The 56,589-nt window shown below is 72.2% G+C and carries 52 protein-coding genes, 2 tRNA genes and 1 pseudogene (1 of these 55 only partly in view); 16 read left to right on the top strand and 39 right to left on the bottom strand.

The features are described 5' to 3' along the window. The 3 genes from ACIOSR_RS07255 to ACIOSR_RS07245 form a co-directional block, all read right to left on the bottom strand. Positions 1–403, bottom strand: partial view of a PhoH family protein gene (locus tag ACIOSR_RS07255; protein ID WP_402752483.1) — the 5' end (the start) only. Its footprint begins 941 nt before the window's first position; the window shows 403 of its 1,344 coding nt (coding positions 1–403); it begins with the start codon at positions 401–403; its stop codon lies off the left edge, out of view. 258 nt (positions 404–661) lie between these two features. Next, positions 662–1,789: an aminotransferase class V-fold PLP-dependent enzyme gene (locus ACIOSR_RS07250; RefSeq protein ID WP_402752238.1), complete on the bottom strand. Its 1,128-nt coding sequence runs from the start codon at positions 1,787–1,789 to the stop codon at positions 662–664. Positions 1,790–2,266: 477 nt separating this feature from the next. After that, positions 2,267–3,055 carry an isoprenyl transferase gene (locus ACIOSR_RS07245; protein ID WP_043597826.1) on the bottom strand — a complete coding sequence of 263 codons (789 nt, stop codon included), beginning with the start codon at positions 3,053–3,055 and terminating at the stop codon, positions 2,267–2,269. An 85-nt stretch (positions 3,056–3,140) separates the two neighbouring features. Here ACIOSR_RS07245 and ACIOSR_RS07240 point away from each other — a divergent pair, with 85 nt between their 5' ends. Continuing rightward, positions 3,141–3,917, top strand: a complete 777-nt coding sequence (locus tag ACIOSR_RS07240) for a hemolysin III family protein (RefSeq protein WP_159825635.1) — start codon at positions 3,141–3,143, stop codon at positions 3,915–3,917. A 58-nt stretch (positions 3,918–3,975) separates the two neighbouring features. Here the strand turns inward: ACIOSR_RS07240 and ACIOSR_RS07235 are convergent, their stop codons facing one another. Together ACIOSR_RS07235 and mca are read right to left on the bottom strand one after the other, a co-directional pair. Beyond that, a complete protein-coding gene (locus ACIOSR_RS07235; protein WP_402752237.1) occupies positions 3,976–4,350 on the bottom strand; it encodes a hypothetical protein in 375 nt (124 codons plus the stop codon). Beyond that, positions 4,347–5,237 carry a mycothiol conjugate amidase Mca gene (mca, locus tag ACIOSR_RS07230; RefSeq protein ID WP_192122780.1) on the bottom strand — a complete coding sequence of 297 codons (891 nt, stop codon included), beginning with the start codon at positions 5,235–5,237 and terminating at the stop codon, positions 4,347–4,349. The genes ACIOSR_RS07235 and mca overlap by 4 nt, the downstream gene beginning before the upstream one ends. Before the next feature lie 12 nt (positions 5,238–5,249). Between mca and ACIOSR_RS07225 the strand changes: the two genes are divergently transcribed. After that, positions 5,250–5,729: a DUF4307 domain-containing protein gene (locus ACIOSR_RS07225; RefSeq protein ID WP_082460587.1), complete on the top strand. Its 480-nt coding sequence runs from the start codon at positions 5,250–5,252 to the stop codon at positions 5,727–5,729. Between the two features lie 142 nt (positions 5,730–5,871). Further along, positions 5,872–6,363: a transcription elongation factor GreA gene (gene greA / locus ACIOSR_RS07220; RefSeq protein ID WP_056048805.1), complete on the top strand. Its 492-nt coding sequence runs from the start codon at positions 5,872–5,874 to the stop codon at positions 6,361–6,363. A gap of 338 nt (positions 6,364–6,701) precedes the next feature. Here the strand turns inward: greA and ilvA are convergent, their stop codons facing one another. Then, positions 6,702–7,940 (bottom strand): threonine ammonia-lyase, encoded by a 1,239-nt coding sequence (gene ilvA / locus ACIOSR_RS07215; RefSeq protein ID WP_056048808.1) that lies wholly within the window; start codon positions 7,938–7,940, stop codon positions 6,702–6,704. Then, on the bottom strand, positions 7,933–9,114 hold the full coding sequence (locus ACIOSR_RS07210; RefSeq protein ID WP_123571595.1) for an AI-2E family transporter: 1,182 nt from the start codon (positions 9,112–9,114) through the stop codon (positions 7,933–7,935). Before ACIOSR_RS07210 ends, ilvA begins: the two co-directional genes overlap by 8 nt. A gap of 130 nt (positions 9,115–9,244) precedes the next feature. On the opposite strand from ACIOSR_RS07210, the gene ACIOSR_RS07205 reads away from it, so the two are divergent. Next, positions 9,245–10,495 carry a winged helix-turn-helix domain-containing protein gene (locus ACIOSR_RS07205; protein WP_402752236.1) on the top strand — a complete coding sequence of 417 codons (1,251 nt, stop codon included), beginning with the start codon at positions 9,245–9,247 and terminating at the stop codon, positions 10,493–10,495. Here the strand turns inward: ACIOSR_RS07205 and ACIOSR_RS07200 are convergent. Together ACIOSR_RS07200 and ACIOSR_RS07195 are read right to left on the bottom strand one after the other, a co-directional pair. Beyond that, complete coding sequence (locus ACIOSR_RS07200) at positions 10,492–11,397, bottom strand: M48 family metalloprotease (RefSeq protein ID WP_056048814.1); 906 nt, start codon at positions 11,395–11,397, stop codon at positions 10,492–10,494. The genes ACIOSR_RS07205 and ACIOSR_RS07200 overlap by 4 nt on opposite strands. Positions 11,398–11,422: 25 nt before the next feature. Further along, positions 11,423–12,004, bottom strand: coding sequence for a LemA family protein (locus tag ACIOSR_RS07195; RefSeq protein ID WP_043597810.1), 582 nt, complete (start codon positions 12,002–12,004; stop codon positions 11,423–11,425). Between the two features lie 230 nt (positions 12,005–12,234). On the opposite strand from ACIOSR_RS07195, the gene ACIOSR_RS07190 reads away from it, so the two are divergent. After that, positions 12,235–14,457: a hypothetical protein gene (locus tag ACIOSR_RS07190; RefSeq protein ID WP_402752235.1), complete on the top strand. Its 2,223-nt coding sequence runs from the start codon at positions 12,235–12,237 to the stop codon at positions 14,455–14,457. Positions 14,458–15,353: 896 nt separating this feature from the next. Here the strand turns inward: ACIOSR_RS07190 and ACIOSR_RS07185 are convergent. The 13 genes from ACIOSR_RS07185 to ACIOSR_RS07125 all read right to left on the bottom strand — a co-directional run bounded on the left by ACIOSR_RS07185 (position 15,354) and on the right by ACIOSR_RS07125 (position 30,134). After that, positions 15,354–15,427 (bottom strand) — tRNA-Leu (locus ACIOSR_RS07185). A gap of 128 nt (positions 15,428–15,555) precedes the next feature. Continuing rightward, the gene (locus ACIOSR_RS07180) at positions 15,556–17,064 is read right to left on the bottom strand and encodes an FAD-dependent oxidoreductase (protein ID WP_402752234.1); all 1,509 of its coding nucleotides are present in this window, start codon (positions 17,062–17,064) and stop codon (positions 15,556–15,558) included. Between the two features lie 39 nt (positions 17,065–17,103). Beyond that, complete coding sequence (locus ACIOSR_RS07175) at positions 17,104–18,351, bottom strand: S8 family serine peptidase (protein WP_402752233.1); 1,248 nt, start codon at positions 18,349–18,351, stop codon at positions 17,104–17,106. A gap of 5 nt (positions 18,352–18,356) precedes the next feature. Beyond that, positions 18,357–18,914 carry a DUF501 domain-containing protein gene (locus ACIOSR_RS07170; protein ID WP_402752232.1) on the bottom strand — a complete coding sequence of 186 codons (558 nt, stop codon included), beginning with the start codon at positions 18,912–18,914 and terminating at the stop codon, positions 18,357–18,359. Further along, complete coding sequence (locus ACIOSR_RS07165) at positions 18,911–19,468, bottom strand: septum formation initiator family protein (protein WP_056048823.1); 558 nt, start codon at positions 19,466–19,468, stop codon at positions 18,911–18,913. The genes ACIOSR_RS07170 and ACIOSR_RS07165 overlap by 4 nt, the downstream gene beginning before the upstream one ends. Before the next feature lie 85 nt (positions 19,469–19,553). Continuing rightward, positions 19,554–20,834 carry a phosphopyruvate hydratase gene (gene eno, locus ACIOSR_RS07160; protein WP_056048826.1) on the bottom strand — a complete coding sequence of 427 codons (1,281 nt, stop codon included), beginning with the start codon at positions 20,832–20,834 and terminating at the stop codon, positions 19,554–19,556. A gap of 102 nt (positions 20,835–20,936) precedes the next feature. After that, positions 20,937–22,178 (bottom strand): histidine--tRNA ligase, encoded by a 1,242-nt coding sequence (hisS, locus tag ACIOSR_RS07155; protein ID WP_277959167.1) that lies wholly within the window; start codon positions 22,176–22,178, stop codon positions 20,937–20,939. A gap of 253 nt (positions 22,179–22,431) precedes the next feature. Continuing rightward, complete coding sequence (locus tag ACIOSR_RS07150) at positions 22,432–23,013, bottom strand: TetR/AcrR family transcriptional regulator (protein WP_056048830.1); 582 nt, start codon at positions 23,011–23,013, stop codon at positions 22,432–22,434. A 307-nt stretch (positions 23,014–23,320) separates the two neighbouring features. Beyond that, positions 23,321–24,241 (bottom strand): MazG nucleotide pyrophosphohydrolase domain-containing protein, encoded by a 921-nt coding sequence (locus ACIOSR_RS07145; RefSeq protein WP_402752231.1) that lies wholly within the window; start codon positions 24,239–24,241, stop codon positions 23,321–23,323. Between the two features lie 2 nt (positions 24,242–24,243). Continuing rightward, complete coding sequence (mfd, locus tag ACIOSR_RS07140; protein WP_402752230.1) at positions 24,244–27,855, bottom strand: transcription-repair coupling factor; 3,612 nt, start codon at positions 27,853–27,855, stop codon at positions 24,244–24,246. Between the two features lie 153 nt (positions 27,856–28,008). Further along, entirely contained in the window at positions 28,009–28,599 is a 591-nt protein-coding gene (gene pth, locus ACIOSR_RS07135; RefSeq protein ID WP_123571603.1) for an aminoacyl-tRNA hydrolase, read from the bottom strand. A 60-nt stretch (positions 28,600–28,659) separates the two neighbouring features. After that, the gene (locus tag ACIOSR_RS07130; protein ID WP_056048841.1) at positions 28,660–29,295 is read right to left on the bottom strand and encodes a 50S ribosomal protein L25/general stress protein Ctc; all 636 of its coding nucleotides are present in this window, start codon (positions 29,293–29,295) and stop codon (positions 28,660–28,662) included. 296 nt (positions 29,296–29,591) lie between these two features. Then, positions 29,592–30,134 (bottom strand): gluconokinase, encoded by a 543-nt coding sequence (locus ACIOSR_RS07125; protein ID WP_402752229.1) that lies wholly within the window; start codon positions 30,132–30,134, stop codon positions 29,592–29,594. A 201-nt stretch (positions 30,135–30,335) separates the two neighbouring features. Between ACIOSR_RS07125 and gndA the strand changes: the two genes are divergently transcribed. Further along, positions 30,336–31,739: an NADP-dependent phosphogluconate dehydrogenase gene (gndA, locus tag ACIOSR_RS07120; protein WP_200412602.1), complete on the top strand. Its 1,404-nt coding sequence runs from the start codon at positions 30,336–30,338 to the stop codon at positions 31,737–31,739. Between the two features lie 886 nt (positions 31,740–32,625). Here the strand turns inward: gndA and ACIOSR_RS07115 are convergent. The 4 genes from ACIOSR_RS07115 to ACIOSR_RS07100 form a co-directional block, all read right to left on the bottom strand. Then, on the bottom strand, positions 32,626–33,603 hold the full coding sequence (locus ACIOSR_RS07115) for a ribose-phosphate diphosphokinase (protein ID WP_056048844.1): 978 nt from the start codon (positions 33,601–33,603) through the stop codon (positions 32,626–32,628). A gap of 41 nt (positions 33,604–33,644) precedes the next feature. Further along, complete coding sequence (gene glmU / locus ACIOSR_RS07110) at positions 33,645–35,078, bottom strand: bifunctional UDP-N-acetylglucosamine diphosphorylase/glucosamine-1-phosphate N-acetyltransferase GlmU (protein ID WP_173152877.1); 1,434 nt, start codon at positions 35,076–35,078, stop codon at positions 33,645–33,647. A gap of 121 nt (positions 35,079–35,199) precedes the next feature. Further along, positions 35,200–35,688: a DUF4126 family protein gene (locus ACIOSR_RS07105; RefSeq protein ID WP_402752228.1), complete on the bottom strand. Its 489-nt coding sequence runs from the start codon at positions 35,686–35,688 to the stop codon at positions 35,200–35,202. Between the two features lie 93 nt (positions 35,689–35,781). Next, positions 35,782–35,853 (bottom strand) — tRNA-Gln (locus ACIOSR_RS07100). 126 nt (positions 35,854–35,979) lie between these two features. Between ACIOSR_RS07100 and ACIOSR_RS07095 the strand changes: the two genes are divergently transcribed. Beyond that, entirely contained in the window at positions 35,980–36,474 is a 495-nt protein-coding gene (locus tag ACIOSR_RS07095; protein ID WP_056048853.1) for a MarR family winged helix-turn-helix transcriptional regulator, read from the top strand. A 59-nt stretch (positions 36,475–36,533) separates the two neighbouring features. Here ACIOSR_RS07095 and ACIOSR_RS07090 read toward each other — a convergent pair whose 3' ends face one another. From ACIOSR_RS07090 to glp, 6 genes and pseudogenes are all read right to left on the bottom strand, one after another. Next, a complete protein-coding gene (locus tag ACIOSR_RS07090) occupies positions 36,534–37,868 on the bottom strand; it encodes an ABC-F family ATP-binding cassette domain-containing protein (RefSeq protein WP_402752482.1) in 1,335 nt (444 codons plus the stop codon). An 11-nt stretch (positions 37,869–37,879) separates the two neighbouring features. Beyond that, positions 37,880–38,282: pseudogene (locus tag ACIOSR_RS07085) on the bottom strand (ATP-binding cassette domain-containing protein); the annotation flags it as partial. 122 nt (positions 38,283–38,404) lie between these two features. After that, positions 38,405–38,899, bottom strand: coding sequence for a molybdenum cofactor biosynthesis protein MoaE (locus ACIOSR_RS07080; protein ID WP_402752227.1), 495 nt, complete (start codon positions 38,897–38,899; stop codon positions 38,405–38,407). Next, entirely contained in the window at positions 38,896–39,516 is a 621-nt protein-coding gene (locus ACIOSR_RS07075; RefSeq protein WP_402752226.1) for a molybdenum cofactor biosynthesis protein B, read from the bottom strand. The genes ACIOSR_RS07080 and ACIOSR_RS07075 overlap by 4 nt, the downstream gene beginning before the upstream one ends. Further along, positions 39,513–40,037: a cyclic pyranopterin monophosphate synthase MoaC gene (gene moaC, locus ACIOSR_RS07070; protein ID WP_402752225.1), complete on the bottom strand. Its 525-nt coding sequence runs from the start codon at positions 40,035–40,037 to the stop codon at positions 39,513–39,515. The genes ACIOSR_RS07075 and moaC overlap by 4 nt, the downstream gene beginning before the upstream one ends. Then, positions 40,034–41,311: a gephyrin-like molybdotransferase Glp gene (glp, locus tag ACIOSR_RS07065; protein WP_402752224.1), complete on the bottom strand. Its 1,278-nt coding sequence runs from the start codon at positions 41,309–41,311 to the stop codon at positions 40,034–40,036. The genes moaC and glp overlap by 4 nt, the downstream gene beginning before the upstream one ends. A 38-nt stretch (positions 41,312–41,349) precedes the next feature. Between glp and ACIOSR_RS07060 the strand changes: the two genes are divergently transcribed. The 5 genes from ACIOSR_RS07060 to ACIOSR_RS07040 all read left to right on the top strand — a co-directional run bounded on the left by ACIOSR_RS07060 (position 41,350) and on the right by ACIOSR_RS07040 (position 45,489). Further along, positions 41,350–42,264: an MTAP family purine nucleoside phosphorylase gene (locus ACIOSR_RS07060; protein ID WP_402752223.1), complete on the top strand. Its 915-nt coding sequence runs from the start codon at positions 41,350–41,352 to the stop codon at positions 42,262–42,264. Beyond that, positions 42,261–43,358: an NAD-dependent epimerase/dehydratase family protein gene (locus ACIOSR_RS07055; protein ID WP_402752222.1), complete on the top strand. Its 1,098-nt coding sequence runs from the start codon at positions 42,261–42,263 to the stop codon at positions 43,356–43,358. Before ACIOSR_RS07060 ends, ACIOSR_RS07055 begins: the two co-directional genes overlap by 4 nt. An 81-nt stretch (positions 43,359–43,439) precedes the next feature. Next, the gene (locus ACIOSR_RS07050; protein ID WP_402752221.1) at positions 43,440–44,108 is read left to right on the top strand and encodes a glycosyltransferase family 2 protein; all 669 of its coding nucleotides are present in this window, start codon (positions 43,440–43,442) and stop codon (positions 44,106–44,108) included. Further along, the gene (locus ACIOSR_RS07045; protein ID WP_402752220.1) at positions 44,105–44,791 is read left to right on the top strand and encodes a DUF2064 domain-containing protein; all 687 of its coding nucleotides are present in this window, start codon (positions 44,105–44,107) and stop codon (positions 44,789–44,791) included. The genes ACIOSR_RS07050 and ACIOSR_RS07045 overlap by 4 nt, the downstream gene beginning before the upstream one ends. After that, the gene (locus ACIOSR_RS07040; RefSeq protein ID WP_159827177.1) at positions 44,788–45,489 is read left to right on the top strand and encodes a bifunctional 2-polyprenyl-6-hydroxyphenol methylase/3-demethylubiquinol 3-O-methyltransferase UbiG; all 702 of its coding nucleotides are present in this window, start codon (positions 44,788–44,790) and stop codon (positions 45,487–45,489) included. Before ACIOSR_RS07045 ends, ACIOSR_RS07040 begins: the two co-directional genes overlap by 4 nt. On the opposite strand, the gene ACIOSR_RS07035 is transcribed toward ACIOSR_RS07040, so the two are convergent. After that, complete coding sequence (locus ACIOSR_RS07035) at positions 45,438–45,944, bottom strand: hypothetical protein (RefSeq protein ID WP_402752219.1); 507 nt, start codon at positions 45,942–45,944, stop codon at positions 45,438–45,440. The two genes, ACIOSR_RS07040 and ACIOSR_RS07035, sit on opposite strands and share 52 nt — an antisense overlap. Beyond that, on the bottom strand, positions 45,941–47,299 hold the full coding sequence (locus ACIOSR_RS07030) for a molybdopterin-dependent oxidoreductase (RefSeq protein WP_402752218.1): 1,359 nt from the start codon (positions 47,297–47,299) through the stop codon (positions 45,941–45,943). Before ACIOSR_RS07030 ends, ACIOSR_RS07035 begins: the two co-directional genes overlap by 4 nt. 75 nt (positions 47,300–47,374) lie before the next feature. Between ACIOSR_RS07030 and ACIOSR_RS07025 the strand changes: the two genes are divergently transcribed. Further along, positions 47,375–48,844: a glycosyltransferase 87 family protein gene (locus ACIOSR_RS07025; RefSeq protein WP_402752217.1), complete on the top strand. Its 1,470-nt coding sequence runs from the start codon at positions 47,375–47,377 to the stop codon at positions 48,842–48,844. On the opposite strand, the gene ACIOSR_RS07020 is transcribed toward ACIOSR_RS07025, so the two are convergent. From ACIOSR_RS07020 to ACIOSR_RS07005, 4 genes are read right to left on the bottom strand one after another with little or no spacing between them, the layout of a single operon-like run. Next, on the bottom strand, positions 48,832–49,890 hold the full coding sequence (locus ACIOSR_RS07020) for a sulfate/molybdate ABC transporter ATP-binding protein (protein ID WP_173152901.1): 1,059 nt from the start codon (positions 49,888–49,890) through the stop codon (positions 48,832–48,834). The two genes, ACIOSR_RS07025 and ACIOSR_RS07020, sit on opposite strands and share 13 nt — an antisense overlap. After that, positions 49,887–50,711 (bottom strand): ABC transporter permease, encoded by an 825-nt coding sequence (locus ACIOSR_RS07015; protein WP_056048879.1) that lies wholly within the window; start codon positions 50,709–50,711, stop codon positions 49,887–49,889. The genes ACIOSR_RS07020 and ACIOSR_RS07015 overlap by 4 nt, the downstream gene beginning before the upstream one ends. Further along, positions 50,708–51,523, bottom strand: coding sequence for a molybdate ABC transporter substrate-binding protein (modA, locus tag ACIOSR_RS07010; protein ID WP_402752216.1), 816 nt, complete (start codon positions 51,521–51,523; stop codon positions 50,708–50,710). The genes ACIOSR_RS07015 and modA overlap by 4 nt, the downstream gene beginning before the upstream one ends. Before the next feature lie 2 nt (positions 51,524–51,525). Continuing rightward, positions 51,526–51,930 carry a molybdopterin-binding protein gene (locus ACIOSR_RS07005; protein WP_402752215.1) on the bottom strand — a complete coding sequence of 135 codons (405 nt, stop codon included), beginning with the start codon at positions 51,928–51,930 and terminating at the stop codon, positions 51,526–51,528. A 158-nt stretch (positions 51,931–52,088) separates the two neighbouring features. Here ACIOSR_RS07005 and moaA point away from each other — a divergent pair, with 158 nt between their 5' ends. Together moaA and ACIOSR_RS06995 are read left to right on the top strand one after the other, a co-directional pair. Continuing rightward, positions 52,089–53,183, top strand: a complete 1,095-nt coding sequence (gene moaA / locus ACIOSR_RS07000; protein ID WP_402752214.1) for a GTP 3',8-cyclase MoaA — start codon at positions 52,089–52,091, stop codon at positions 53,181–53,183. Position 53,184: 1 nt separating this feature from the next. Further along, positions 53,185–53,514 (top strand): MoaD/ThiS family protein, encoded by a 330-nt coding sequence (locus tag ACIOSR_RS06995; RefSeq protein WP_056048890.1) that lies wholly within the window; start codon positions 53,185–53,187, stop codon positions 53,512–53,514. 8 nt (positions 53,515–53,522) lie between these two features. On the opposite strand, the gene ACIOSR_RS06990 is transcribed toward ACIOSR_RS06995, so the two are convergent. Further along, the gene (locus tag ACIOSR_RS06990; RefSeq protein WP_402752213.1) at positions 53,523–54,776 is read right to left on the bottom strand and encodes a ThiF family adenylyltransferase; all 1,254 of its coding nucleotides are present in this window, start codon (positions 54,774–54,776) and stop codon (positions 53,523–53,525) included. A gap of 31 nt (positions 54,777–54,807) precedes the next feature. On the opposite strand from ACIOSR_RS06990, the gene ACIOSR_RS06985 reads away from it, so the two are divergent. Then, the gene (locus tag ACIOSR_RS06985) at positions 54,808–56,475 is read left to right on the top strand and encodes a hypothetical protein (protein ID WP_123571619.1); all 1,668 of its coding nucleotides are present in this window, start codon (positions 54,808–54,810) and stop codon (positions 56,473–56,475) included. The last annotated feature ends 114 nt before the right edge of the window (positions 56,476–56,589 follow it).

Below are 56,589 nucleotides of genomic sequence, written 5' to 3'. Positions count from 1 at the left end.
CCAGCCCGTCGGCGGCGAGGTTCGACGCGACGGCGAGGATGCGCGAGTCGGCGTCGTTCAGTTGCAGGCCCGAGGGCAGGACCGACATGTTCGAGTGGTTCAGCTCGACCCGCAGGGAGCCCCCGTCACCCACGGCCACCGGGAAGTCGAGACGGTCGTGCTTCACGCGGAGGTCGTCGAGGAGGCGAAGGGCCTGGCGCGCGAAGTAGCCCAGCTCGGGGTCGTGACGTTTGCCCTCGAGTTCGCTGACGACGACGACGGGAAGCACCACGTCGTGCTCGGCGAAGCGGAAGAGCGCCTGCGGATCGGACAGCAACACCGAGGTGTCGAGCACGTACGTGCGTTGGGCGACCGCCTGGTCACCCCCCGTGGCTGATGCGGTGTTGCGTTCGGTTGAGGTGATGTTCGACGCGGTCACGACCACTCCGTCCTCGGGCGGCTGGGCACCCGGGTACCTTCGGCAGAGACGGCCGCGGAGCAGTTGCGAGGCGAACTTTCGTGGCCGTCTCGATCGGGCTCCTTGCCCGATGTGACGAACCTACGACGCGCCTCCGACATCCGCATCATCGACACCACCGTGTCGTGTGACGATCAGGTGAACGACCCTCATGTAACGGTCGAGGGTGCAGCGCGCGAGCCCCACCCCGCAGGGCGATCCCGCCTAGTAGAAGACGGTCGTGCCGAACGAGGTGAACGCACCCCGCAGCATCTCGAACGAATCGTCGCCCGTGGACACGTGCACGCTCAGCCGCACGGTCGTGTCGCGCACGGTGGCCGTGACCCCGTGGTTGATCAGTGCGGCCGTCAGCGTCGTCATCTGGTCGAGGGCGGGTTCGAGCACGACGATGCCGGCGCGCTCCGCCTCGTCGCGCGGCGAGACCACCGGCACCGCGAACTCGTCGGCGAGGTCGATCACCCGCGTGGCCCGCTCGGCCACGGCCCGCGAGACGGCGGCGACGCCCACGTCGGCGAGGTCCTCGAGGGCCGTGGCGAGGCGCGCCTGGGCGATGGGGTCGGGATTCGTCAGCTGGAACGCCGCAGCACCCGGGCGGGTCGGCTGCCGTCCGTGGTACGAGCCGCCGAGGGTCAGGTCACTCCCGGCGACACCGCTGAACACCGGTGTCAGGGCCGAGAGAGCGCGGTCGCTCAGGGCCAGGAAGCCCGTCCCCCACCCGGCGCGGACCCACTTCTGACCGCCCGACGCCACGACGTCGGCCACGGCGTAGGGCGCGTCGACCACACCGAACCCCTGGATCGCGTCGACGATCAGCAACCGGTCGCCGATCACCTGGCGGATGCCCTCGAGGTCCACCAGGTACCCGGTGCGGTAGTCCACCAGGCTGACGGCCACGGCGGTGACCGAGTCGGTGAGGTGACGCTGCACCACGGCCGGCGTGACCACGTCGTGGTCGAGGTCCATCCAGACCGGCTCGAGCACGCGCAGGGCCTCGGAGGAGCGGGTCGCCGCGACGGGCATGCTCGGGTAGTCGCGCGGCGACATGAGCACCTGCCCGGTGAGACCGAACAGTGTGTGCGTGAGCCCTTCGCTCGTGTTCGGCTGGAAGACGACGTGGTCGGGTGCGAAGCCGACGAGGGACGAGATCGCCCGTCCGACGCGACCCGCCTGCTCGGTCAGGGCGATCTCGGACCCGAAACGGGCCCTCGCCTGCACCTCGACCAACGAGCGCTGCTCGTCGGCGACGGAGCGCGAGATGGGACCCCACTTCGCGAAGTCGAAGTATCCGGGCTCGTCGGTGAACCCCGAGGCGAGGTCGTCGATGGTCTTCACGGTGTTCTCCTAGGCGGCGGTGACTGGTCCACCGTAGTGCCGTCCGCGGTCCGCCGACCCGCGCCTCCTCGTCCGGTCGTCCACGCAGGGGCGTGCGCGGCAGGCCTGCACACGGCCGGCAACTCAGGAGAACGACACACCAGCACCCCCCAGGAGGCGCGGCGCAGCCGGATTCCGGAGTCGCCGACACCAGCCCCGTCAGTGCGCCGGCGGCCGCTCGGGCGTCAGCTGCCGTAGCGCCCGTGCCGGAGGGCGAAGGCGAGCACAGCCGGCAAATCAGGAGAACGACGCATCAGAACCCCAGCAGGAGGCGCGGCGCAGCCGGATTCCGGAGTCGCCCACACCAGCCCGGTCACCGCTCGCACAGCCGGCAACTCAGGAGAACGACACACCAGCACCCCACCAGGAGGCGCGGCGCAGCCGGATTCCGGAGTTGCCGACACCAGCCCGATCACCGCGCCGGCGGCCGCTCGGGCGTCAGCTGCCGTAGCGCCGGTGCCGGAGAGCGAAGTCGCGCACGGCCCGGAGGAAGTCGACCTCGCGCAGGTCGGGGTAGAAGGCCTCGACGAAGTAGAACTCGCTGTGGGCGCTCTGCCACAGCATGAAGTCGCTCAACCGTTGCTCGCCCGACGTGCGGATCACGAGGTCGGGGTCGGGTTGGCCGCCGGTGTAGAGGTGGTCGGCGATGAGCTCGGGGGTGAGCACCTCGGCCAGGGCGTCGAGCGTGCCCCCTGCGGCGTCGTGCGCCCGCACGATGCTGCGCATGGCGTCGGCGATCTCACGGCGCCCGCCGTAGCCGACGGCGAGGTTCACGTGCAGCCCCGTCTTGTCGGCGGTCCGGGCCTGGGCCTCGCGGAGGGCCGAGCAGAGCGCCGGCGGCAGGTCGTCGGTCGCGCCGACGTGCTGCACGCGCCAGTCCCGCTGACGCGAGAGCTCGTCGGCGACGTCGCCGATGATGCCGAAGAGCTCGGTCAACTCGTCGGACTGTCGGTTGCCGAGGTTGTCGGCGGAGAGGAGGTACAGCGTGACCACCTTGATGCCGAGGTCGTCGCACCAGGTGAGGAACTCGCTGATCTTCGCGGCACCCGCGCGGTGCCCGTGGGCAGCGGTCTCGAGCATGCGCTGCTTGGCCCAGCGCCGGTTGCCGTCGACGATCATGGCGACGTGGTGCGGCAGCTCTTGACCGTCGAGGCTTCGGCGGATGCGGTTCTGGTAGAGGCCGTACAGGACTCCCCTGGCGAGGGGAGAGGGACGGCGCTTTTTCACAGGGCTACGGTAGCCCACGGCGGGCCGTCCACAGAGCCGAGGATTCTCAGCCCGCCTCCTCGGACGCTCCCCTAGGCTCGGCCCCATGACCAGCCACACCGACGGAGATCGCGCGAGCCTCCGGGCCGACGAGGTCGACGGGGCCGACCGGGCAGACGGGTCCGACGGGGCCGACATCCCGAACCTGCCGTTGCTCGACGACGCCCTCGCCTACCCCGACATCGAGCGCAAACCGAGTTGGCGCGGCTGGATCCATGCGGCCACCTTCCCGGTCGCGATCGCGACCGGCGTGGTGCTCGTCGTCCTCGCGCAGGGCGTGGCGGCGACCTGGGCCTGCGCGGTCTTCATGACCACGTCGCTCCTGCTCTTCGGCATCTCGGCGACCTACCACCGCTTCCCGTGGAGCCCGAACGCGAAACGCTTCCTGAAGCGCCTCGACCACGCCAACATCTTCCTGCTGATCGCCGGCACCTACACGCCGATCGCGGTCATCGCCCTGCCGCCGTCGAAGGGCGTCACGCTGCTCGTGCTCGTCTGGACGGGCGCCGTGTTGGGCATCCTCTTCCGGGTGTTCTTCCTGAACGCGCCGCGATGGTTGTACGTGCCGCTCTACGTCCTGCTGGGCGTCGGCGCCCTGGGGTTCATCGTCGACCTGCTCGACGCGAACGTCGCGATGATGGTGCTCGTGCTGGTCGGCGGCGCGCTCTACATCGCGGGTGCCGTGTTCTACGGCATCAAGAGGCCGAACCCCGTACCGGGGCACTTCGGATTCCACGAGCTGTTCCACACCATGACGGTGCTGGCGTACCTCTGCCACTGGACGGGCATCCTGCTCGTGGCCCTGGACCCGCCGACCTTCTAGCGCGAGGTCGTCCGAGCCGAGGAGGCGCGGGTCGCCACCCCGGCACCGGTCGCGTCGGTCACGAGTCGCGCTCGTGCCTCCTGCGGTCGCCGTCGTCGTCGAGGTCGCCCTCGACGGGGCGAGCCCGCCGATCGGCGTCTCCGGGGAGTTCTTCGTCGTCGAGAGCCGCGGCCGCCAGGGTCGCCTCGTCGCGCTCGGCCTGGATGCGCTCGCGCACCTCGCCTCGGTACCGGGTGCGTCGGACCCGACGGGTCATGTCGACGACGATAAGCACCGTCGCGACGGCGACGAACGCGATGGCGACGAAACCCCAGACGCCGGGCGTGACGGCCTCGTCGGGGATGGTCGACGGCGGCAGCGTCGGGTCGGGGGTCTGCGGCTGCGCCAGCAGACGGGTCGTGACCGCGACCACCGATTCGGAGAACACGCTCATCGCTGCACCCCCACGAGGCCGGTGTCGGGGTCGACGACCCCGGCGAAGAGGTCGACCTCGGGCAGGTCGGACCCGACGTTCGACTCGACGAGCTGGAAGTCCTCGGTGGGCCAGGCGGCGACCTGGAGGTCGTGGGGCCAGAAGAAGAACGCGCTGTCGAGCGGCACCTGGCTGGCGTGCGACCGAAGGGCGGCGTCGCGCACGGGGAAGAAGTCGGAGACCGGCACGCGGGTCGTGGCCAGGTCGGGCCGGTCGCTGAAGCGGGCCAGCATCTCGGTCAACGACTCGATGAGGGGCGACTCGGGGTCGCTCTCGCGCAGGTGCGTGATCATCGCGCCGATGCGTCCGGCGCTGAACATGCGGTCGTAGTAGACCTTGTCGATCTGCCACGCGTCGCCGGTCGCCGGGTAGCGCTCGGGGTCGGAGGCGTCGCGGTAGGCCGCCATCGAGATCTCGTGCGTGCGGATGTGGTCGGGGTGTGGGTACCCGCCGTTCTCGTCGTAGGTCACCAGCACCTGCGGCTTGAACCGGCGGATGATCGCGACGAGCGGCTCGGCGCTGATCTCGAGCGGGATGGTGGAGAACGAGTTGACCGCGACCGACTCGCCCTCGGCCGGCAGGCCCGAGTCGGCGTAGCCGAGCCACAGGTGGTCGATGCCCATCGCCGCCTGGGCGGCCGCCATCTCGTGCACGCGCAGGCCCGCGATGTCGCGCTCGGCGTGAGCTCGGGCCTCGAGCTGCTCGTTGAGGATCGACCCCTGCTCGCCGCCGGTGCAGCTGACGACGAGGACGTCGACGCCGAGGCTGCGGTAGTAGGCGTAGGTCGCCGAGCCCTTGCTGGACTCGTCGTCGGGGTGGGCGTGGACCGCCAGCAGGCGCAGGGTCAATTCTTCCTCGCAATGTGTGCCGGGCAGACGTTGCTACCCTGGGGACAGCTTAATCGGACGGAGATCCGCGTGACGTCCACGCCCCGTGTCACCTCGCCCTCGTCGCGCCTCGACGCACGGTACGGGCGTTCGCCGCGGGGTCGGCGCAGACGCCTCGTCGTGGGCCTGTCCGTCGCCGTCGCCTTCGTCGTCGTCTTCGCGGCGTGGGTCGTCTTCGCCGCCTTCGACGGGACCTCGTCCCAGCTCGAATCCGCCGACGTGGGCTACCAGGTGACCTCCGACCGGGCCGTCGAGGTCCAGTACACGGTCACCGCGGACACGGGCGAGGCGGTCGACTGTGCGGTCGAAGCCCAGAACAGCGGCTTCGCGGTCGTCGGCTGGAAGATCGTGCACCTGCCCGCCTCCGAGCGGCGTTCGGTGACCTACACGACCTCGCTCGCGACGTCGGAACGGGCGGTCACGGGCTTGATCTACCGGTGCTGGCTTCCCTAGACTGCTCGGAATCGCACGACGAGACCGGCCACTCGGCCGGTCTCCTTTTTTCGGTGGGCGACCTCGCCCCGGCTCCCGGCACCGCGCCTCCTCGGCTCGAGTCGCCCGACCGGGTTCGGCCGCCGCACGAAACGGAGACACCATGAGCACTGACAACGAGACCACCTGGCTCACGACGGACGCCCGCGACCGTCTGCAGGCCGAGCTCGACACCCTCAGCGGCGAGGGACGTCGCGAGATCGCGTCACGCATCGAAGCCGCCCGCGAAGAGGGCGACCTGAAGGAGAACGGCGGCTACCACGCCGCCAAGGACGAGCAGGGCAAGATGGAGGCGCGCATCCGTACGCTGATCAACCTGCTGAAGCACGCGACGGTCGGTGACTCGACGGCCGCCGACGGCATCGTCGGCCCCGGCACCGTCGTCACGGCGACCATCGCCGGCGACGAGAGCACCTTCCTGCTCGGCAACCGCGAGATCATCGCCGCCGGCAGCGACCTCTCGGTCTACAGCGAGACCAGCCCGCTCGGCCAGGCCATCAACGGGCTGAAGGTCGGCACGACGACCAGCTACACCGCCCCGAACGGCAAGGACATCTCGGTGTCGATCACGAACGTCGAGACCTACCAGCCGTAGGTCCGACGCCGAGGCCCCCGCTCGAACGGAGCGGGGGCCTTCGTCGTCCCGGCCACGGGGGCCCGGACCCTCGACGGGGGTGTCGGCAACTCCGGACTACGGCGTCGTCCGCGGCGGTCCTGCGCCCGCGGGCGGCCGTTCTCCTGAGTTGCCGACGGGGACACGGTGCCGTCGGGAGGCGCGGGCGCGGTCGGGACGCGCAGACCCGGTCAGGAGGCGCGGGCCGCCGTCAGGAGGCGCGGGCACGTTCAGCAGGCGAACACCCGGTCAGGACGCGCAGACCCGGTCAGGAGGCGCGGGCACCGTCAGGAGGCGCGGGGCGCGTCTCGCGGAGTCGGCTAGAAGTCGACGTTGGGCTCGTACCCGGCGTCGCGGAGCCGTTGCAGGACCTCTTCGACGTGGTCCGGCCCGCGCGTCTCGACGCTGAGCTCGAGTTCGACCTCGCTGATCTGGAGCCCGCGACCGTGGCGGGTGTGCAGCACCTCGACCACGTTCGCGTTGGCGTCGGACAGCACTTCGCTGACGCGGGTGAGCTGGCCGGGGCGGTCGGGCATACCGATGCGCAGCTTGACGTAGCGGGCGGCGGCCGCGAGGCCGCGACCGATCACGCGCTCCATCATCAGCGGGTCGATGTTGCCGCCGCTGAGGATCACCACGGTCGTGCCGAGGTCACGCACCTGCTCGGTGAGGATCGCGGCGATGCCCACGGCACCCGCGGCCTCGACGACGAGCTTCGCGCGCTCGAGCAGCACGAGCATCGCCCGGGCCGTGTCGTCGTCGCTGACCGTGACGATCTCGTCGACCGTGTCGCGGATGATCTCGAAGTTGAGCACGCCGGGTTTCGCCACGGCGATGCCGTCGGCGATCGTGGGCTGGGCGTCGATGTCGGTCCGCACGCCGAGTTTCATCGAGACGGCGTACGGGGCGGCGTTGGCCGCCTGCACGCCGATGATGCGGACGTCGCGCCCGGTGCGTGCCGCGCTCTGCTTCAGGGCGCTGGCGACGCCGGCCGCCAGCCCACCTCCGCCGACGGGCACGATCACGGTGTCGACGTCGGGCACCTGTTCGAGGATCTCGAGCCCCAGCGTGCCCTGGCCCGCGACGACGTCGGCGTGGTCGAACGGGGGGATGAAGACGGCGCCCGTCGTGTCGGCGAACTCTTGTGCGGCTCGCAGCGACTGCTCGACCGTGTGCCCCCGGAGGACGACGTCGGCGCCGTAGTGCCGGGTCGCCTGCAGCTTGGGCAGGGCCACGCCGACGGGCATGAAGATCGTGGCCACGATGCCGAGTTCACGGGCCGCCAGGGCGACACCCTGAGCGTGGTTGCCGGCCGAGGCGGCGACGACCCCGCGCGCCTTCTCGTCGTCGCTCAGCTGGGTCAGGCGGTTGTAGGCGCCTCGGATCTTGTACGACCCGGTGCGCTGCAGGTTCTCGCACTTGAGGTGCACCCGCGAGCCGAGCACCTCGGCGAGGTACTGCGAGGTCTCCATCGGGGTGACGCGGACGACCTGCGAGACGCGGTCGCGCGCCTCCTCGATCTCGACGAGGGTGGGACCGGCCAGGGTGCGTTCAGACATCGGTGAGGCCTCCGGGCCGCGTGACGTCGTGCTCGACGGGTCGCGGCTTCTCTCGCCACGTACCCCTCGCGACGTAGGTGATCATGACGTTCAGCACGGCCACGAACGGGACCGCGAAGAGGGCGCCGGGGATCCCGGCGACCAGGGTGCCGGCCGCGACGGCGAAGACGACGGCCAACGGGTGCACCTTGACGGCGCTGCCCATGACGAACGGCTGCAACAGGTGCCCCTCGATCTGCTGCACGAGGATCACCACGGCGAGCATGAGCAGGGCCACGACCCAGCCGTTGTAGACGAGGGCGATGACGACGGCGACGGCTCCGGTCGCGACGGCGCCCACGACGGGCACGAACGACCCGAGGAAGACCGCGATGGCGATCGGTGCCACCAGGGGCAGGCCCAGGAAGAGCGCCCCCAACCCGATGCCCACGGCGTCGACGAACGCGACGAAGATCTGCACCTTGACGAAGTTGGTCAGGGTGAGCCAGCCCGCGCGGCCCGCCCCGTCGATCGCCGGGTGCGAGGCCCGGGGGAAGAGCCGGACGACCCACCGCCAGATCTCGGCCCCGCCGACGAGCACGAAGATCGTCGCGAAGAGCCCCAGCACGAGCCCGGCAGCGACGTGACCCGCGGTCGACCCGACCGAGAGCGCACCGCGCACGAGCGGCTGACTGTCTTGCTGGACGGCCGCCACCGCGTCGGACACGTACCCGTTGATCTGCGCCTCGGTGAGGTGCAACGGCGAGGTGAGCAGGAAGTCCTTGAAGTCGCCGTAGGAGGCGATCGAGCGATCACGCAACGAGGGCCAGCCGTCGACGATCTGGAGGACGACCAGGACGACGAGGCCCGAGACCACCACGAGGAACCCCACCAGGACGGACACGACCGCCAACCACTTGGGCCAACGGTGCCGCTGCAGCCACCCCGAGAGCGGGACGAGCAGCGCGGAGATCAACAGGGCCACCAAGAAGGGGATGACGATGACCCGCAGCTGGGTGATCGACCAGATGACGACGCCGGCCACGGCCACGATCACCAGGATGCGCCAGGACCAGGCCCCGGCGATGACCATGCCCCGCGGCACCGACGGATCGGCGACGACACCGGCCGCGCGACCGCTCGTGACGTCGCCCTGCACCTCGTCGCCGCGCGTGGGGCGGTTCCGCCAGATCATCGCGTCAGTTTATGGCCCTGCGGGGCCGGTCACCTACCCCTCCACATGCCGGTGCACGCATGTGTCGACGGGGACCAGGCGACACCAGGAGGCGCGGCGCGCGTCGGTGGCCGTCGCTACAGTCGTCCGCGTGCCCCGTCAGCAGCTCTCCCCCGCCCAGGCCCGTCGCGTCGCCTTGGCGGCGCAGGGCTTCGGGAGGCCCGTCGACGGCCCTGCCCGCCCGGGGACGCGGCAGCTGAACGGCCTCGTCGATCGCCTCGGCCTGCTGCAGATCGACTCGGTGAACGTGTTCGAGCGCAGCCACTACCTGCCCGCGTTCGCACGACTGGGCGCGTACGACCGCGCGACCCTCGACCGCCTCACCTTCGCTCCCCGTGGGCGGTACGTCGAGTACTGGGCCCACGAGGCCGCCATCGTCCCGGTGTCGACCTGGCCCCTGTTGCGGTGGCGCATGCGCGACTACGACGCGAAATGGCGGGGGGACGCCTCCTCGTGGCTGTCGACGAGTCCGCGCATGGAACGCTGGCTGCTCGACGAGATCCGCGACAAGGGGCCGCTGCCGGCCAGCCTGGTCGAGGCCGACGCCGCCCTCTTCCCCCAGCCAGACCGGACGGGCCCGTGGTGGGGGTGGGGTGACGTGAAGCGCGGCCTCGAGTCGCTGTTCCGCACGGGCGCCCTGGTCAGTGCCGGTCGCCGTCGGTTCGAGCGCGTCTACGCGCTGCCCGAACAGGTGCTGTCGGCCGAGGTCCTGGCCGTCGACGTCGACCGTCACGAGGCCCACCGGCGCCTCGTCGCCCACGCGGCCCGCGCCTCCGGGGTCGCGACGGCCGCCGACCTCGCCGACTACTTCCGCCTCAAGGCCGCCGACGTCGTACCCGCCCTGCGCGAGCTCCACGACGACGGTGTCGTCGAACCCGTGGACGTGCCGGGTTGGGGTGCGACCGCGTGGCTGCACCGTGACGCCCGCGTACCCCGTCGGCTCGAGGCCGACGCCGTGCTGTCACCGTTCGACCCCGTCGTCTGGCACCGGCCCCGGGCGGAACGCCTCTTCGACTTCCGCTACCGCATCGAGATCTACACCCCGCGCGAGAAACGCGTGCACGGCTACTACGTCCTCCCCGTCCTGCAGGACGACCAGCTGGTGGGGCGGGTCGACCTCAAGAGCGATCGTCAGGCGGGCGTCCTGCGGGTGCAGGCGGCATGGCTTGAGCGCGACCTCCCCGTCGACGTCGAGCGGCTCGTGACGACGCTGCGCCGGGCGGCCGCCTGGCAGGGACTGGACGCCGTCGAGGTGGCCGATCGGGGCGACCTGGCGGGCCGACTCCGCACGGTGCTGACCGGCCGGGCCGACGCGGCCGGCCCGGCCGACCCCCTCGGTTAGAAGGTCCCGGCGTTCTGTCGCAGCCGCTGGATGCGATCGGCGAGCGGAGGGTGCGTGCTGAAGAGTCGGTCCATCACGCCGGGCTTCATCGGATCGCTGATCCAGAGGTGCGACATCGAGGTGTTCTGCTGCCGCATGGGCCGCCCCTGGGCACCGAGCTTCTCGAGGGCTCGGGCGAGACCCTCGGGGTACCGCGTCGTCAACGCCCCGGTGGCATCGGCGAGGTACTCGCGCTGACGCGAGACGGCCGCCTGGACACCTGCCGCGGCGAGAGGGGCGATGATCATGGCCACCAGACCGAGCACCAGGAAGACGGGGTTCCCGCCGCCCCCACCGTTGTTGTTCGAGTTGCGGTTCCCCCCTGACAACGCGCTGAAGAACGACATGCGCAACAGGATGTCGGCCAGGAAGCCCACGGCCACGACGAGGCCGAACACCATGGTCGACACACGGATGTCGTAGTTCTTCACGTGACCGAGCTCGTGAGCCATGACGCCCTGGAGCTCGCTGTCGTCCATGATCTCGAGCAGGCCGGTCGTGGCGGCGACCACGGCGTGTTCCGGGTCGCGGCCCGTGGCGAAGGCGTTGGGGGCCGGATCGACCACGACGTAGACCTTGGGCATCGGCATGCCCATCGTGATGCTGAGGTTCTCGACCGTGCGGTACAACCGCGGAGCCGTCACACCGTCGACCTGCTGGGCGTTGCTCATCGAGAGCGCCTGCCCGCTGGCCGCGAAGTACTGGATCACGGCGTACACCGCGGCACCACCGAGAACCAGGAAACCGATCGACCCGTTGTTCCAGATGGCGCTCGCGGCGAACCCGAGGGCCCCGACGATCACCAGGAAGATCAGGACGATGAAGACGGTGTTGCGCTTGTTGCGCGAGATCGCGGAGTACACGGTGTCGAGGACGACTCGGGCTGGATCAGAACTGGACGCGCGGCGGTTCGGCGATCGCCGACGGCTCGGAGACCTCGAAGAAGTCCCGCTCGCTGAAGCCGAGCCGCTTTGCGAAGAGGGAGTTGGGGAAGACGCGGTTCTTGGTGTTGAACTCGCGGACGCCGCCGTTGTAGAAGCGGCGCGCGGCTTGGATCTTGTCCTCGGTGTCGACCAGCTCGGACTGCAACTGCAGGAAGTTCTGGCTCGCCTGGAGCTGCGGGTAGGCCTCGGCCACGGCGAAGATGCTCTTCAGGGCGGTCTGCATGTGCCCTTCGGCAGCCGACGCCTCGGCCGGTGTGCCCGCTCCGATGGTCTCGGCACGGGCCGCCGTCACGTTCTGGAAGACGGACGATTCGTGCGAGGCGTATCCCTTGACCGCCTCGATGATGTTGGGGATCAGGTCGGCCCGGCGTTTGAGCTGGATCGTGATGTCGCTCCACGCCTCGTCGACGCGCACCTTCAGGGTCACCAACGAGTTGTAGGTGGCCCAGAGGTAGATGCCGATGATGACCGCGAGCAGGACGATGATCCCTGCTGCTACCAAGATGCCGATCGTGGCCGGTTGCATGACGTGTCACTCCTAGGTGGTGGACCGATGACGGCGGGCGCCGGATGGTCGCCCGCGACCGGGGTCGGGTCGTCGGGAGTCCGTTGGACACTATAAATGCGCTGCATGTGGGGTCCCTGCCCGTCGGGTGATCTCGAAGCAGACTCCCGAGGAGGGCCCGACCGGGCATCTCCCCCGCACGACTCCCCCGCACAACGGATTGACTTGTACCCCGCGAACGTGCTGAATGGGTGACAGTGTTCGAGCCGCCGACCCTGCGTCCCCCGCGTCCGTCGACCCCCGTCGACGGACGGCTCGTGGTCGAGCCGCGACACGGACGGCGTGTCGCCTCGACCCTCGCGACGGTCGTGCTGGGTCTCTCGCTCGCCCTGTCGGGCGGAGTCGGCGCACTCGCCGCGGGCAGCCCGTCGGGCACCCCCGCACCCGGCCCGTCGCTCGGCCAGCCCCCTCCCGGTCCGGTCGCACCCACGATCGGCGACGTCGGAGACCGGGACGTGAACGCCGTCGTGGTCGGCGGGACCGGCACGCCCGGAGCCACCGTGAGGGTGCTCGACCCCCGCGTCCCCAGTCGAGCCCTCTGCGAGGTCACCCTGCCCACCGGTGACCCGGCCGGCGTCCCCTGGTCGTGCCCGGTGACGCTGGAGGACGGTGCCGACCAGACCCTCACGGTCCGAGACGTGACGAATGCCGCCGAGTTCGACGACGCCGTCAGCGCTCCGTTCTCGGTGCTCGGCCCGCCCACGGTCCAGGGCGGACCCGCCGTCGGTGGCAAGGTCGCGGGCACCGCGTTCCCCGGTGCCCGCATCACGGTCGGCGGAGGCGCGGGGCCGGTCTCGGCGACGGCCGACGGCGCCGGGGCCTGGTCGGCCGTGCTCCCGTCGGCGACCTGGCCGACCGGCCGGTACACGGTCACGGCGTCCCAGTCCTCGGACTCCGTTCCCGCCGTGCCCCGGTCCTCGACCTCCACCGGCGTCACCGTCACGATCGACCGCGACCCACCCGCCCCGCCGGCCGTGCTCACGCCCCAGGCCGGCGAACGGGTCGCCTCGCAACCGCTCACCTTCTCGGGGACGGGAGAAGACGGCGCGACCGTCACCGCCTACGTCGACAGCACCCCGGTCTGCCAGGCCACGGTCTCCGGCGGCGCATGGGCCTGCACGTCGTCCGATGCCACCCTCGCCGACGGAGAGCACGTGGTCCAGGCCGCACAGATCGACCCGTCGGTGAACGTCGGGCCGCCCAGCGCGGGCATCTCGATCACGGTGACGTCGTCGGCCGCGCAGCCCGCGCCTCCTTCGTCCTCGGCCGCTCCGGCACCGACGGCGGCGCCCGGTGCGTCCGGGGGCGCCGTCCCCTCCGAGCCGGTCCCCGGGGCGCCCGGAGCCCCGGGGACCGGTGACGGGCCGGGAGGCACTCCCGGTGGCGTTGACGAGGTACCACCCGAAGCGACCACACCGACGGCGGACTCCTGGGCGGCCGCGACGACGTTCGGTCGCGACCTGCCGTCCCTCGGCCGGACGATGACCGGGACGGGATGGTTGATCGCTCTCGGCCTCGCAGCCGCGTTCGTGCTGCTCGTCGTCGCCCCGGCACGTCTGCTGGCCACGGCGATGCGAGGTCGCCGCGCGCCGCGCGCCCCGCGGCTCACCGGCCGGAACCATCGTCGGGAACTCCCGACCTCGTTCTCGACCGCCACACTCGACCCGCGCCTCGCCGCCGTGCTGACCATCGCGGCCGGAGCCGCCGTGGTCGGGCTGGCGGCCGGCCTCGACGACGAGGTCCGCTACGCACGCCTGTTCGCCGGGATCGTCGTCGGAGTCGCCCTGGTCAACGTGCTCGCGGTCGTCGTCCCCACCCTGGTGATGGGGCGTTCCCCGGACCGCGAGGCGCGCATCCGCATGTCACCGCGCCTCCTCCTCGTCGCCGTCGTCGCCTGCGCGGTGACGCGGTCGCTCGGCCTGGACCCGCCCCTCGTGCTCGGGGTGGTGCTCGTCGGAAGCCTCGCCGCAGCGCCCCGGTCGGCGCACCACGGCCGGACCGGTGAGGTGGGCGATCGCGAGGCAGGACTGCTCGCGCTCGTCCAGGTCGCCGCTCTGGTGGTCGTGGCGGCCGGGGCCTGGGCCGTCCACGGCGCCCTCCCCGCCACCGGTGGGTTCTTCACCGAGCTGGCCCTCGAGACGAGCGCGACGGTCTGCCTGACCGGGCTCGGATCGCTCGTGCTCGCGCTCGTACCGATGGGCTCCCTGCCGGGTCGACGCCTCTGGGCCTGGTCGCGCCCGCTGCACGTGGCACTCACGGTCGTCGGCGTCACGGCGGCCGCCGCCGTGCTCACGGGCGGCTCGTCGTCCTTCCCGATCGGAGGCGCGGTCGTGGCCGCCGCCGTGACCGCGGGCCTCTGCGTCGCGGCCTGGCTCTGGACGTCGTTCGTCGAGATCGACACCGACGACGCCTGACCTGACGCGCCTCCGTCGCCGGCCGTCTCGACTGCGGCTCACGCGACCGTGTTCGGGGCGGCGGATGTCACGCGGACGACTGCCAGGCCGTCGGGCTGCCGGTGGACCCGGGACTCGCCGCACTGCCTGCAGCAGTCGGCGTCGTCGTCGTCGTCGTCGGCAATTCAGGAAACCGACGCACGAACGGACGGAGACGGCCTGCCGATCCTCCGATCTCCTGAGTTGTCGACGTAGAGCAGGGCAGGGCTAGGCAGGGCGGGCGGGGCAGGGCAGGGCAGGGCAGACGGAGCAGGGCGGAGCAGGGCAGGGCAGGGCAGGGCAGGGCAGACGGAGCAGGGCAGGGACAGGGCGGAGCGGGGCAGAGCGCGGCAGAGCAGGGCGGCGCGCGGCCGGCAGGGTGCGGCGGGGTAGCTCGGGGCGCGGCGGGGGGTGGCGGAGCGGAACACGCGGGCGGGCGGCGCGCGACAGGGGCCGAGGCGATGCGGCCACACGGCGGACGCGACCGCCGGCCGGACGCGTGAAGTCGGCAACTCAGGAGAACGACGCCGGAACGCGCGCGACGTGCCCCGGAGCACGCCGATCTCCTGAGTTGCCGACGATGCTCGCGCCGCGCGGGCGGGCGGTCGGGCGGTCTGGCTGGCAGAGCTGGCGGGGCTACGGGGTGGGAGCGGACGAGCGGGCGCGCGGGCTGGGGCCTACGCGAGGGCGCGGGCGAGAGCTGGAGGCGCGGGCGAGGGCGAGGGGGCGGGGCCTACGCGAAAGCACGAGGCGCGGCGGGGTCGACAGCGAGGCGCTTGCGTTCCGCAGGGGCCCAGCCGCGATCAGCACCGAGCGCCGGGGCAGACGCCACCTCGCCACCTCGGGCGGCACCTGATCCGGCAGGGAGGGGCGGCACGTGCCCCCGCAGGGACTCGAACCCTGACTGAAGCGATTTTAAGTCGCCTGCCTCTGCCGATTGGGCTACGGGGGCCCGAGCGACCAGCCTACGAGACGCGGACGCCCGCCACGCTGCAGGCAGCGGGCGGGCGTCTCGGACGTGCTCGAGGGTCACTCGGAGGCGGGCACCGCGTCGGTCACCGCGGTCTCGCCGGTGATCTCCTACTTGGCGGCGGGCTTGCGCGCGGACGCCTTGCGAGGAGCACCGGTCGCTGCCTCGCCGACCTCGGCCGTGCCCTTCTTGGCCGTTCCGTCGTCCTCGACCGGGTTCGCGTACGCGGGCCCCGCCTCGCCGGCGGGCTGGCCGGCACCGACGGATGCGGGCGCGGGAGCCTCGGCGGGCGTCTCGACAGCCGCCTTGGGACGCGAGGCGAACTCTTCGAAGGCCGCCCGGGGGCGCTCACGGTTGTCGAGCGAGACGATGTCGCGTCCCAACCAGAAGTTGTTCCACCAACCGCCGACGACGCGGAACTTGCGCTCGAAGGAGGGCATCGCCATGCCGTGGTACCCGCGGTGGGCGGCCCAGGCCGGGAAGCCCTTCATGGCGAACTTGCCGCTCTGGAAGACGCCGACGTTCAGCCCCAGGCCGGCGACGGCTCCGAGGTTCTCGTGCTTGTAGTCGACGAGTCCTTCTCCGCGGAGCGAGGCGACGATGTTCTTCGCGAGACGCTTGCCCATGCGGACGGCGTGCTGGGCGTTCGGCACGCAGAAGCCGCCCACGCCCTTCCCGGTGAGGTCGGGGGTGGCGGCGACGTCACCACAGGCCCAGGCGTCGGGGACGACGGTCTCACCGTCGACGATGCGAAGGTCGGCCTTGACGGTGATGCGTCCGCGCTGTTCGAGCGGGAAGTCGGTGCCGCGGACCATCGGGTTGGCCATGACGCCGGCCGTCCAGACGATGAGGTCGGACTCGAACGACTCGCCCGTGGACAGTTCGATCTTCCCGCCGACCGCCGACTGCAGCTGCGTGTCGAGGTGGACCGTCGCGGCGCGTTCGGCGAGGTTCTTGAGCACCCAGTGGCTCGTCTCGAGCGAGACCTCGGGCATGATGCGACCCATCGCCTCGACGAGGTGGAAGTGCGTGTCGTCGATGGTGAGGTCGGGGTAGTTCTTGAGCAGGTCGCTGGCGAAGCTGCGCAGCTCGGCGAAGACCTCGATGCCGGCGAAGCCACCGCCGACCACGACGACCGTGAGCAGGCGGTCGCGCTCGGGACCGGCCGGCAGGTTGGCGGCCTTCTGGAAGTTCGTGAGCACCTTGTCACGGATCGCGGCGGCCTCTTCGATGGTCTTGAGGCCGATGGCCTCGTCGGCGACGCCCGGGATCGGGAAGGTGCGGGACACGGCGCCGGCCGTCATGACGATCTGGTCGTACTGCATCGTCCACGCGTCGCCCACCTCGGGCGTGATCGTGGCGGTCTTCGAGGCGTGGTCCACGCCGGTGACCTTGGCCGTGACGACGTTCGTCTTCTTGAGGTGGCGGCGGAGGGCGACGACCGCGTGGCGCGGCTCGATCGACCCGGCGGCGACCTCGGGCAGGAACGGCTGGTACGTCATGTAGGGCAGCGGGTCGACGATCGTGACCTCGGCCTCACCCGCGCGCAACCACTTCTCGAGCTTCCAGGCAGTGTAGAAACCGGCGTAGCCGCCGCCGACGATCAGGATTTTGGGCACGGCGAATGTCTCCTTGAGATGGGGGTGTCGCAGACGACCTTACCCCGAGCGCCGCGCACGCCTGAACTGGCGGACCGCCCCGACGGCGACGAGGACGGCCGCTCCCCCGAAGACCGTGAGGACGATCAACGGGATGCCCGTCGACCTCATGGTCTCGACCGTGGGCAGCAGGACCGCCAACGGCTGACCCGGATCGGTCACCGGTGTCGGCACGGGGGCCTCGACGGTCGGGTTCGTCGCCTGCGCCGACGGCACCGGCACGTCCGCCCGCCGGTGCACGCGGATCCACTCGGCCAGGTCGCCCATGGGGTTCTCGGCGACCGTCGGCACCGAGGCCGTGACGGCCGCGGCCGCGTCGACGAGGCCGTGCCCGTACAGCGGGTCGGGGGTCGTGGCCCCCTTCGGCGTGGCCGTCGCGACGACCCGGTTGATGACGTCGTCGGCGTCGAGCTCGGGATGGGCACTGCGCACGAGGGCGACGATGCCCGCCACGAGGGGCGTGGCACCGCTCGTGCCGCTCCAGCTGTAGTGGACGTCACCGGGACCGACGCCCACGAGGTCCTCGCTCGGGGCGGCCACGCCGATCGTGATGCCCTGGCTCGACGCGTCGAAGCTCGCCGTGCCCTGGCGATCCACGCCGGCGACGGTCAGGACGCCCGGCATGGTCGCGGGCGCGCCGACCTCGGTCGTGCCGCTGCCGCGGTTGCCGGCCGCCGCGACGACGACGACGTCGTGCTGCATGGCGTAGAGGAAGGCGTCGTCCCAGCTGGTCGGCCAGTCGAGCGTGTTGCGGGTCAGGGACATGTTGATGACGTCCGCCCCGGCGTCGACCGCCCAGCGCACCGCCCGGGCGATCTGGTCGTCGGAGTCCACCGCCGACGAGCCGAAGCCCACCGACACCGAGAGCAGGTCGGCCTCGGGTGCGACGCCGATCACGCCGTCGCCGGACCCGGTGCCACGGCCGGCGACCATCGATCCGACCAGCGTGCCGTGGTTCGGGTCGTCGCCGACCGGCGTCTGACCGTCGGCCGAGCCGAGCCCCGACACGTCGGTGCCGCCGACGACGACGCCCTCGAGTTCACGCACCGACGAATCGACGCCGGTGTCGATCACGGCCACGGTCGTCCCCGCCCCCCGTGTGGTCTGCCACGCCCGTTGGATGCCGTAGTCGGCGAGCCAGTACTCGGCATCGCGGACCTGGTCGGCCGATGCGGCCGACGCCGGCACGACGGCAGCGACGAGGGCCCCCAGCACGATCGCCACCACGAACCCCCCGGAACGGCGCACGCGCGTCAGGCTCCCCCACCGGTCGCGGGCGAGGCGGCGGCCGGCTGGTCGTCGGCCAGGAAGTCGGGGCACCGGCACACGTCGGGACTCCACGACGCCCGCTCGAGGGCGAGGTCGCCGAAGGGGTTGACCCCCGGCCCGGCGGCGAGCGAGTGACCGACGAGGGCGTGCAGGCACTTGACCCGCTCGGGCATGCCACCCGCCGTGACGTGGTCGATCTCGTCCACGTGCTCGATGCCCTCGCGGTCGGCCAGGTACGCCTCGTGCGCGGCGTGGTAACGGCCTCGCAACTCGGGGTCGGACTCGAGGAGCTCGGTGAACTCGGCCATCACCCCGGTGGCCTCGAGGGTCGACACGGCAGCCGTGGCACCGGGGTGGCACAGGTAGTAGAGCGTGGGGAAGGGCGTGCCGTCGGTCAGCCGCGGTTTCGTCGCCACGACGGTGGGTGCGCCGCAGACGCAGCGCGCGGCGATGCCGATGACGTCGCGCGCGGGCCGCCCGAGCTGGGCGGTCACGACACGGACGTCGTGGTCGGTCACGGGGTCGAAGGGGGGCGTGGTCACGGCGTGCCACCTGTCTGCTCGGAGGTCGGGGCGGGCACCTGGCTGCCGCTGATGTCGGGGGCGACGAGTTCGGTCGCGGGCTCGTCGCTCAGCCCGGCGTCGAGCACCGAGGCCGTCATCGCCGCCACCCAGTCGACCTGGGGCGTCTGGAGCGAGTCGCTGATCGTCGTGCCGGTGCCCGGAGCCGTGCCGGGCGCCTGGGCCGCGTCGTCGCCCATCACGAGGTAGCTGTACTCACCCGGGTAGACGTAGAGCAGGCGGTCGCGTGCCTGGGCCTCGATGTACGCCGGATCGCTCCATCGCGCGACGTCTTCTTTCAACTCGTCGACGGACTGCTCTTGCTGCCGGACGTCGTCCTGGAGGGCCGCGATCTGTTGCTGCTGCTGCACCAGGGTGCGCAGCGAGGGCGCGAGGATGACGACGAACATGACCAGGATGACCAGCATGAGCACGCTGAACCCCGAGAACCGGATCGACCGCAGCCAGTGGCCCGTCGGCGTCTCGCCGGTCGGCAGGGTCACCGGCACACGGCGGTTCGCGGTCTCACGGGGCATGGGACGAGCCTAAAGGACGTCTCTGGGGAACGACGGAGGCCCGCCCCGCACGAGCAGGACGGGCCCCGAGGAGGCGCGGGTCGCGTCAGGCGGAGAAGCGCGGGAAAGCGCTGTACCCGGCGTAGACCGCGGCGTCGCCGAGCTCTTCCTCGATGCGGAGGAGCTGGTTGTACTTCGCCACGCGCTCGCTGCGGGCGGGGGCACCGGTCTTGATCTGGCCGGCGTCGGTCGCGACGGCGAGGTCGGCGATCGTGGTGTCCTCGGTCTCACCCGAACGGTGCGAGAGGACCGTCGTGTAGCCGCTGCGCTGGGCGAGCGCGACGGCGTCGAGCGATTCGGTCAGCGTGCCGATCTGGTTGACCTTCACGAGGATCGAGTTGGCAGCTCCGGCCTTGATGCCCTTGGCGAGTCGCTCGGGGTTCGTGACGAACAGGTCGTCGCCGACGATCTGCGTCTTCGAGCCGATCTCGCTCGTCAGGTGGGCCCAGCCCTCCCAGTCGTCCTCGTCGAGCGGGTCCTCGATGGTGACGAGGGGGTACGACGCGACGAGGTCGGCGTAGTAGTTCGCGAGGAAGGCCGAGTCGCGCTTCTCGCCCTCGAAGGTGTAGCTGCCGTCCGCGTAGAACTCGCTCGAGGCCACGTCGAGACCCAGGGCGAGGTCCTTGCCCGGGGTGAAGCCGGCCTTGGTGATGGCCTCGACGAGCAGGTCGAGCGCGGCGCGGTTGCTGTCGAGGTTCGGCGCGAAGCCACCCTCGTCGCCCAGACCGGTCGAGAGGCCCTTGGCCTTGAGCTCGCTCTTGAGGGCGTGGTACGTCTCGGCACCCCACTGCAGCGCCTCGGCGAACGAGGACGCGCCGACCGGCAGGATCATGAACTCCTGGATGTCGACGTTGCTGTCGGCGTGCGAACCGCCGTTGATGACGTTGAGCATGGGGACGGGCAGCGTGTGCGCGTTCGGCCCGCCGAGGTAGCGGAAGAGGGGCAGGTCGGCCGAGTCGGCCGCCGCCCGGGCCACGGCCAGCGAGACGCCGAGGATGGCGTTCGCGCCGAGACGCTTCTTGTTGTCGGTGCCGTCGAGTTCGATCATGGCCTGGTCGATCAGGCGCTGGTCGGTGGCGTCGAGCCCCTCGACCTCGGGGCCGATCTCGTCGATCACGGCGGCGACGGCCTTGAGCACGCCCTTGCCGAGGTAACGGCTCTTGTCGCCGTCACGGAGCTCGTAGGCCTCGAAGGCCCCGGTCGATGCACCCGAGGGGACGGCCGCACGCGACACCGTGCCGTCCTCGAGCAAGACCTCGACCTCGACGGTGGGGTTGCCCCGCGAGTCGAGGATTTCGCGGGCGCCTACGGCGTCGATTGCTGCCACTGGAGAGCTCCTTAGTAGTCGTTCGTCTGGGGACGCGAGGTCCGCGGCCCAGCTTAGCCGCGCCTCCTGCCCTGGTTCGTGGCGAGGAGCCGTCGGCATCGGTCAGCCGATCGTGCGGACCTCGAGGTCGGCGGCCGACTCGCCCCCGCGCACGGTGACGAAGCGGCCGAACCCCGCCGCCGCCAGTCCGTCGAGCTGGTTGGTGAAGTTCTTGGCCTTCTTCTCGAGGCGCACGCGCCGTTCGCCGCCCGCCAGCAACGCGCGCTGCAGGGCGAGCAGCTCGACCGGTTCGACCTTCTTGTCGTAGACCACCGCGAGCCCCTCGTCGCCGTCGGTCTCGAGGGTCACGAGGTCGACGAGGCGTTCGAAGCCGAGGGAGAAACCGGCCGCGGGCACGTCGCTGCCCAGGAAGCGGCCGATCATGCCGTCGTAGCGACCGCCGCCGCCGAGGGAATAGGGCACGTCCGGGTGGGCGATCTCGAAGATCGTGCCCGTGTAGTACCCCATGCCGCGGACCAGGGTCGGATCGAACTCGAGGGTGGAGCCCGGCAGCGCCTCGCGCAGCGCGACGAGGTCGGTGAACGCCGCACGGTCGAGCCACGGGACGTCCGTGGCCTCACCGGTGGCCCAGGAGGCGCCGGCCAGCTGGGTGAGCGCCTCGCCGAGACCCGGCGTGGTGACGCCGAGGTCGGCGAGTTCGGCGACGACGCCGTCGACGCCGATCTTGTCGAGTTTGTCGACGACGATCAGCGCCTGGTCGGTCAGCGCCTCGGGTACCGCCCAGTGGGCGAGCATCGCCAGCAGGATGCGGCGGTCGTTCACGCGGATCGTCGTGCCGGTGAGGCCGAGGGCGTCGAGAACGGCGGTCGTGGCCTGGATCAGTTCGATCTCGGCCAGCGGCCCGGCCTCTCCCAGGACGTCGATGTCGCACTGGACGAACTGGCGGTAGCGGCCCTTCTGCGGACGCTCGGCCCGCCACACCGGGGCGATCTGCACGGAGCGGAAGACCGTCGGCAGCTCGGCTCGGTGCGACGCGTAGAAGCGCGCGAGCGGCACCGTCAGGTCGAAGCGGAGTCCGAGGTCGGCGAGTCCGAGCACGCTCTCGGCCGATCGCAGGTCGTCGAGGTCGAGGCCCCGCCGGAGGACGGCGAAGACCTGCTTCTCGTTGTCTCCCCCGAGCCCGGAATGGAGGCGCGAGCTCTCTTCGACCACGGGCGTCTCGATCTCGTCGAAGCCGTAGGAGCGGTAGACGCCTCGGATGACCGAGAGCACGCCCTCGCGGCGCCTCTTGTCGGCGGGCAGGTGGTCGCGCATGCCGCGCGGCGGGTTGACGGGGGTCGGCATGAGGACATCATCCCAGAGACGCCGCACCCCTGACGTCGGCACCGACTTGCAGGCATGTCACATTCTACGTTATGGTTTTCTCGGGTGGTCGGCGCGAATCGGGTTGCGTGTCGGTCACACCACTCGGCCCTCCCTTCCCTGCGGTGAGGGCCCTGGCCGGGCCGGGCGCTGAGCGCTCGGCCCGGTTCAGCCCGACCCGACGCCCGCCGACACCATCAGGTTCCACCCACCCCGAGGCCGACGGCGAGCAGGGTCAGTGCTGAGGAACGCGCGAGACGAGGGTCTCGACGGCATGCTTGTACGCTGCGGACGCACGACGTCCGTCCCCCGAGACGATGGCGTCGTACTGCAGGCCGAACAACGCATCGACGAAGACCCGCGCCGCGACCTTGGCCTCGGCCGGCGCGACCCCGTTCGCCGAGACCCAGCCCGCCACGTGGTCGACCCACCGTCCGACCGCCCCGCGAGCGGTGCCGCCGACCTCGCCCGCCACGGTCTCGAGCAGGGCCGCCTCGAGCTCGAGGCGGTGCAGGTCTCGGCCCCGCTCGGTGGTGACCTCGTGCCAGACCTTGGCCAGGTGCTTGCCGAAGGCCTCGCGGTCGAGCTCGGAGACCGCGACCGACAGCAAGGCGTCGTTGCGGGCGACGACCGCGCGGACGATCTCGGCGATGAGCTCAGCCCGGTTGCCGAAGTGGTAGACGAAGACGTACGTGCTGACCCCCAGGGCCTCGGCCAGGGTGCGGAACGACACGGTGGCGAGGGAGCGACCCCGGAGGTGCTCGAGGATCTGGCCGAGGAGCTCGGGCTTGCGGGTGGGATCAGGCTTGCGAGGCATGGTGCCGCTCCTTCGTGCCGACGAGTCGTACTCGCCCTGCGCGGTCGCCGTCGTCGTAGTGGACCATAACAGACGTCTGTCGTGGCCGACCGGTCGGTCGACCGGCACCCGCGAGGCCCCCCCGAGCACCCCGGGCGGGACGCCGAGTGGACCGACATGTCGTCTTTTGACATGTCAACACACATCCTCTACATTGAGGACACCACTCGGACCCCACCGGGTCGCTGCCCCTCGGGCCGACCCTCTGGTGGACGAGCGCCGGCCTCGCCACTCATTCGGGTTGAGCGGGCGACGCCGAGGTGCCCCCTCATTCGGGTTGAGGGGGCACCTGCTCGACGGGACGGCCCTCGATCGTGCCGCCTCCGGCCTGGACGCCCCCGGGTTGCCCGCCTTGGGGCTGCTCGTCTTCCGCCTGGCCGCCCTCGAGCTGCCCGCCTCCGGCCGGTTCGGCCTCGTCTCGCCGAAGCAGCATCTCGCGCTCGCGCACGGCGGCCCGAAGCGCGCGCTCGGCGTCCATGCCCCGATCGGTGGCCTCGTCGACCTGCGCGAGCAATGCTCGGCCCCACGCGAGTTCGCGCGACTCGGCCCGGGCGTCCGTCGCCACCGTGCCCGTCACCTCCGTGCCCGTCACCTCCGTGCCCGTCACCTCCGTGCCCGACGTCGTGGTCGGTGCCCGATCGGGCTCGGGGCGGACGCCACCTGCGGCAGCCCGTCGCGCATCGAGCTTCTGGGCGCGGGCGAGAGCGGGCTGCCCGACGGGGACGCCGTCGTAGGCACTCGTCCGCTGCGACTTCTCGTCGGCCTTCGCCGCCGACCAGAGTCGGACGATCTCGTCGACGTCGTCGGCACGGTCTGCCCCGAACACGTGGGGGTGACGCCGCACGGTCTTCTCGGCGACGTCACGCACGACGTCGGCGAGGTCGAACGACCCCGAGGAGGCGCGGGCGGCCAGGGCGCCGTGCAGGACCACCTGGTACAGCACGTCCCCGAGCTCTTCCCGGACGTCGTCCGAAGTGCCGTCCTCGATCGCCTCGACGAGCTCGTAGGTCTCTTCGACGAGGTAGGTCACCAGGGACCGTGGGGTCTGCGCACGGTTCCAGGCGCACCCGTCCTCGTCGGCGAGGAGGGCGTCGACCACGCGGACGAGCTCGTCGAGCCGAGCGCCCGCCCCGGGTTCGGAGGCGCCCCGCGCCTCCTCGTCGTGGACTCCGTCCGGGCGACGCGACACGGTCAGCTCGCCGCGGCCGTGTCGGTCGCCGGACGCGCGACCGGGGCCGCGTAGATCGCCGACAGCAGCTGCTCGACCCAGACGATCAACTCGTCGTCGCTCGGTGCCTGCCCATGGGCTCGTGGCAGGGGCACGCTGACGGCGTTCGTCTGCGCGAACCACCGCGCACCCGGGTACATCCGTTGCAGGCGGACTTGCATGCTGTCGGGCAGGTCGACGCCCGAGACCCGCAGGTTGCTGCCCATGACCACGACCTCGCTGAGACCGGCCTTCTGGGCCGCCCGACGCAGGCGGGAGACCTCGATCAGCGCCAGCACGGGTGCCGGGGGCTCACCGTAACGGTCGGTGAGTTCGTCGAGCACCGAGTCGATCTGGTCGTCGGTGGACGTGGGCGAGCTGGCCGTCGAGAGCTTCTGGTAGGCCTCGAGGCGCAGCCGCTCGCTCTCGACGTACTCTTCGGGGACGTGGGCGTCGACCGGGAGTTCGAGCCGCAGTTCGGTCTGCCCCTCGGCGACGTCCCCGCGGAAGGAGCTGACGGCCTCACCGATCATGCGGAGGTAGAGGTCGAAACCGACCCCGGCGATGTGCCCCGACTGTTCACCGCCGAGCAGGTTGCCGGCCCCACGGATCTCGAGGTCTTTCAAGGCGACCTGCATGCCCGCACCGAGCTCGTTGTTGGCGGCGATCGTCTCGAGGCGGTCCTGTGCGGTCTCGCTGAGCGGCTTGTCGGCGTCGTAGAGGAAGTACGCGTAGCCGCGCTCCCGGCCTCGACCCACCCGCCCACGCAGCTGGTGCAGCTGGCTCAGACCGTACTTGTCGGCCCGGTCGATGATCAACGTGTTGGCGTTGGCGATGTCGAGACCCGTCTCGATGATGGTGGTCGACACGAGGACGTCGAACTTGCGCTCCCAGAAATCGACCATCACCTGCTCGAGCGTCGACTCGGCCATCTGGCCGTGGGCGACGGCGACGCGGGCCTCGGGCACGAGCTCGGCGATCTGCGCCGCGATGCGGTTGATGCTCGACACGCGGTTGTGCACGTAGAACACCTGGCCCTCGCGCAGCAGTTCGCGCCGGATCGCGGCGGCTTTCTGCCGGTCGCTCTCGGGGCCCACGAAGGTGAGGATCGGGTGGCGGTCCTCGGGCGGGGTGGCCAGGGTCGACATCTCGCGGATGCCCGTGACGGCCATCTCGAGCGACCGCGGGATCGGGGTCGCCGACATGGCCAGGATGTCGACGTTGGTCTTGAGCTTCTTCAGGGCGTCCTTGTGTTCGACGCCGAAACGCTGCTCTTCGTCGATGATGACGAGGCCGACGTCCTTGTACGAGATGCCCTCGCTCAACAGTCGATGGGTGCCGATGACCATGTCGACGGTGCCGTCGCCGAGCCCGGCGATCGTCTCCTTGGACTCTTTCGCCGACTGGAACCGGCTGAGGCTGCGGAGGTGCACGGGGAACCCGGCGAAGCGATCGCTGAAGGTGTCGAAGTGCTGTTTCACGAGCAGGGTCGTCGGGACGAGCATGACGACCTGCTTGCCGTCCTGGATGGCCTTGAACGCCGCTCGGACGGCGACCTCGGTCTTGCCGTAGCCGACGTCGCCCGAGAGCAGGCGGTCCATCGGGATCGGGCGTTCCATGTCGGCCTTGATCTCGTCGATGGTCGTGAGCTGGTCGGGGGTCTCGGCGAACGGGAACGCCTCTTCGAGCTCGCGCTGCCACGGGGTGTCGGGCGGGAACGCGTGGCCCTTGCTCGCCATGCGGGCCGAGTAGAGCTTGACCAACTCGACCGCGATGTCGCGGACGGCCTTGCGCGCCTTGCCCTTGGCGGCCGCCCAGTCCCCGCCGCCCATCTTGCTGAGCGCCGGGGCCTCGCCACCCACGTAGCGGCTGAGCAGGTCGAGCTGGTCGGTCGGGACGTAGAGCTTGTCGCCGGGGTAACCGCGCTTGGAGGGCGCGTACTCGAGCACGAGGTACTCGCGAGAGTGCTTGACGGCGTTCTTGCCACCACTCGACACCTCGCGGCTGGTGAGCTCGAGGAACTTGCCGATGCCGTGGGTCGAGTGCACGACGACGTCGCCCGGCTTGAGCTGGAGGGGATCGACGACGTTCTTGCGTCGGGTCGCGAGCTTCTTGACCTGCCGCGAGTCGTAGTTGGCCGAACGGCCGTAGAAGTCGGACTCGCCGAGGACGGCGATCTTGGACTCCATCAGTTCGAAGCCGGCCTCGACCCCGCCGGCCACGAGGTGGACGATGCCCGGTTCGAGGGTCTCGGGCAGGCTCTCCTCGAGGCGGGCGGCGACCTCGCGCTCGGCGAGGACGTCTCGGGCCCGCTCGACGAGCCCCGTGCCGCGGGCCGTGACGACGACGGACCAGCCGTCGCGCACGCGCTCGACGACGTGCTCGAGCGCACCCTCGGCGTGTCCGCTGAAGCTCGGGACGACAGCCGCGTCCACGCGGACGTAGTCGCCGGCCGCGGCGACCGCCTCGTCGTCGGACAGCACCTCGCCCGAGTCGAAGCCGCTCATCGTGAACCAGGACCGCTCGCCCGCCGCGTCACGCAGATCGCGGAGGCTGAGGAAGTCGCCCGAGTCGAGGTCGATGGGTGCCTCGGCACCGGCCGTCGCGGCGTTCCAGGCGGCCGACAGGAACTCGCGGTTCGTCTCGGCCAGGCTCTGGGCGCGCGACACGACCCGCTCGGGCGAGAGGACGACGATGGAGGCGCCGGCCGGCAAGTAGTGCGTCACCGGCACCAGCCGGTGCACCAGCGCGGGTGCCAGGCTCTCCATGCCCTCGACCGGGATGCCCTCGGCGATCTTCGCGAGCATCTGCGACAGGCTGGGGAACTCGTGCTGCATCTCGCGAGCCCGTTGACGGACCGCCTCGGTGAGCAGCATCTCGCGGCTCGGCGGCAGCTCGACCGACGTGACCTCGCCGTCCAGGCTTCGCTGGTCGGCCACGGAGAACCGACGGATCTGGTCGACCTCGTCGCCGAAGAAGTCGACGCGCACCGGGTGTTCGGCCGTGGGCGGGAACACGTCGAGGATGCCGCCGCGGACGGCGAACTCGCCACGGCGGGTGACCATGTCGACCCGGGCGTACGCCAGGTCGACGAGATGGACGGCGATGCCCGAGAGGTCGTGGCCGCGCTCGCCCACGGTGAGCCGCACGGGGTCGAGCTCGACGAGGTTGTCGCTGAGCGGCTGGAGGGCGGCGCGCACACCGGCGACGACGACGATGGGGCGGACGGAACCCGGCGCCTCGGCAGCTTCCTGCCGCCAGGTGGCGAGACGCCGCAGGGCGTGGATCCGCTTGCCGACCGTCTCGGCGCTGGGGCTGAGACGTTCGTGGGGCAGGGTCTCCCACGCGGGGAACTCGATGACCTCGGCCTCGGGCAGGTAGCTGGTGAGCGACCCCCGCACCGCCTCGGACTCCCGACCCGTGGCCGTGACGACCAGCATCGCCTGCGGACCCTCGCGACGGTCGAGCAGACCGGCCAGCAGGGGAACGCGGAGGCCGTCGACGACGGAGAAATCGGTGCTGCGTGCGGCCCGGTCGAGGGCGGCAGAGAACGTGGAGGCGCGCGAGAGCGCCTGGATCAAGCCCGCGAGTATCACCCGCACGATGTTACGCGGCACCACCGACACCGCGGTCGGGGTTCGCTGTCGGCGACACCGGGAGGCGCCCGGAGGTCGGTCACCGGCGGGACGGACCCGCTCGTCGCGGTCCGCGACTCGACCACGTCCGTGGTCGGTCGGGCTCGGGACGCGTCAGCTCTTCGCGGTGTGGAACTTCAGCTGCGCCGCGGTCAGTCCGTCGGTGGCGATCATCTCGACCGCGTCGGCCGCGTCGGCGACCAGGAACGGAAGTTCTTTGCGTTCGGTGGAGGAGAAGTCCTTGAGGACGAAGTCGGCGGCGGGCTGCCTGCCGGGCGGGCGGCCGATGCCGACCCGAACCCGGGTGAACTCGTTCGATCCCGTGGCGGCGATGATGTCGCGGATGCCGTTGTGGCCGCCGTGGCCGCCACCGTGCTTCAGCCGGACGACGTCGAAGTCGATGTCGAGCTCGTCGTGGACGACGATGAGCCGCGACACGTCGAGGTCGTAGTACTTCAACAGCGCCTGCGTCGGCCCGCCCGAGACGTTCATGAAGGTCGCGGGCCTGGCCAGCACGAAGCGAGGGCCGCCGGGAGCGGTGCGCCCCTCGGCGACCGTCGCGTTCGTGCGGTGGTTCTTGAACCCGGTGGAGAGTCGGTCGGCCAGTTCGGCCAGGACCATCTGCCCCACGTTGTGCCTGTTGCCGGCGTAGCCGGGCCCGGGGTTGCCGAGCCCGACCACGAGCCACTGGTCGTCGAGTGCCATCGTCGTGGTCGTCGTTCTCTCAGTGGGTCTGCGCCGGCAGGGTGATCGAGCTGCGTCGTGTTACTCGGAGCGCTCTTCGTCCTCGATGGACTCGACGTCGCCCTCGGCCTCGGCGGCCTCGCCGTCCTCGTCGGAGACCGCGTCGGTCGTCAGGTCGAGCTGGGGCACCGAGACGGCGAGCACGAGGGTCTCGGGCTCGCTGACCAGGGTCGCGCCCTTGGGCAGCACGAGGTCGGCCGCCGAGATCTGGGCGCCCTCTTCGAGGCCCTCGATCGAGACGACGACGTTCTGCGGGATGTGCGTGGCCTCGACCTCGAGCTCGACGGCGTTGAGCTCGACGACGTGGATCGTGCCGGGAGCCGACTCACCCTCGACGTGCACGGGCACCTCGACGGTGACCTTCTCGCCCTGGCGGACGACGATGAGGTCGATGTGCTCGATGGTCTGCTTGACCGGGTCGCGCTGGATGTCCTTGACGAGGGCGAGCTGGTTCGTGCCCTCGATGTCGAGCGTGATGACGGCGTTGGCACGACGCGTGATCAGCATGGTCTCGTGACCGGGCAGCGTGACGTGCTGGGGGTCGGTGCCGTGGCCGTAGATGACCGCGGGGATCTGGTCCTTGGCACGGATCTTGCGGGCCGCGCCCTTGCCGAAGCTGGTGCGCACGAGGGCGCTGAGGTTGTTCTGGTCGGACATGTCGTCTCCTTGCAGGGGCCGTGACGGCCCGGGGGTGTGTGGTCGGTGTCAACTCGAACGCGAATCGCGTGAGGAAGGACCCGCAACCCGAGGGGTGCCGCCCGAGGGACGATCACCGCTGCACGAGTGGTGCGTGAGCACCGAGCGCCTGCCTACCGCGTCGATCACGGGTGCCGGAGCACCCCTCGCCGAGGTTCAGCTACCAAGGTTACACGTCGGCCGGGCGTGTCGCCAACCCGCGCCTCCTCGGCTCGTCCGTCCGCGAGGGCGCCCCCTCAGTGCCCGAGCCGGGCTCGTCAGTGCCCGAGGTCGCCTCGTCGCACGGCCCCGAGGTGGGCCGTCACGGCCGCCACGACGTCGTCGGGACCGGGCTCCACGTCGACCTCGAAACCGGCCTCGTCGTCGGTCAGCGGCTCGAGGGTGGCGAACTGCGACTCCATCAGGCCGGCCGGCATGAAGTGCCCCTTGCGCTCGCGCTGACGTCGGGCGACGAGGTCGCGCACGCCGGTCAGGTGCACGAACCGGAGGCGCGGGTCGCCCTCCCGCAGGACGTCGCGGTACGCCTTCTTCAGCGACGAGCAGGCGACGACCACCGAGGCGTCGCCCGCCGCGGCGATGCGCTCGGCGACGATGCGGAGCCACGGCCACCGGTCGTCGTCGTCGAGCGGCTGCCCGGCGGCCATCTTGAGCCGGTTGGCCTCGGGGTGCAGGTCGTCGGCGTCGACGAACGGGACGCCGAGGGTCTCGGCCAACAGCTCGCCCACGGTCGACTTGCCCGATCCGGAGACCCCCATCACGACGACGGGCGGGAAGGGAGCGGGGTGGGGCTGGTCGGTCACGGACGGCCTTCGATCGGGGAAACGGTTGCGTCAACCCTAGGCGAGCCGCCGTGGAGGGGTACGGACGGAGCCTGTCGGACGCTCGGCACCGAGGCATAGTCTGCGAACACCACCGACCGAGAAGGAGGCACCGTGACCGAACACGGAGCAGCATCGCAGTCCACCGCCCAGGCGAACATCGGAGTCGTCGGCCTGGCCGTCATGGGCTCGAACCTGGCGCGCAACCTCGCCAGTCGCGAGGGCAACACGGTCGCCGTCTACAACCGCTCCCCCGAGCGCACCGACACCCTCATGGACGAGCACGGTGACGCCGGGTTCATCGCCTCGAAGTCGATCGAGGACTTCGCCGCATCCCTGCAGAAGCCGCGCACCGCGATCGTCATGGTGCAGGCCGGTCGCGGCACCGACGCCGTCATCAGCCAGCTCGCCGACGTGTTCGACGAGGGCGACATCATCGTCGACGGCGGCAACGCGAACTTCCAGGACACCCGCCGACGAGAGGCCGCCCTCAAGGAGCGCGGACTGAACTTCGTGGGCGCCGGCATCTCGGGCGGCGAGGAAGGCGCCCTGAAGGGGCCGTCGATCATGCCCGGCGGCTCGAAGGAGGCCTACGAGACGCTCGGCCCGATCCTGGCGTCGATCGCGGCGGTGGCCGAGGGCGAGCCGTGCGTCACGCACGTCGGGGCCGACGGCGCGGGCCACTTCGTCAAGATGATCCACAACGGCATCGAATACGCCGACATGCAGCTCATCGCCGAGTCGTACGACCTGCTGCGCCGTGTGGGCGGCCACGAGCCCGCTGCCATCGCCTCGGTCTTCGAGGAGTGGAACAAGGGCGAGCTCGAGTCGTACCTGATCGAGATCACGGCCGAGGTGCTCCGCCAGACGGACGCGAAGACGGGCGGCCCGCTCGTCGACTCGATCGTCGACCAGGCCGGCTCCAAGGGCACGGGGGTCTGGACCGTGCAGAACAGCGTCGGGTTGGGTGTGCCGGTCGGCGGGATCGCCGAGGCCGTCTTCGCCCGCGCCGTGTCGTCGAAGCCCGCCCAGCGCTCGGCCGTGCAGAAGACCCTGCAGGGACGGCCCGAGATCCAGGAGGCCGGCGACGGCTTCGAGGACGACGTGCAGAAGGCGCTCTACGCCTCGAAGATCGTCGCCTACGCCCAGGGCTTCGACGCCATCATCGCCGGTGCCGACGAGTACGACTGGGACATCGACAAGGGCGCCATCGCCAAGATCTGGCGCGGCGGCTGCATCATCCGGGCACAGTTCCTCAACCGCATCGTCGACGCCTACGAGAAGGACGCGTCGATCGCGACCCTGCTCGAGGACGACTACTTCGCCGCGGCCGTCCGGGACGGCGAAGAGGCCTGGCGCCGCATCGTGGCCAAGGCGGCCCTCTCGGGCATCCCCGTGCCCGGGTTCGCCTCGGCCCTGTCGTACTACGACTCGCTCGCGTCCGAACGCCTGCCCGCCTCACTCATCCAGGGGCAGCGGGACTTCTTCGGGGCACACACCTATCAGCGCGTCGACGAGGAGGGTACGTTCCACACCCTCTGGTCGGGCGACCGGTCCGAGATCGAGACGGAGCCGTCGACCCACTGACGGGTGCAGGGGCGCTCACCGCGCCTCCTGCGTCCTGACGGGCGTGCCCGTCGATGCGGTGCCGCTGCGGCGGGCGGCATCGGGCACGCCCGTCCGTCGTTCCGCTGCAGCGGATCTCGGAGCTTCCGACGTCGACGTAGACAACTCAGGAGAACGGCCGCCGAATCGGCCCTTTGGAGGCGCGGCGCAGCCGAACTCCGGAGTTGCCGACTTCGCACGGGCAGGTCGCGGGCCAGGCGGGCCGCTCGGGCCGGGCCGTGGCCTGCCGGTCGCGTGACCCAGGCGGCACGGGCCGGGCGGGCGGGCGGGCGGGTCGAGCAAATCCACGTCGGCAAGTCAGGAGAACGACCGCCAAGACGGCGCGCAGGACGCGCGGCGCAGCCGGACTCCGGAGTTGCCGACTTCGCGCGGGCAGGTCGCGGACCAGGCGGGCCGGGCCGCACGCAGCCAGGCCCCACGCCGCCCGCGTGGCCAATTCAGGAGAACGTCCGTCGAAACGGCCCGCAGGAGGCGCGGCGCAGCCGAACTCCGGAGTTGCCGACATCGGACGAGCAAGCCGGGCCGGTCGGGGCCGAGCGGCCGGGTGGGGTCGAGCAGGTCCCCGTCGGCAAGTCAGGACAACGACCGCCGAAACGGCCCGCAGGAGGCGCGGCGCAGCCGAACTCCGGAGTTGCCGACATCGGACGAGCAAGCCGGGCCGGTCGGGGCCGAGCGGCCGGGCCGGTCGGGGCCAGGCAGCCGGGCCGGTCGGGGCCAGGCAGCCGGGCCGGTCGGGGCCAGGCGAGCCGGCCGGTCGGGGCCCGGCGAGCCGAGCGGTCGGGGCCAGGCGGGTCGGGCCGGTCGCCTCCGTGCGCCGAGGCGACGGGAGGTGTCGGGCGGTGTGGGGCTAGGCGGCGCCGTCGAACATCGAGGTGACCGAACCGTTGTCGAAGACCTCGTGGATCGCCCGGGCGATCAGCGGGGCGATGGGCAGGATCTCGAGCTTGTCGAACTTCTGGTGCTCGGTGAGCGGCAGGGTGTCGGTGACGACGACCGAGTCGATGAACTCGCTGTTGAGGATCTCGGGGGCGGGGTCGCTGAAGACCGCGTGGGTCGCGGCGACCACGACGCCGATCGCGCCGTTGGCCTTGAGCGCCTCGGCGGCCTTGACGATGGTGCGACCGGTGTCGATCAGGTCGTCGACGAGGAGGCACACGCGACCCGAGACGTCGCCGACGATCTCGTGGACGGTGACCTGGTTCGGCACCAACGGGTCACGGCGCTTGTGGATGATCGCGAGGGGGGCGTCGAGCTTCTCGCTCCAGATGTCGGCGACGCGGACGCGCCCCATGTCGGGCGAGACCACCGTCAGGGTGGTGTTGTCGAGCTTGGCGCGGAAGTGCTCGAGCAGCACGGGCATGGCGAAGAGGTGGTCGACCGGGCCGTCGAAGAAGCCCTGGATCTGCGGGGCGTGCAGGTCGACGCTCATGATGCGGTGCGCTCCGGCCGCCTTGAAGAGGTCGGCGACGAGCCGGGCGGAGATCGGCTCGCGACCCCGGCCCTTCTTGTCTTGCCGGGCGTACGGGTAGAACGGCGCCACGACGGTGATGCGCTTCGCCGAGGCCCGCTTGAGGGCGTCGACCATGATCAGCTGTTCCATCAGCCACTCGTTGATCGGCGCCGAGTGGGACTGGATGACGAAGGCGTCCGAGCCACGGACGCTCTCGTCGAAGCGGGCGTAGAGCTCGCCGTTGGCGAAGGTGCGGGCGTCGGTCGGGATCAGCTCGCTGCCGAGCTCGGCGGCGATCTGGTTGGCCAGTTCGGGGTGCGCACGCCCCGAGATCAGAACGAGTCGGTTCTCGCCGGTGATCTTGATTCCGGACACGTCACTCGCTCTCCGGCCCCGAGGGGCCAACCCGACCGGGTTCAGTCGGTCGTTCGTTCGGCGCGAGCGGCGGCCTCGGCAGCCGCCGAGCCGGGGCGGTTCGCCTCGACCCATCCGCTCGCATTGCGCTGTGGAGCGATGCTCAAGGCCAGGGCACCGGCCGGCACGTCTTTGCGGACGATCGTTCCGGCGCCTGTGTACGCTCCGTCGCCAATCCTAACGGGGGCGACGAAGACGTTGTGCGACCCGGTGCGGACGTGCGACCCGACCTCGGTGCGGTGCTTGTCCACGCCGTCGTAGTTGGCCGTGATGGTGCCGGCGCCGATGTTCGACCCCTCGCCCACCTCGGTGTCGCCCACGTAGCTGAGGTGCGGCACCTTCGATCCGGCGCCGATCTGCACGTTCTTGGTCTCGACGAAGGTGCCGATCTTGCCGTCGGCGGACAGGAGCGTGTTGGGCCGCAGGTACGCGAAGGGCCCCACGGAGGCGCGGGCACCGATGACGGCGAGCGTCGCGTCCGTGCGCTTGACGGTCGCCCCCTCGCCCACCTCGGTGTCGACGAGGGTGGTGTCGGGGCCGACGACCGCGCCCGGGGCGATGTAGGTCGCGCCGCGGAGCTGGGTGCCCGGCAGCAGTTCGACGTCGGGGCTGAGGGAGACGTCGCGGTCGATCCAGGTCGTCTGCGGGTCGACGATCGAGACGCCTTCGCGCTGCCAGTGCTCGACGATGCGGTCGTTCAGCCGACGGGCCGCGGCGGCGAGCTGCACGCGGTCGTTGATGCCCTCGAGGCGCCACGTCTCGTCGATCGCCCGTGCGGCGACGACCTCGCCGGCACCGGTGAGCAGGCCGACCATGTCGGTGACGTACTTCTCGTTCTGCGCGTTGGCCGACCCGATGCGGGGCAGGTGGGTGCGCAGGGCGGCGACGGTGAAGACGTAGGTGCCCGAGTTGATCTCGCGCACGGCCCGCTCGTCGTCGGTGGCGTCCTTGTGCTCGACGATGCGGTCGACGTCGCCCGACTCGCGGCGGACGACCCGCCCGTAGCCGGTGGCGTCGGGCAGCACGGCACTCAGCAGCGTCGCCGAGGCGGAGGCGGCACGGTGCTGGTCGAGCAGGGCGGTGAGCGTCGCGTGGTCGAGGAAGGGCACGTCGGCACTGACGACCACGACGTCGCCGGTGAAGTCGGCGGGCAGCGCCTCCACCGCTTGTTCGACGGCTCGACCGGTGCCGGGCACGTCGTCCTGATCGACGACGAGCGCGTGCGGGGCGGTGTCGAGCACGCTCGCGACGACCAGGTCGCGCTCGTGCCGCACCACGGCGACGAGGTGGTCGGGCCGGAGCGCGCCGGCGCTCTCGAGCACGTGCTGGATCAGCGGCAGCCCCGCCAGGCGGTGCAGGACCTTCGGGGTCGAGGACTTCATGCGGGTGCCCTGCCCTGCGGCGAGGACGACGACGGCGAGCTGGCGTTCGGGCATGGTGCTCCTTGGTGAGGGGTGGCGCGTGATCACCGCCGATCCTCCCACGGGAGGCCGCCCGACCACGGGTCACCCGCCCGGCGTGGGGACGCCGCCGACGCCGAGACGAGGTGGGGAGGAGTCAGCGGGAGCGGACGACGGCGACCGAGCCCGAGACCGCGACGGCGTCCTCGACGAGCGCGACGGCGACGTCGGGCAACCCGGTCTTCTCGACGACGGCCTTCCGTGCCCGGTAGAAGAGCCAGCTGCCGACGAGGGCGCCGGACGCCCCGGCGAGCGCTGCGGCCACGGGGGTGCCCCGACGGCCGGTGCCGGCCATCGCGATCCCCGCGACGGCGCCGGAGACCGCGCGACCGAACAGCGGGCCGGCACCGACCCGGCTCGGCGTGGCCGGCAGCTTGTCGCCGACGAGCTCACCGAGGCCCGCGGCCACCAGGGCACCGCGGCCGAGGGGTGAGCGGAACAGGCGCCAGCGCTGCCAGGGGCCCCGCGCCTCCTGGGCGTCGTGGTTCAGGGCCAGGACGGCGAGCGGCGTCGCCGAGCGCGACCCGCTGAGGACGCCGAGCAGGACGGCCCGGACGAGGGATGGCGTGGGATCGGTCTTCGACATGGCAGGAGTCCTCGTCGTCGGATGGACGCCAGGGCGCCCGCGGTCGGGGCGGGACGGACCCGACGAGCCGACCGCGACCTGCGACGCTCGGGGCTCCGCCACCAGGATTCGAACCTAGACCTAACAGCTCCAAAGGCTGTCGTGCTGCCGTTACACCATGGCGGACCGCGCGTGCGCGCCGGTCCATTCTGCCAGACCACGACTCGACCGAGGTGCCCGCGCGGGGCGACGGGCCCGCCGGGCCGCACCGCGCCTCCCGCACCCGACGACGGCCTCGGGCATGATGGGCTGATGCCCGAGCAGGACGAGGTCGACCGCATCGTCGAGGCGTGGCGCCACGAGCGACCCGACCTCGACTTCGCGCCGCTCCAGGTGCTCTCGCGCGTCGGGCGGCTGTCGAAGCACCTCGATCGCGCCCGTCGCGAGGCGTTCACCGCCAGCGACCTCGAGTCGTGGGAGTTCGACGTGCTCTCGGCGCTGCGTCGGGCCGGTGCCCCCTACCAGCTGAGCCCCAAGACGCTGCTGCAGCAGACCCTCGTCTCGAGCGGCGCGATGACCAACCGCATCGACCGGCTCGTGGCCCGCGGCCTGGTCGAACGCCGCACCGACCCGAACGACGGCCGGGGCATCCTGGTCACGATGACGGGCGACGGACGGCGCGCGGTCGACGCCGCGATCGAACGTCTCGTCACGGCCGAGGGCACCCTGCTCAGCGACCTCAGCGACGACGACCGCCGCCGCCTGACCGACCTGCTGCGGACGCTGAGCCTCACGCTCGGCGACTGAGTCGGGGCGACCGGCGGAGCACGCCAGCCCGCTCGCCCGCTCGCTCGCTCGCTCGCTCGCTACGCCAGCAACTCGCTCAGCTCGAGCCAGCGCACCTCGAGCTCGCCCGTCTTGTGGTCGAGCGCCGTCAGCTTCGCCTGCAACGCGGCCAGGCCGTCGAAGTCGGACTGGTCGAAGGAGGCGAACTGGGCCAGCAGGGTCTCTCGCTCGCCCGAGGCCTTCGCGAGCTTGCGGTCGATCGATCCGAGCTCTTTCTCGGCGTTGCGCTTCTCGGCTCCCGACAGGCCCGAGGCGGCGGCCGAGGCCGCGACGGATGCCGAGGCCCCCTGGACGGCCGTCGGGCGGTCGGTCGCGCCTCCTTGGTTCTGGGTCGCCTCGCGACGCAGCTGCAGGTACTGGTCGACGCCCCCGGGCAGGTGCCGGAAGCGGCCCTCGAGCACGGCGTACTGCTGGTCGGTGACGCGCTCGAGCAGGTACCGGTCGTGCGAGACGACGAGCAGGGTGCCGGGCCAACCGTCGAGCAGGTCCTCCATCGCGGCGAGCATGTCGGTGTCGAGGTCGTTGGTGGGCTCGTCGAGGATGAGCACGTTCGGCTCGTTCAGCAGGATCAACAGGAACTGCAGGCGGCGCTTCTGGCCACCGGACAGGTCTTTGATGGGGGTCTGCAGCTGAGCGCTGGTGAAGCCGAGGCGCTCGAGCAGCTGCCCGGGCGTCATCTCTTTGCCCCCGGTGACGTACGAGGTGCGCTGCCGGCCGATGACGTCGTTCACCCGCTCGTGCGCGACCTCGTGGAGGTCGGCGAGCTGCTGGTCGAGGATCGCGAACTTGACCGTCTTGCCCTGTTTGACGCGCCCCTCGGTGGGGGCGATGGCCCCGGTGACGACCTTCAGCAGCGTCGACTTGCCGGCGCCGTTCACGCCGAGCACGCCGGTGCGCTCCCCCGGCGCGATGCGCCACTCGACGTCCTGCAGCACGCGCTTGTCGCCGAACGAGACGCCGACCTCGACGAGGTCGACGACGTCCTTGCCGAGGCGAGCGGTCGCCATCTGCGACAGCTGGACGGCGTCACGCACGGGCGGCTCGTCGGCGATCAGTTCGTTGGCCGCGTCGATGCGGAACTTGGGCTTGGTCGAGCGCGCCGGGGCCCCGCGACGGAGCCAGGCGAGCTCTTTGCGCATGAGGTTCTGGCGCTTGGCCTCGGAGGCGGACGCCATGCGGTCCCGCTCGACGCGCTGGAGCACGTAGGCCGCGTAGCCGCCCTCGAAGGGTTCGACGATGCCGTCGTGGACCTCCCAGGTGTCGGTCGAGACCTCGTCGAGGAACCACCGGTCGTGGGTCACGACCACGAGGGCGCCCGAATTCGTCGACCAGCGACGCGAGAGGTGCTGCGCCAGCCAGGCGACGCCCTCGACGTCGAGGTGGTTGGTGGGCTCGTCGAGGAACAGGACGTCCCAGTCGCCGACGAGCAGGGTCGCGAGGGCCACGCGTCGACGCTGACCTCCGGAGAGGTCCTCGACCCGCGCCTCCCACGGGATGTCGGTGGCGAGGCCCGAGATGACGTCGCGGATGCGCGCGTCGCCGGCCCATTCGTGCTCGTCGCGGTCGCCGACGATCAGGCTGCCGACCGTGGCGCCCTCGGGCAGGACGTCGCGCTGGTCGAGCATGCCGATGGTCAGGCCGCGACGGGTCGTGACACGACCGTCGTCGGGTTCGAGCCGACCCGCGAGCACCGACATGAGCGTCGACTTGCCGTCACCGTTGCGGCCGACGACACCGATGCGGGAGCCCTCGTCGATGCCGAGGGTCACCCCGTCGAGGACGACCTTGGTCGGGAATTCGAGACGGAGGTTTTCTGCGCCGAGTAGATGAGCCACCACAGAAGCGTAGACGGCCCGGGCCGGGCGGCCGACTCGACGGTGCGCGACCGGGGTCAGCCCAGCGACGCCACCCACTCGTCCGAGCCGTCGGTGAACTCCTGGCGCTTCCAGATCGGGGTGCGGGCCTTGACCTCGTCGACGAGCGCGGCGCAGGCCGCGAACGCCTCGGCGCGGTGGGCCGACGCCACCGCGCAGGCCAGCGCGACGTCGCCCACGACGAGGTCGCCGTAGCGGTGCTCGACCGCGATCGCGACCTCGGGGTGCGCCTCGGCCACGGCGACCGCGACCTCGTGGATCACCTCGGTCGCCGTCGGATGCGCCTCGTAGTGCAGCGCCTCGACCCCCCGCCCCTCGTCGTGGTCGCGGACGACGCCCTCGAACGTCACGACCGCCCCGGAGGCGCGGCTCGTCACGAGCGCGGAGCACTCGGCCACCGACACGGTCACGTCGACGACGCGGGCGAGCAGCACGCGCTCGGAGGCGGGAGGCGCGGCGGGTGCCCCGGGGGACGCACCGCCGGGCAAGAGGGTCGGATCGTCGGCGGTCATGCGGCCCCCTCGGGACTGGGATGGCGGTTCTGGGCGTGGTCGACCCCGTGCAACTGGTCGACCACGTGGTCGAGGACGTCCTCGAGGACCGCGAGCCCGTCGCGCACCCCGCCGCGCGAGCCGGGCAGGTTGACGACGAAGGTGCCGCCGGCCACGCCCGCGAGCCCCCGGGAGAGGACGGCCAGGGGCGTCGAGGCCGCACCCCTGCGCCGGAGTTCTTCGGCGATGCCGGGCAGTTCGCGGTCGAGCAGCGGCAGGGTCATCTCGGGCGTCGCGTCGGTCGGCGACACCCCGGTGCCGCCGGTGGTGACGACGGCGTCGACGCCCCACTCGAGGGCGGCCTCGAGCACCGCGCCGACCGGTTCGCCGTCGGCCACGACGACGGGCCCCTCGACCAGCCACCCCCGCGCGACGAACCAGTCGCGGATGACCGGCCCGGTCGTGTCGTCGGCGGTGCCGGCGGCGGCCCGGGTGGAGGCCACGACGACGACGGCCCGGCGCCGGGCGGTCTCGTCGGGCGGGGCCACGTCGGCTGGGGTCACGCCGGGCGCGGTCACGTCGGCTGGGGTCGCGTCGGCTGGGGTCGCGTCGGCCGTCTCGTCCGGGACGCCGCTCATCGCGACCAGTCCCCCGACTTGCCGCCCTGCTTGTCGAGCACCTTGATCTCGCCGATCACGGCGAGCGCGTCGACCGCCTTGATCATGTCGAAGAGGGTCAGGGCCGCGACGGACGCGGCGGTCAGGGCCTCCATCTCGACCCCGGTGACGCCCCGGGTCGAGACGCGGGCGATCACGGTGACCTGCGCCTCCGTGGTCTCGAAGTCGACGGTGATCGCGCCGAGCGGCAGCGGGTGGCACAGCGGGATGAGCGTCGGCGTCTGCTTGGCCGCCAGGATGCCGGCGATGCGGGCGGTGCCGAGGGCCTCGCCCTTGGGCAGCGATCCGTCGACCAGTCGCGCGACGACGTCGGGCCGGGTGGTCAGCACGGCCTGGGCGGTGGCGATCCGCTTCGTCTCGGACTTGCCGGTCACGTCGACCATGTGCGCGGTGCCGTCCTCGCGCACGTGCGAGAGCGGGGCGTCGGTCGGGGAGTCGGTCGGCACGTCGGTCGGCGGCACGTCGGGCGGGGTCGGGGTCATCGGTCGGCCTTCTCGTGGGGGGCGGGGTCGTCGAGCGCCCAGACCTCGACCCGGTCGTCCGCGTCGACGCGGTCGACCCCGACGGGGATCGAGACGAGCACGGTGGCCTCGGCGTGGGCGGCGAGCAGGTGCGAGCTCGGCCCGCCGACGAGGTGGGCACGCCCGTCGACGTCGACCCGGCCGCGACGCAGCTGGTGCTTGCCGACCGGCGAGTCCACGGGGTGCGCCATCGGCACGGTCCAGCGCCGTCGGGGCAGGCCGACGCCGGTGACGCCCTGCAGGGCGGGGCGAAGGAAGGCCTCGAACGACACGAGCGAGCTGACGGGGTTGCCCGGGAAGCAGACGACGGGCAGCTCTCGGTCGTGCACGCGGATCGTCCCCCAGCCCTGCGGCCCGCCCGGTTGCATGGCGACCGGACCGAACGTGACGCCGGCACCCTCGAAGGCGTCGCGGACGACCTCGTAGGCACCCGCGCTGACCCCGCCGCTCGTGAGCACGAGGTCGACCTCGTCGGCGTGGCGGGCGACGACGGCGAGCAGGGCGGCCGCGTCGTCGGTCACCCGGGCGGAGGTGACGACGACGCCGACCTCGGCGAGCGCCGCGGCCAGGGCGACGCCGTTCGCGTCGTGGATCTGGCCGGGCCCGAGCGGGGCACCGGGTGCGGCGAGCTCTTCGCCGGTCGACACCAGCAGGAGGCGCGGGCGGCTCCGTACCTCGACCGCGTCGATCCCGGAGGCGGCGAGCACGCCCCACCGCGCGGGCGTCAGTCGCGTCCCGGCCGCGAAGAGCACGGAACTCGCGGCGACGTCGCTGCCCGCGGCGCGGACGAAGGCCCCGGCGGCGACGCCCGGCGGCACCTCGACGACGGCCTCGACGCCCACGGGAGGGAAGGCGTCCGGCGAGACCTTCTCGATGGGCACGATCGCGTCGGCACCGGCGGGGACGGCCGCGCCGGTCATGATCGGGGCCGCGGCGCCGGAGACCAGGTCGGGGGCGGCCCGCCCGGCGGGGATGCGCGCCGCGACCCGGAGGCTGGTGGGCGCGTCCGGGTCGAGCCCGGCGGTCGAGACGGCGTAGCCGTCCATCTGCGAGTTGGCGAACGGCGGCAGGTCGATCGGGGCGACGACGTCGGCGGCGAGGACGCGGTCGCGGTACCGGTCGGAGCGCGAGGCGAGCGCCTCGGGGCTCACCACCAACGCGTCGACCGGACGGGCCCGCACGGCCGCCTCGACGACGGCCGTGACCTCGGCGAGGTGGGTCTCGATGGTGCGCACGCGGTTCCTCTCGGGCGATCGTCAGTAGCGTATCGGGGGTGACCGACCCCGCGACCGAGCCCGACGTCCCCCAGCCCACCCGCGCCTCCTCGGGGCCGCCGCCCGTCGACGTCGCCGTCATCGGCGGATCGGGGCTGTACTCGCTCTTCGCCGAGGGCGAGGCGACCCGGCACGTCGTCGAGACGCCCTACGGCCCGACCTCGAGCGAGGTGACGATCGGCGAGTTGGGCGGCAAGCGCGTGGCCTTCCTCACCCGGCACGGCGCGGGCCACGCGGTGGCGCCGCACCTGATCGACTACCGGGCGAACGTGTGGGCACTGGCGTCGCTCGGCGCGAAGGCCATCGTGTCGTCGTCGGCGGTCGGCGGGGTCAGCCCCGACGTCGCCCCCGGCACCATGGTCGTGACCGACCAGTTCATCGACCGCACCTGGGGACGACGCGACACGTTCTTCGACGTCGAGGGGCAGGTGCAGCACCTGATCGCCGCCGACCCGTTCGACCCCGTGCTCCGGGCCGCCGCGATCGCGGCCCTCGAGGCGCAGGGTGAGCCGTTCTCCCCGACCGGCACCTGCGTGGTGATCCAGGGGCCGCGGTTCTCGACCCGGGCCGAGTCGCTGTGGTTCCGGGCCGCGGGCGCGCACACGGTCAACATGACGATGTACCCCGAGATCCCGCTCACCCTCGAACTCGGCATGGGAGCCGTCAACCTCTCGTACGTGACCGACAGCGACGCCGGCCTGGCCCCGGCCGAGGGCGACGCACCCGACGCCGACGCCGTGAGCGCCTCGCTCGTCTTCGAACGGCTCGCGGCCGCCCAACCGCGCATCGTCGCGGCCATCGAGTCGATCGTCGCCGCGATGCCCGGCGACTACTCGCCCCGCGAGCTCATGCCGCCCGGGGCGGTGGCCGAGGTGCTCGCCCGGCCCGTCTCGGATCGGAAGACCGCGCGGTGAGCGCGACCGGCGCCTCCTCGTCCACCGACGGCCCGGGCCTGCTGCTCGTCACCGGTGGGGCCGGCTTCATCGGGTCGGCGATCGTCGACCTCGCGCTCGACCGCGGCTGGCGCGTGCGCGTGCTCGACTCCCTGCGGCCCGACGTGCACGGCGGCGAGCCGACCGTCGACCCGCGCGTCGACTTCGTGCACGGCGACGTGCGGGACGCCGAGACCGTCGACCGGGCACTCGCGGGCGTCGACGCGGTCTGTCACCAGGCGGCCAAGGTCGGGCTCGGCGTGGACTTCCAGGACGCGCCCGACTACGTCTCGTCGAACGAGCTCGGCACGGCCGTCGTGCTCGCGGCGATGGACCGCGCCGGCGTCGACCGCCTCGTCGTCGCCTCGTCGATGGTCGTCTACGGCGAGGGCAGCTACCGCACCTCGACCGGTGCGACCGAACGCCCGGCACCCCGCCGCATCGCCGACCTCGACGCGGGCGTCTTCGACCCGCGTGACGAGGCGGGTGAACTGCTCGAGCCGCAGCTGATCGGCGAGGAGGCCCCGCTCGACCCCCGCAACGTCTACGCCATCACGAAGCTGACGCAGGAGCACCTGTCGACCTCGTGGGCGCGCAGCACCGGCGGTCGGGCCGCCGCCCTGCGCTACCACAACGTCTACGGCCCGGGCATGCCGCAGAACACGCCCTACGCCGGCGTGGCCTCGCTCTTCCGCTCCGCCCTCGAACGCGGCGAGGCTCCGCGCGTGTTCGAGGACGGCGCCCAGCGTCGCGACTTCGTCCACGTCCGCGACATCGCGTCCGCCAACCTCGCGGCCCTCGAGTGGACCGCGGATCAGTCGGCCGACACGTTCCGCGCGTTCAACGTCGGCAGCGGGACGGTGCACACGATCGGCGAGATGGCGGAGGCCCTGGCGCGCGAGGCCGGCGGACCGACGCCCGTCGTCACCGGCGAGTACCGCGCGGGCGACGTGCGGCACGTGACGGCGTCGTCGGCGCGGCTGCAGGGCGAGCTGGGCTGGCGACCGAGCGTGACCTTCGAGCAGGGCATGCACGAGTTCGCCACGGCCCCGCTGCGCGCCGCGGTCGTCCGCTAGGCGGGCGGGGCCGCCCCCCATTCGGGTGCGGACCGCCCGCTCCCATCACCTTCATGGGATCGCATCCGTACAGTCGAGAGGATGAGCAGCCCCCGAGTCGACGTCGTGCTTCCCTGTCTCGACGAAGAAGGCGCGTTGCCCTGGGTGCTCGGCCGCCTGCCCGAGGGTTGGCACGCCATCGTCGTCGACAACGGCTCGACCGACGACTCCGCCCGCGTCGCCGCCGAGCACGGCGCGACCGTGGTGCAGGAGGCGCGGCGCGGCTTCGGCAGCGCCGCCCACGCCGGTCTCGAGGCCGCCACGGCCGACTACGTCGCGTTCTGCGACGCCGATGCGTCGATGGACCCCGCCGACCTCGTCGCCCTCGCCGCCCCCGTGATGGCCGGTGACGCCGATCTCGTCCTCGGCCGCCGGCGCCCGACGACCCGGGGCGCCTGGCCGGTGCACGCGCGCATGGCCAACCTCGCCCTCTCGCACCTCATGCGGCGGGCCAGCGGCGTGGCCCTGCACGACCTCGGCCCCATGCGCGTCGCGCGGCGCCGGGCACTGCTCGACCTCGACCTGAAGGACCGCCGCAGCGGCTACCCGCTCGAGATGGTGCTGCGCGCGAGCGAGGCCGGCTGGCGGATCGTCGAGCAGGACGCGCCCTACTCGCCCCGGGTCGGCCGCAGCAAGGTGACCGGCACCATCCGCGGCACGTCCGTCGCGATCAAGGACATGTCCCGACTCCTGAGGGAGGTCGGCCGATGACGACCCTCGTGGTGATCGCGAAGGAGACGATCCCGGGCAAGGTCAAGACGCGCCTGCACCCCCCGCTCAGCCTCGAGCAGGCCGCCGACGTCGCGGCCGCCGCGATCCAGGACACCCTCGACGTCGTCCGTCGGCTGCCCGCCACGCGTCGCGTGTTGTTGTTCGACGGCAACCGCAGGCCCGTCGGCTCCGAAGACTTCGATGTGATCCCTCAGATCGGTGGCGACCTCGACGCACGCCTCGGCGCCCTCTTCGACGAGGTCGACGGGAAGACCGTGCTGATCGGCATGGACACCCCCCAGGTCACGGTCGAGGCCCTCGCCCCCGTCTTCGACGCGTGGACCGACGACGTCGACGCCTGGTTCGGCCCGGCGAACGACGGCGGGTTCTGGGCCCTGGGCCTCTCCCGGCCGACCGGCGACCTGCTGCGCGGCGTCCCCATGTCGCGTGACGACACGGGTGCCCACCAGCTCCGCCGACTCTCCGACGCCGGCCTGACCGTGCGCATGCTGCCCGAGCTCGTCGACGTCGACACGATCGACGACGCCCGCCTCGTCGCGGCCGCCGCACCCGACAGCCGCTTCGCCGCCGCCCTGCGGCACGCCGAGGCGCCCCCCACGACCACCACCACGAACGGCGTCGCCCGCACGACCGATCCCGCCACCGAAGGGGTCACCTCATGACCATCGCCCCCGAACAGCCCGCCACCTTCGGTTCAGGAGGCGCGGAGCCGTACGCGCGCGCCCTGCGTCACGAGGGGCTCCTGCAACTCGTCCGGGCGGCCGGCGGTGCCGGACGCCCCGCGTCGCCCCCCGAGGCCGGCGACGACGAGGCGTTCGACGTCGCGCGCTGGAGCGCCGACGCCGACGCGGCCGACCTCACCACCCTCGACGGCGAGACCGGCCCCGTGCTCGACATCGGCTGCGGGCCGGCCCGCATGGTCCGCGCCGCCGTGGACCGCGGCCTGACCGTCCTGGGTCTGGACGTCTCGCCCACGGCCGTCGCGATGGCCCGCGAGGCCGGACTGCCCGTGGCCGGCGGGTCGGTCTTCGACCCGCTGCCCCGCGAGGGCCAGTGGAACCTCGCGCTGCTGCTGGACGGCAACGTCGGCATCGGCGGCGACCCGACGGCGCTGCTGACCCGCTGCGCCGAGATCCTCACCGCGACCGGTTCGGTCGTCGTCGAGACCGCCCCCGAGGCGTCGCTCGACGACAGCTACGAGGCCCACGTGGTCGACGACCAGGGTCACGCCAGCGCGACCTTCCCCTGGGCGGAGGTCGGCCGCGAGGCGCTGCACCGCCACGCTCGACGCGCGGGCCTGCGGGTCGCTCAGACCTGGTCGGTCGACGGACGCACCTTCTGCCGCCTGCGCGCCAGGTAGAGCGCGACCACAGCGGCCGTCAGCGCCGCGATGACGAGCCACAGCACGGCCAGGCGCAGGCCGTAGTCGAACGGCAGCACGGTGTCGTTCTTCGGCCCCTTCGCCTTCGCCACGATCTCGGGCACGACGACGAGCGAGAAGATCGCCCCGACGACGACCGCGCCCTGCACGATCCAGAGGACCGCGGGCCGGATGCGGCGTCCGGTCCGCCGCACGAGCAGCGAGACCGCGGCGACCACGGGGGCGAGCACGGCGTCGTGCACGACGACCGAACCGGCCAGCCAGAGCAGCAGTCCGCCGTACCGGTTCGGGGAGACGGTGTCGGTGAGCACCCAGCCGCCGAAGCCGACGAGGGCCACGCCGAGGGCGATCAGCACCCCGCGCACGACGCGGACGGTGCGCGACGTGCCCGCGCCTCCTGCGCTCGACGCGGCCGAGGGCACCCGGGCGCTCACGAGAGCACCTCGATGGAGCTGAGCCACTTGGTCTGCAGCACGCCGGGTCGGCCCGGGGCGATCATGCGCGCCGGGTAGCCGTGGTCGATGCTGAGCGGCTCGCCGTTCAGCTCGAGGGCGACGAGGGTGCGCGGGTCGGAGGCGTACTCGGGGCCCATCTCGGTCACGCGGTAGCCACCCTTCTCTTCGAGGCTGGTGAGCCGGAGGCGCTGGTCGGTCGGGGCGCCGGCAGCCGCCAGCAGGTCGACGAGGCGGACGCCGCGCCAGGAGCCGGTCTGGCTCCAGCCCTCGACGCAGGCGATCGGCAGGCGTTCGTCGGCCCCGTCGAACCCGCGCAGCGCGTCGAGCGTGAACGAGGTCGCGACGCCGCCCACCAGGACGTCGAGCCGCCAGTCGGGGTCCATGGCCGTCTCGAGCACCCGGGCGGCGGCGGCCGTGCGGTTGATCGGCAGGTCGTTCGGGCCGAGCCCGCGCTGCCGCGGGCCGAAGGCGTTGAGCGGTGACAGCGGGGCGAAGGACTGCCCGGCCGTGAGCGCGACGACTCCCCCGGTGGCGACGCCGGCGGCGGTGAAGAAGCCGCGGCGGGACACCCGGGCGCGGCCCGGTTCGCGGTCGAACTCGTGTGCGGAGTCGATCCAGCGGAGGACGCGTCCGGTGAGGCCGCGGGCGGGCGCAGGAGGCGCGGCGTGCGGATCACGGTCGCGTCGCGTCCCGTCGGCGTCGCGCACGGCACGGAACCGGGCGAGCCTGGCGGTCGCCTCGCTCTCGGCCACGAACGCGGCGCGGGCCTCGTCGAGCTCGGACGACGGCTCGACGAAGCGCCCCTCGGCGTCGTAGCTGTCCCGCGCCCGCCAGTAGCGGGTGATGAGCGGCAGCTTGACGGCGATGTGGATCGCGAGCGAGCCGATGATGACGAACGACAGGGCGAAGTGCACCTGCTTGAACGGGAACGGCCACGGGTAGTACTGGTACGTGTTCAGCAGGCCGGTGACGAGCTGGAGGATCGACGTCGCCACGAACAGGGCGATGGAGGCGCGCTCGAGCACGTCGACCGGGTGCTTGATCGGCGGGTGCTGGAAGAGCTGCGGGAACACCGAGTGCAGCTTGACCAGCAGCAGGGGGATGCAGGCGATGCCCGCGGTGATGTGGACGCCCTGGCTCACCTGGTAGAGCCAGACGGGACTCGTCGGGAACCGCATCCCGTCGAGGGGCTCCTGCAGGAAGTGGCTGTAGAGCCCGGTCAGCAGGCAGATGACGAACGCGGCGCCGAGGAGGCGACCGAAGACGGTCGCCGACCGGGCGTTGCGGTTCGGCGACGAGGCGGCGCGGCGCGCCTCGTACAGCAGGCGCCTCATGGTGTCGGTCGTCTCATGTGGCTCATCATCTCCGATGTGCACGACTCCCAGGGCCGATTCGGCCAGACTGGGGGCGTGCGTACTGTGTTCGCGGCCGTGGCCGTCCTCGGATTGGCCGGGGCGATCGCCTGGGGCGTCGTGAACGTCGGATTCCTGATGAAAGACCTGCGGACCGACTTCGTCGTCTGGACCGCCGTGTGCTGGGCGTTGTTCGCCCTGGCGTTTCTGCTGCTGCGCCGGGTGCCCGTGCGCCACGTCACCGCTCTCGTCGTCGCGGGCACGGCCCTGGTCGGCGGGGCGGGCCTCACCGGTGTCCCCAACACGAGCACCGACCCGGCGCGCTACGCCTGGGACGGCATCGTGCAGACCGCCGGCGTCTCGCCGTACGAGTACACGCCCGACGCGGGCGAGTTGCGCGACCTGCGGCCGGCCTGGATCTTCCCCGAGTCGACGCCGTTCACCCGCGACGACGGCACGATCGGCGAGCGCTGCGGCGAACCCGACCGCCAGGTCCACCGTGCCTACGACAGCCAGACGGGCGACGTCGTCTGCACGCTGATCAACCGGCCCGACGTGCCGACCATCTACCCGCCGATGGCCGAACTGTACTTCTGGGCGGTGTCCGCCGTGGTCGGCCCCGACGCCGGGTTCTTCCCGCTGCAGGCGATGGGCTTCGTGCTCGTGCTGGGCACGACCGTCGCCCTGCTGGCGACCCTGCGCCGGCGGGGTCTCGACCCCCGCTGGGCCGCGCTGTGGGGCTGGTGCCCGCTCGTGGTCGGCGAGGGCGTCACGAACTCGCACGTCGACCTCCTGGGTGCCGTGCTCGTGGTCGCCGCGTCGTTGCTCGTCGCCACCGGTCGGCGCTTCCGCGGCGGCATCGCGCTCGGGGCCGCGATCGCGACCAAGTTGATCCCGGTGATCGCGGCACCCGCCCTGCTGCGCGGGCAGCCCTGGAAGGTGATCGGCGCCTCCGTCGTCACCTTCGCCGTGCTCTACGTGCCCTACGTCGCGATGACCGGGTGGGGCGTGCTCGGGTACCTGCCGGGCTACCTGACCGAAGAGGGCTACGAGGACGGCTCGCGCTTCGTGTTCCTGTCGGCCTTCATGCCGGACGCGTGGACGACACCGGTCGCCGTGCTGATCGTCGGTGTCACGGCGGTGCTCGTGTGGGTGAAGACCCCGGCTCACGACCCGTGGCTCGGCCAGCTCGTGATGATCGGCGTGACGCTCGTGGCGGTGAGCCCCCGCTACCCCTGGTACGCCCTGCTGCTGGTGCCGTTCGTCGCGCTGACCGGGCGGGTCGAGTGGCTGGCGATCCCGCTCGCCCTGCTCGTGCGCCAGCTCGAGCCGGGCATGGCACTGCAGCGGGCGTCGCTCGCCTCGGCCGTGCTCGTCATCCTGCTCGTGACGCTCTGGCGGGCAGGCCCCGGGTTCACGGACCGGTTGCTCGACGCCGTCGGGCGCGACGTCGGCCGGCTGCGTCGGGTCGTCGGCCGCCGACGGTCCGCCCCCTCGTCGAGCCCCGGGCCCGCTCAGACCAGGTAGGCGACGGCGTCCCCGGCGTCGAACGAGAACCGGACGACGCTGCCCGGCACGAGGTCGAGGCCGGCGACCACGCCGGGCGGGACGTCGGCCGACACGTCGCCGGCCCGGACCCGGACGACGTCCCCGCGGGGCTCGAGGTCCGTGACGACGACGTCGAGGACGTTCTCGGACGGCGTCGGACCCGAGGGGGTCCCGGTCGACACGCGCACGGCGCTCGGCCGCACGGCCACCGCGGCCGCGGCGCCCGCCGGGAGCCCGTCGGCGGACCGGGCGGTCAGCAGGGTGCCGTCCTCCAACCGGACGCCTCCCCCGCGGGCCGTGCCGGTCAGCAGGTCGAGCCCCGCGAGCCCCGCGGCGAACGGCGTGGTCGGACGGTCGAGGACGGCGCGCGTGGGGCCGGCGTCGACGACCCGGCCGCCGTCGAGCACGACGACCCGGTCGGCCAGCGTGTAGGCGTCGAGGACGTCGTGCGTGACGATCACCGCCGTGCGGTCGGCGAGGACGTCGCGCAGGGTCCGTCGCAGGGCGGGCGCGACCGACACGTCGAGAGCCGCCATCGGCTCGTCGAGCAGCAACAGGCAGGGGTCGGCGGCCAGGGCACGGGCGACGGCGATCCGCTGCGCCTGTCCACCCGAGAGCTGCGCCGGACGCCGCTCGGCGAGCCCCGTGGCGTCGACCCGGTCGAGCCAGTCGCGGGCTCGGCGGCCGGCCTCGCGTCGAGGCACCCCGGTGCTGCGCGGGCCGAAGGCGACGTTGTCGAGCGCACTGAGGTGCGGGAAGAGCAGGGCGTCCTGGGCGAGCATCGAGACGCCGCGCTCGTGCGGGCGCAGCGAGGGTCCGCGCCCGCGGCCGTCGACGTCGAACAGCACGCGGTCGCCCAGGCGGGCCGTGCCGTGGTCGGGTCGCAGGAGGCCGGCGACCAGGGACAGCAGCGTCGACTTGCCGGCCCCGTTCGGGCCGAGGACGGCCACCGTCTCTCCGTCGGCCACCTCCAGCTCGACGTCGAAGCCGCGGTCCTCGACGACCGCCGCGAACTCGAGCGTCACGACCCGCGCCTCCGGGTGGCGACGCCGGACGGCCCGCCCGCCCGATGGGCCAGGGCGACGACGACGACCGCCACGAGGACGAGCACGAGCGACAGCGCCACGGCGGCGTCGGGGTCGGTCTCGCGTTGCAGGTAGATCTCGAGCGGAAGTGTGCGCGTGACGCCCTGCAACGATCCCGCGAAGGTCAGCGTCGCCCCGAACTCGCCGAGGGCCCGCGCGAACGACAACACGGCGCCCGAGACGAGGGCGGGCAACACGAGCGGCAGCGTGACCCGCCGCAGCACGGTCGTGGGCCGGGCGCCCAGGGTCGCCGCGACGGCCTCGTAGCGCGTGCCCACCGTGCGGAGGGCGCCCTCGAGGCTCAGCACCAGGAAGGGCAGGGCGACGAAGGTCTGGGCCAGCACGACCGCCGTGGTCGAGAACGCGATCGTCACGCCGAGCGCGTCGAACGCCTGACCGAGCAGGCCGCGGCGCCCGAAGGTGTAGAGCAACGCGATGCCTCCGACGACGGGCGGGAGCACCAACGGCAGCAGCACGAGCGACCGCAGCACCCTCTGGCCCCGGAACCCGGTGCGGGCCAGCACGACCGCCATCGGGACGCCGAGCACGACGCAGAGGAGGGTCGCCGTGACCGACGTGCGCAGGCTGAGCCAGAACGCGGCCACCGACGACTCCGACGTGACCAGCGGCACGAACTCGGCCCAGTCGACCCGGGACACCATGGCGACGAGGGGCAGCAGGACGAAGGCCGCCCCCAGGGCCGCGACGACCGCGATCCACACCGGGACGCCGGCGTAGGCGCGGTGCGGGGCGGGCGTCACGGCGTGCCGAAGCCGGCGTCCCGCAGCACGCCCTGCCCGACCTCGCCGGTGACGAAGGCGACGAACGCCTCGGCCACCGCCGGGTTCGCCGTGTCGGTCACAGGGGCGATGGGATAGGTGTTGACGGCCTGGTCGGCCTCGGGGAACTCGATGCCTGTCACGCTGTCGCCGGCGGCCTCGACGTCCGTGACGTAGACCAGCCCGGCGTCGGCCTCCCCCGAGGTGACCTTGCCCAGCACGTCGGTGACCGAGGACTCCTCGCTGACCGGCGAGATCGTGACGCCGGTGGCCCGCTCGACCGCGACCGTCGCCGCACCGCAGGGCACCTGGGCCGCGCAGACCACGGTCGTCACGTCGGACTTACCGAGGTCGGCGAAGCCCGTGACGTCGGCGGGGTTCGACGGCGGCACGGCGATGGTGAGGACGTTCGTCGCGAAGTCCTCCGAGGCCGACGGGTCGACGAGTCCGGCGTCGGTCAGCTTCGCCATGTTCTTCTCGTCGGCCGAGGCGAAGACGTCGGCCGGGGCTCCCTGGGTGATCTGCGTCACCAGGTCGGACGAGCCCGCGAAGGTCAGGTCGACGGTCGTGCCCGGGTTCGCCTTCTCGAACTCGTCGGCGAGCTCGGTGAACGTCGTCGTCAACGAGGCGGCGGCGTAGACGGTGATCGACCCCTCGAGGGTCGGGTCGGAGGCCGTCGGTGTCGCGCTGGTCGCCGTGTCGACGGTCGCGCCCGAGCACCCCGTCAGGGCGAGGGCCGTCGCCACCGCGAGGGCTCCGACGAGCGCCGTGACGGCGCGGGGGGTCCGTCTCATGGTCAGGCCTTCCCGCCGGGCGTCTCGATGATGACCGTCGTGGCCTTCACGACGGCGATGGCCACCGAACCGGGTTCGAGGCCCAGCTCGCGGACGGCTTCGCTGCTCATCAGCGAGACGATGCGGTGCGGGCCGCACTGCAGCTCGACCTGGGCCATGACCCGGTCGGCGGTGATCTCGGTCACGACGCCCACCAGGCGGTTGCGTGCCGACCGCCCCACCTCGGACGGGTCGGCGGGCAGCACGGCGTTCTTCCGGGCGAGCCTCGCGAGCGCGAGCCCGTCGACCACGCCGCGCCCGGCGTCGTCCTTCTCGCTCTCGAGCAGGCCGAGGTCGATCCAGCGTCGCACGGTGTCGTCACTCACGCCGAGGAACGCCGCCGCGTCCTTGATCCGCATCTGCGTCATGGACGCGAGCCTAGTTCCAAATGCGCGGTCGCGCAGCCGCAGGGAGTGGCCCCGGACGAGCCTGCGGGGCGGGGTGTCGTGCACGGCGGAGCGAAAGGAGGCGCGGGTCGCCTCCCATGGACACCCCACGTTCGGCCCCGCGGGCTTAACCTCGACGGATGACCGTCTCGCTCGGACTGCCCACCATGCCCGGCCGGGCCCCCGCCGACGACCTGCTGCCCGCGCGGCCGTCGAGCGACGCCGCTCCGGGACTGCTCGACCGCTTCGGTCGGACCGCGACCGACCTGCGGGTCTCGCTGACCGACAAGTGCAACCTGCGCTGCACCTACTGCATGCCGGCGGAGGGCCTGCCGGCCCTCCCCCGTGAACAGGCGCTCGACGCCGACGAGATCGTGCGCCTGGTCGGCATCGGCGTGCGCGACCTCGGCGTCCGGCAGGTGCGGTTCACCGGGGGCGAGCCGCTGCTGCGTGCCGACCTGATCGACATCGTGCGACGGGTCGCCGCGATCGACCCGCGGCCCGAGGTGTCGCTGACGACGAACGCCATCGGCCTGGCGCACCGCGCCCAGGCCCTGGCCGACGCCGGGCTCGACCGGGTCAACGTGTCGCTCGACTCGCTGCACGCCGAGACGTTCATGAAGGTCTCGCGTCGTCCGTTCCTCGACAAGGTGCTCGCCGGCGTCGACGCCGCGGCGGCGGCCGGCCTCACCCCGGTCAAGATCAACGCCGTCCTGCTGCCCGGCATCAACGACCACGAGGCGCCCGACCTGCTCGCCTGGGCCCTGCGCGGCGGCCACGAGCTGCGGTTCATCGAGCAGATGCCGTTGGACGCCGACCGCAGCTGGGACCGCGCCTCCTTCGTCACCTCACGCGACATCCACTCGCTGATCGCCACGCGCTTCGACCTCAGCCCCGCCGACGTCGAGCGCGACGGAGCACCCGCCGAGCTGTTCGACGCCGTCGGCCGCGGTGACGACGCCGGACTGGCCGGGCGGGTCGGCATCATCGCCTCGGTCAGCGAACCGTTCTGCGCCGACTGCCGGCGCACCCGCATGACCGCCGAGGGCGGCATCCGCAGCTGCCTCTTCAGCGGCGGAGAGACCGGCCTGCGCGACCTGCTGCGGAGCGGGGCGAGCGACCTCGAACTGGCCGACGCCTGGCGCGGTGCCATGTGGGCCAAGCCCTCGGGCCACGGCATCGGCGACCCGGACTTCGTGCAGCCGGAACGCACCATGAGCGCCATCGGAGGCTGAGATGACGACCACGAACCCCGCCCCCACCGTCGACGGAGCCACCCCGGCCCCCGTCTCGGCCCCCTTCTCGGCGACGCTGCGGTTCTTCGCCGCCGCCCGCACCGCCGTGGGCCGCGACGACCAGCGCGTCGAGGTGCCCGCGGGCGAACGCCCGACCATCGGGCGCCTGCTCACCGAGGTCCGCCCGGTCGAGGGCGTGTCGGCCGCGGACTTCCGCGATGTGCTGCTGCGCTGCTCGTTCCTCGTCGACGGCCTGACCACGAGGGACCGCGAGCAGCTCGTCCCCGACGGCGCGGTGATCGACGTCATGCCGCCGTTCGCCGGCGGCTGAACGCCCGCCTACGGTCGCGTGGGCGCCCCCTGCGCGAGCTGCCACCCGAGCATGCCACCGTGCAGCACCGACACGTCGAAGCCCTCGCCCGCCAGCAGGTCGGCCGCGGCGCGGGCCCGCGGCCCTCGGGCGCAGTAGACGACCACCCGCTGCGCCGGGTCGAGCTCGGGTCGCTGGCGGGTGCGCGTGCCGTACCCGGGAGCCTGCGCGTCACCGGCGATGTGGGCGAAGTCGTGCTCGTCGACCTCGCGCACGTCGAGCAGGGTGAAGTCGGCGTCGCCCGTCGCTCGCGCCTCGAGCAGGGTCGTGAGCTCGGCCGCGTCGACGTCGGGGCCGACGCGGCGACCACGGGCCGCGGGCGCGTCGGCGGTGGTCGCCTGCGCCTCGGGCACCGAGGACGAGGAGGCGCGGCGCGCGTCGTTCACCGTCGCCCGGGCCTCGGCCCGGTGCGGGGCGCGGGCCAACCGGCTCTCCCGCCAGGTGCCGCCCAGGGCGTCGACGGTCACGACCCGGCCGAGCAGCGGATCGCCGAGACCGGTCAGCAGCTTCACGACCTCGCCGGCCATGCCCGCGCCCACCGTCCCGCACAGCGGCCCCAGGACGCCGACGTCGGCGCAGGACTCGTCCCAGCCCGAGGCGGGCGGGGCAGGGTGCAGGTCGCGGTAGTCGACCGCCCGGCCGTCCGGGGCGTCGTCCCAGAAGACGCTGAACTGTCCGTCCCAGCGGTTGACGCTGCCCCAGACGACCGGCAGACCGCGCTCGGCCGCGGCGTCGGCCACCAGGTAGCAGGTGTCGAACGAGTCGCTGCCGTCCACCACGAGGTCGTAGTCGTCGAGCAGGTCGGCGGTGCGGTCGCTCAGTCGGACGGGGTGGGCGACGACGGTCACGTCCGGGTTGGCGGCACGCACCCAGTCGGCGGCGGCGCGGGCCTTCGGGAAGCCCAGCTGGTCGGGGCGGAAGAGCACCTGCCGTTGTAGGTTCGACAGATCGACGGCGTCGTCGTCGACGATTCCCAGGGTTCCCACACCCGAGGCTGCGAGATATTGGATGACCGGCGCGCCCAGCCCGCCGGCCCCGACCACCAGCACCCTCGACGCCGCCAGGCGCCCCTGGGAGCCCAGACCGAACCCCGGCAGGCGCACGCTTCGCGAGTAGCGTTCGCCCTCGACGGGGTCGCCGCCGTGTCCACCGTCGCGCACGCCGGCACCGTGCACGCCACCGTCGTGCACGGCCGCCCCGCGCGCGTCACCCCCGTGTCGCACGCGAGATCCTCCGAGAGGGGGAAGAGACGACATGACGAACCTCCTGCATCCGGCCGATGGTCGATCGACCGCGCCCACTGTATCCACGACGCCCGGGACCGGCCGCAGCACGGCCCTCACGCGCCTCCGGCACTGGCGTCATCTCGACGCCGTGCTCGTCGGCCTGCTCGCCGCCGTGCTGTCGGGCGCCTTCCTCTGGGTGCCGTCCGTCTGGTACGACGAGGCCGCGACGGTCATCTCGGCAACCCGCAGCTGGGGCCAGCTCTGGCAGATGGTCCAGACCGTCGACCTGGTGCACGCCACGTACTACGCGTTCATGCACCTATGGTTCGACGTCTTCCCGTACTCGCCGATCTCGCTCCGGGTGCCCAGCACGATCGTCACGGGGCTCGCCGCCGCGTTCACGGTCGTGCTCGCCCGCACCCTGGCCGACCGCCGGACGGCCGTCGTGGCGGGCCTGCTGTTCTGCCTGATCCCCCGCGTGACCTGGATGGGCGGCGAGGGCCGTTCGTACGCCTTCTCGGCGATGTTCGCCGTCGCCCTGACCCTCGTCCTCGTCACCGCCTCGCGCCGGACCGCCCAGGTCGGCGAGACCCGCACCCGGGCCTCGGCCGTCCGCTGGTGGGTCGCCTACGCCGTGCTCGCCGTCGTCTCGGTTCTCTTCTTCCTGTACGTCGCCTTCGTCGTGGTGGGGCACGGCGTCACCATGCTGGTGCAGTGGCGACGCGAGCGCCGGCTCCGCGCCTCCTCGGGGTCGGTGGCGACGTCGCAGGACGCCGTGGCGTCGACCCCGCTCGTCGGCGCACCGCACGGAGCACGCGGTTCGTTCCTCGGCTGGTTCGCCGGTGCGGCCGTCGCCGGACTCGCGAGCCTGCCCGTCGTGTACTTCACGTCCGAGCAGAGCGGCCAGGTCGGCTGGCTCGACCGGCCGAGCTTCGCGACGATCGACCAGGTGCTGACGACGCAGTGGTTCTACCAGAACGACCGTTTCGCCGTCTTCGGCTGGATGCTGGTGCTCGCCAGCCTGGTCGTCGTGGTCGCCGGTCTCGTGCCCCGTGCCCGGGGACTGGCCGAGGTCGTCCTGCCCTGGATGATCGTGCCCACCGTCGGCCTCGTGGGCGTCTCGCTCGTGACCGAGCCGCTCTACTCGCCCCGCTACCTGACCTTCGGCACCCCGGCCGTCGCGATCATGATGGCCGTCGCCGTGGCCGCCATCCCCTGGCGGCGGGTGATCGCCCTCGTCCTGCTGGTCGCCGTGGTGCTCACCGCCCCGACCTACGAACGTCAGCGTCAGCCCGAGGCGAAGGACTCGGCCGCGTGGAACCAGGTGGCCGACCTCGTGAGCGAGCAACGGGCGCTCGAACCGGCCGGGACGGCCGAGGGCGTCGTCTTCGGCCCCGTGCGTCGACACCCGAAGGCCACGTCGCGCATCATCGAGAACACGTACCCCGCGGCGTTCGAAGGGATGTCGGACTTCACGCTCGAGACCCCCGCGGCCGAGACCGGCGGGCTGTGGGAGGTCCAGCACCCGCTCGAGGACGTCATCGACCGCACCGACGACCTCGACGTCGTCTGGCTGATCACGAGCGACAAGCAGGACTGGAGGCCCCGGGTCACCGCGGACCTCGCCGCCAAGGGCTTCCACGTCGCCGACGAGTGGCACCTCACCCGCACGAACGTGCTCAAGTACGAGCGCTGAGCCCGCGAGACCCCGGGGCGGGGGGGGGGCGCCCCCCCCCCCGGGGGGGGGGGGGGGCGCCCCCCGGGGCCCCCCCCCCGGCGGGGCCCCCCCCCCCCCCGGGCCCCGCCCCCG

The sequence above is a fragment of the Frigoribacterium sp. NPDC087798 genome (genome assembly GCF_044742985.1).
Taxonomy (GTDB): Bacteria; Actinomycetota; Actinomycetes; order Actinomycetales; family Microbacteriaceae; genus Frigoribacterium.
Note: the sequence above shows the minus strand (reverse complement) of the source record. Positions and strands in the feature narration are given on the sequence as shown.

What these genes read in the sequence shown, in the direction of transcription:
- ACIOSR_RS07075 (WP_402752226.1), bottom strand. Translation starts at nt 39,516, where the DNA reads ATGAGCGGCGTCCCGGACGAGACGGCCGACGCGACCCCAGCCGACGCG.
- glmU (WP_173152877.1), bottom strand. Translation starts at nt 35,078, where the DNA reads ATGCCCGAACGCCAGCTCGCCGTCGTCGTCCTCGCCGCAGGGCAGGGC.
- ACIOSR_RS07210 (WP_123571595.1), bottom strand. Translation starts at nt 9,114, where the DNA reads ATGATCTGGCGGAACCGCCCCACGCGCGGCGACGAGGTGCAGGGCGAC.
- hisS (WP_277959167.1), bottom strand. Translation starts at nt 22,178, where the DNA reads ATGCCGACCCCCGTCAACCCGCCGCGCGGCATGCGCGACCACCTGCCC.
- ACIOSR_RS07040 (WP_159827177.1), top strand. Translation starts at nt 44,788, where the DNA reads ATGACCATCGCCCCCGAACAGCCCGCCACCTTCGGTTCAGGAGGCGCG.
- ACIOSR_RS06985 (WP_123571619.1), top strand. Translation starts at nt 54,808, where the DNA reads ATGACGAACCTCCTGCATCCGGCCGATGGTCGATCGACCGCGCCCACT.
- ilvA (WP_056048808.1), bottom strand. Translation starts at nt 7,940, where the DNA reads ATGTCTGAACGCACCCTGGCCGGTCCCACCCTCGTCGAGATCGAGGAG.
- moaA (WP_402752214.1), top strand. Translation starts at nt 52,089, where the DNA reads ATGACCGTCTCGCTCGGACTGCCCACCATGCCCGGCCGGGCCCCCGCC.
- ACIOSR_RS07080 (WP_402752227.1), bottom strand. Translation starts at nt 38,899, where the DNA reads ATGACCGCCGACGATCCGACCCTCTTGCCCGGCGGTGCGTCCCCCGGG.
- ACIOSR_RS07030 (WP_402752218.1), bottom strand. Translation starts at nt 47,299, where the DNA reads ATGAGGCGCCTGCTGTACGAGGCGCGCCGCGCCGCCTCGTCGCCGAAC.
- ACIOSR_RS07240 (WP_159825635.1), top strand. Translation starts at nt 3,141, where the DNA reads ATGACCAGCCACACCGACGGAGATCGCGCGAGCCTCCGGGCCGACGAG.
- ACIOSR_RS07150 (WP_056048830.1), bottom strand. Translation starts at nt 23,013, where the DNA reads ATGCCTCGCAAGCCTGATCCCACCCGCAAGCCCGAGCTCCTCGGCCAG.
- ACIOSR_RS07225 (WP_082460587.1), top strand. Translation starts at nt 5,250, where the DNA reads ATGTGTGCCGGGCAGACGTTGCTACCCTGGGGACAGCTTAATCGGACG.
- ACIOSR_RS06995 (WP_056048890.1), top strand. Translation starts at nt 53,185, where the DNA reads ATGACGACCACGAACCCCGCCCCCACCGTCGACGGAGCCACCCCGGCC.
- ACIOSR_RS07005 (WP_402752215.1), bottom strand. Translation starts at nt 51,930, where the DNA reads ATGACGCAGATGCGGATCAAGGACGCGGCGGCGTTCCTCGGCGTGAGT.
- ACIOSR_RS07130 (WP_056048841.1), bottom strand. Translation starts at nt 29,295, where the DNA reads ATGTCCGACCAGAACAACCTCAGCGCCCTCGTGCGCACCAGCTTCGGC.
- pth (WP_123571603.1), bottom strand. Translation starts at nt 28,599, where the DNA reads ATGGCACTCGACGACCAGTGGCTCGTGGTCGGGCTCGGCAACCCCGGG.
- ACIOSR_RS07195 (WP_043597810.1), bottom strand. Translation starts at nt 12,004, where the DNA reads ATGCAACCGGCCACGATCGGCATCTTGGTAGCAGCAGGGATCATCGTC.
- moaC (WP_402752225.1), bottom strand. Translation starts at nt 40,037, where the DNA reads ATGACCCCGACCCCGCCCGACGTGCCGCCGACCGACGTGCCGACCGAC.
- ACIOSR_RS07050 (WP_402752221.1), top strand. Translation starts at nt 43,440, where the DNA reads ATGAGCAGCCCCCGAGTCGACGTCGTGCTTCCCTGTCTCGACGAAGAA.
- modA (WP_402752216.1), bottom strand. Translation starts at nt 51,523, where the DNA reads ATGAGACGGACCCCCCGCGCCGTCACGGCGCTCGTCGGAGCCCTCGCG.
- ACIOSR_RS07235 (WP_402752237.1), bottom strand. Translation starts at nt 4,350, where the DNA reads ATGAGCGTGTTCTCCGAATCGGTGGTCGCGGTCACGACCCGTCTGCTG.
- ACIOSR_RS07095 (WP_056048853.1), top strand. Translation starts at nt 35,980, where the DNA reads ATGCCCGAGCAGGACGAGGTCGACCGCATCGTCGAGGCGTGGCGCCAC.
- greA (WP_056048805.1), top strand. Translation starts at nt 5,872, where the DNA reads ATGAGCACTGACAACGAGACCACCTGGCTCACGACGGACGCCCGCGAC.
- gndA (WP_200412602.1), top strand. Translation starts at nt 30,336, where the DNA reads ATGGGCTCGAACCTGGCGCGCAACCTCGCCAGTCGCGAGGGCAACACG.
- ACIOSR_RS07045 (WP_402752220.1), top strand. Translation starts at nt 44,105, where the DNA reads ATGACGACCCTCGTGGTGATCGCGAAGGAGACGATCCCGGGCAAGGTC.
- ACIOSR_RS07165 (WP_056048823.1), bottom strand. Translation starts at nt 19,468, where the DNA reads ATGCCCCGTGAGACCGCGAACCGCCGTGTGCCGGTGACCCTGCCGACC.
- ACIOSR_RS07105 (WP_402752228.1), bottom strand. Translation starts at nt 35,688, where the DNA reads ATGTCGAAGACCGATCCCACGCCATCCCTCGTCCGGGCCGTCCTGCTC.